73 protein-coding genes, 2 tRNA genes and 1 pseudogene (2 of these 76 running past the window's edge) are annotated in these 52190 nt (G+C 66.1%); 53 read left to right on the top strand and 23 right to left on the bottom strand.

All coding sequences use genetic code 11. The features are described 5' to 3' along the window. From mrdA to J2Y54_RS02665, 4 genes are all read left to right on the top strand, one after another. A protein-coding gene (gene mrdA, locus J2Y54_RS02650; protein WP_310036698.1) for a penicillin-binding protein 2 crosses the window boundary here: on the top strand, positions 1-1399 show its 3' portion. It extends 656 nt beyond the left edge of the window; only the last 1399 of its 2055 coding nucleotides appear in the window; its start codon lies off the left edge, out of view; it ends in the stop codon at positions 1397-1399. Beyond that, the gene (rodA, locus tag J2Y54_RS02655) at positions 1396-2523 is read left to right on the top strand and encodes a rod shape-determining protein RodA (RefSeq protein ID WP_310036700.1); all 1128 of its coding nucleotides are present in this window, start codon (positions 1396-1398) and stop codon (positions 2521-2523) included. Before mrdA ends, rodA begins: the two co-directional genes overlap by 4 nt. A gap of 104 nt (positions 2524-2627) precedes the next feature. Further along, positions 2628-2703, top strand: a tRNA-Lys gene (locus J2Y54_RS02660). Between the two features lie 268 nt (positions 2704-2971). Then, positions 2972-3256: a hypothetical protein gene (locus J2Y54_RS02665; protein WP_310036702.1), complete on the top strand. Its 285-nt coding sequence runs from the start codon at positions 2972-2974 to the stop codon at positions 3254-3256. Position 3257: 1 nt separating this feature from the next. Here the strand turns inward: J2Y54_RS02665 and J2Y54_RS02670 are convergent, their stop codons facing one another. From J2Y54_RS02670 to J2Y54_RS02775, 22 genes are all read right to left on the bottom strand, one after another. Then, positions 3258-3440, bottom strand: coding sequence for a hypothetical protein (locus tag J2Y54_RS02670; protein ID WP_310036703.1), 183 nt, complete (start codon positions 3438-3440; stop codon positions 3258-3260). A gap of 118 nt (positions 3441-3558) precedes the next feature. Then, positions 3559-4098, bottom strand: coding sequence for a hypothetical protein (locus J2Y54_RS02675; protein ID WP_310036704.1), 540 nt, complete (start codon positions 4096-4098; stop codon positions 3559-3561). Then, complete coding sequence (locus J2Y54_RS02680; RefSeq protein ID WP_310036705.1) at positions 4098-4442, bottom strand: hypothetical protein; 345 nt, start codon at positions 4440-4442, stop codon at positions 4098-4100. The genes J2Y54_RS02675 and J2Y54_RS02680 overlap by 1 nt, the downstream gene beginning before the upstream one ends. After that, a complete protein-coding gene (locus J2Y54_RS02685; protein ID WP_310036706.1) occupies positions 4439-4687 on the bottom strand; it encodes a hypothetical protein in 249 nt (82 codons plus the stop codon). Before J2Y54_RS02685 ends, J2Y54_RS02680 begins: the two co-directional genes overlap by 4 nt. Continuing rightward, positions 4684-4878: a hypothetical protein gene (locus tag J2Y54_RS02690; protein WP_310036708.1), complete on the bottom strand. Its 195-nt coding sequence runs from the start codon at positions 4876-4878 to the stop codon at positions 4684-4686. The genes J2Y54_RS02685 and J2Y54_RS02690 overlap by 4 nt, the downstream gene beginning before the upstream one ends. Before the next feature lie 112 nt (positions 4879-4990). Next, positions 4991-6307: a hypothetical protein gene (locus J2Y54_RS02695; protein WP_310036710.1), complete on the bottom strand. Its 1317-nt coding sequence runs from the start codon at positions 6305-6307 to the stop codon at positions 4991-4993. Further along, positions 6307-6552 carry a hypothetical protein gene (locus J2Y54_RS02700; RefSeq protein ID WP_310036712.1) on the bottom strand — a complete coding sequence of 82 codons (246 nt, stop codon included), beginning with the start codon at positions 6550-6552 and terminating at the stop codon, positions 6307-6309. Before J2Y54_RS02700 ends, J2Y54_RS02695 begins: the two co-directional genes overlap by 1 nt. Beyond that, positions 6542-6808, bottom strand: a complete 267-nt coding sequence (locus J2Y54_RS02705; protein ID WP_310036713.1) for a hypothetical protein — start codon at positions 6806-6808, stop codon at positions 6542-6544. The genes J2Y54_RS02700 and J2Y54_RS02705 overlap by 11 nt, the downstream gene beginning before the upstream one ends. Beyond that, complete coding sequence (locus J2Y54_RS02710) at positions 6801-7064, bottom strand: hypothetical protein (protein ID WP_310036715.1); 264 nt, start codon at positions 7062-7064, stop codon at positions 6801-6803. Before J2Y54_RS02710 ends, J2Y54_RS02705 begins: the two co-directional genes overlap by 8 nt. Further along, complete coding sequence (locus tag J2Y54_RS02715; protein WP_310036716.1) at positions 7061-7687, bottom strand: DUF1643 domain-containing protein; 627 nt, start codon at positions 7685-7687, stop codon at positions 7061-7063. The genes J2Y54_RS02710 and J2Y54_RS02715 overlap by 4 nt, the downstream gene beginning before the upstream one ends. Then, complete coding sequence (locus J2Y54_RS02720) at positions 7684-8364, bottom strand: hypothetical protein (RefSeq protein WP_310036718.1); 681 nt, start codon at positions 8362-8364, stop codon at positions 7684-7686. Before J2Y54_RS02720 ends, J2Y54_RS02715 begins: the two co-directional genes overlap by 4 nt. Next, positions 8361-9110, bottom strand: coding sequence for a hypothetical protein (locus tag J2Y54_RS02725; protein WP_310036720.1), 750 nt, complete (start codon positions 9108-9110; stop codon positions 8361-8363). The genes J2Y54_RS02720 and J2Y54_RS02725 overlap by 4 nt, the downstream gene beginning before the upstream one ends. After that, complete coding sequence (locus J2Y54_RS02730; RefSeq protein ID WP_310036721.1) at positions 9103-9588, bottom strand: hypothetical protein; 486 nt, start codon at positions 9586-9588, stop codon at positions 9103-9105. The genes J2Y54_RS02725 and J2Y54_RS02730 overlap by 8 nt, the downstream gene beginning before the upstream one ends. Next, the gene (locus J2Y54_RS02735) at positions 9585-9965 is read right to left on the bottom strand and encodes a hypothetical protein (RefSeq protein ID WP_310036723.1); all 381 of its coding nucleotides are present in this window, start codon (positions 9963-9965) and stop codon (positions 9585-9587) included. The genes J2Y54_RS02730 and J2Y54_RS02735 overlap by 4 nt, the downstream gene beginning before the upstream one ends. Then, entirely contained in the window at positions 9962-11140 is a 1179-nt protein-coding gene (locus J2Y54_RS02740; protein ID WP_310036725.1) for a phage Gp37/Gp68 family protein, read from the bottom strand. The genes J2Y54_RS02735 and J2Y54_RS02740 overlap by 4 nt, the downstream gene beginning before the upstream one ends. 183 nt (positions 11141-11323) lie before the next feature. Then, complete coding sequence (locus tag J2Y54_RS02745; protein WP_310036726.1) at positions 11324-11506, bottom strand: hypothetical protein; 183 nt, start codon at positions 11504-11506, stop codon at positions 11324-11326. Beyond that, entirely contained in the window at positions 11499-11891 is a 393-nt protein-coding gene (locus J2Y54_RS02750) for a hypothetical protein (protein WP_310036728.1), read from the bottom strand. Before J2Y54_RS02750 ends, J2Y54_RS02745 begins: the two co-directional genes overlap by 8 nt. Then, positions 11888-12160: a hypothetical protein gene (locus J2Y54_RS02755; protein ID WP_310036730.1), complete on the bottom strand. Its 273-nt coding sequence runs from the start codon at positions 12158-12160 to the stop codon at positions 11888-11890. Before J2Y54_RS02755 ends, J2Y54_RS02750 begins: the two co-directional genes overlap by 4 nt. 247 nt (positions 12161-12407) lie before the next feature. After that, on the bottom strand, positions 12408-12770 hold the full coding sequence (locus J2Y54_RS02760; RefSeq protein WP_310036731.1) for a hypothetical protein: 363 nt from the start codon (positions 12768-12770) through the stop codon (positions 12408-12410). Next, positions 12767-12934, bottom strand: a complete 168-nt coding sequence (locus J2Y54_RS02765; RefSeq protein WP_310036733.1) for a hypothetical protein — start codon at positions 12932-12934, stop codon at positions 12767-12769. Before J2Y54_RS02765 ends, J2Y54_RS02760 begins: the two co-directional genes overlap by 4 nt. Then, a complete protein-coding gene (locus J2Y54_RS02770) occupies positions 12931-13284 on the bottom strand; it encodes a hypothetical protein (protein WP_310036734.1) in 354 nt (117 codons plus the stop codon). Before J2Y54_RS02770 ends, J2Y54_RS02765 begins: the two co-directional genes overlap by 4 nt. Next, positions 13281-13772, bottom strand: a complete 492-nt coding sequence (locus J2Y54_RS02775) for a hypothetical protein (RefSeq protein WP_310036735.1) — start codon at positions 13770-13772, stop codon at positions 13281-13283. Before J2Y54_RS02775 ends, J2Y54_RS02770 begins: the two co-directional genes overlap by 4 nt. 164 nt (positions 13773-13936) lie before the next feature. On the opposite strand from J2Y54_RS02775, the gene J2Y54_RS02780 reads away from it, so the two are divergent. Beyond that, positions 13937-14104 carry a hypothetical protein gene (locus tag J2Y54_RS02780; protein ID WP_310036737.1) on the top strand — a complete coding sequence of 56 codons (168 nt, stop codon included), beginning with the start codon at positions 13937-13939 and terminating at the stop codon, positions 14102-14104. Here the strand turns inward: J2Y54_RS02780 and J2Y54_RS02785 are convergent. Next, on the bottom strand, positions 14101-14745 hold the full coding sequence (locus J2Y54_RS02785; protein WP_310036739.1) for a S24 family peptidase: 645 nt from the start codon (positions 14743-14745) through the stop codon (positions 14101-14103). The two genes, J2Y54_RS02780 and J2Y54_RS02785, sit on opposite strands and share 4 nt — an antisense overlap. Positions 14746-14788: 43 nt before the next feature. Between J2Y54_RS02785 and J2Y54_RS02790 the strand changes: the two genes are divergently transcribed. From J2Y54_RS02790 to J2Y54_RS03025, 48 genes and pseudogenes are all read left to right on the top strand, one after another. Next, complete coding sequence (locus J2Y54_RS02790; RefSeq protein WP_310036740.1) at positions 14789-15094, top strand: carph-isopro domain-containing protein; 306 nt, start codon at positions 14789-14791, stop codon at positions 15092-15094. Beyond that, complete coding sequence (locus tag J2Y54_RS02795; RefSeq protein ID WP_310036742.1) at positions 15091-15342, top strand: hypothetical protein; 252 nt, start codon at positions 15091-15093, stop codon at positions 15340-15342. Before J2Y54_RS02790 ends, J2Y54_RS02795 begins: the two co-directional genes overlap by 4 nt. Before the next feature lie 26 nt (positions 15343-15368). Then, positions 15369-15821, top strand: a complete 453-nt coding sequence (locus J2Y54_RS02800; protein ID WP_310036743.1) for a hypothetical protein — start codon at positions 15369-15371, stop codon at positions 15819-15821. A 38-nt stretch (positions 15822-15859) separates the two neighbouring features. Beyond that, positions 15860-16702, top strand: a complete 843-nt coding sequence (locus J2Y54_RS02805) for a hypothetical protein (protein ID WP_310036745.1) — start codon at positions 15860-15862, stop codon at positions 16700-16702. Continuing rightward, entirely contained in the window at positions 16699-17193 is a 495-nt protein-coding gene (locus J2Y54_RS02810; RefSeq protein WP_310036747.1) for a sigma-70 family RNA polymerase sigma factor, read from the top strand. Before J2Y54_RS02805 ends, J2Y54_RS02810 begins: the two co-directional genes overlap by 4 nt. Then, entirely contained in the window at positions 17190-18206 is a 1017-nt protein-coding gene (locus J2Y54_RS02815) for a ParB/RepB/Spo0J family partition protein (RefSeq protein ID WP_310036750.1), read from the top strand. The genes J2Y54_RS02810 and J2Y54_RS02815 overlap by 4 nt, the downstream gene beginning before the upstream one ends. After that, positions 18203-18925 carry a hypothetical protein gene (locus tag J2Y54_RS02820; protein ID WP_310036751.1) on the top strand — a complete coding sequence of 241 codons (723 nt, stop codon included), beginning with the start codon at positions 18203-18205 and terminating at the stop codon, positions 18923-18925. The genes J2Y54_RS02815 and J2Y54_RS02820 overlap by 4 nt, the downstream gene beginning before the upstream one ends. Further along, on the top strand, positions 18925-19524 hold the full coding sequence (locus J2Y54_RS02825) for an MT-A70 family methyltransferase (RefSeq protein WP_310036752.1): 600 nt from the start codon (positions 18925-18927) through the stop codon (positions 19522-19524). Before J2Y54_RS02820 ends, J2Y54_RS02825 begins: the two co-directional genes overlap by 1 nt. Continuing rightward, positions 19521-20045: a hypothetical protein gene (locus J2Y54_RS02830; protein ID WP_310036754.1), complete on the top strand. Its 525-nt coding sequence runs from the start codon at positions 19521-19523 to the stop codon at positions 20043-20045. Before J2Y54_RS02825 ends, J2Y54_RS02830 begins: the two co-directional genes overlap by 4 nt. Next, entirely contained in the window at positions 20042-20272 is a 231-nt protein-coding gene (locus tag J2Y54_RS02835; RefSeq protein WP_310036755.1) for a hypothetical protein, read from the top strand. Before J2Y54_RS02830 ends, J2Y54_RS02835 begins: the two co-directional genes overlap by 4 nt. Further along, positions 20257-20445, top strand: a pseudogene (locus J2Y54_RS02840) (DNA translocase FtsK); the annotation flags it as partial. The gene J2Y54_RS02835 and the pseudogene J2Y54_RS02840, both read left to right, overlap by 16 nt. A 129-nt stretch (positions 20446-20574) precedes the next feature. Beyond that, positions 20575-20814 carry a DUF2312 domain-containing protein gene (locus J2Y54_RS02845; protein WP_310038437.1) on the top strand — a complete coding sequence of 80 codons (240 nt, stop codon included), beginning with the start codon at positions 20575-20577 and terminating at the stop codon, positions 20812-20814. Beyond that, positions 20814-21047, top strand: a complete 234-nt coding sequence (locus tag J2Y54_RS02850) for a hypothetical protein (RefSeq protein ID WP_310036756.1) — start codon at positions 20814-20816, stop codon at positions 21045-21047. Before J2Y54_RS02845 ends, J2Y54_RS02850 begins: the two co-directional genes overlap by 1 nt. Further along, entirely contained in the window at positions 21037-22590 is a 1554-nt protein-coding gene (locus J2Y54_RS02855; protein WP_310036758.1) for a PRTRC system ParB family protein, read from the top strand. The genes J2Y54_RS02850 and J2Y54_RS02855 overlap by 11 nt, the downstream gene beginning before the upstream one ends. 5 nt (positions 22591-22595) lie before the next feature. Further along, positions 22596-23063: a PRTRC system protein E gene (locus J2Y54_RS02860; protein WP_310036760.1), complete on the top strand. Its 468-nt coding sequence runs from the start codon at positions 22596-22598 to the stop codon at positions 23061-23063. A gap of 18 nt (positions 23064-23081) precedes the next feature. After that, positions 23082-23288: a PRTRC system protein C gene (locus J2Y54_RS02865; protein WP_310036762.1), complete on the top strand. Its 207-nt coding sequence runs from the start codon at positions 23082-23084 to the stop codon at positions 23286-23288. 303 nt (positions 23289-23591) lie between these two features. Next, positions 23592-24485 carry a hypothetical protein gene (locus tag J2Y54_RS02870; RefSeq protein ID WP_310036763.1) on the top strand — a complete coding sequence of 298 codons (894 nt, stop codon included), beginning with the start codon at positions 23592-23594 and terminating at the stop codon, positions 24483-24485. After that, on the top strand, positions 24482-25300 hold the full coding sequence (locus J2Y54_RS02875) for a PRTRC system protein B (RefSeq protein ID WP_310036765.1): 819 nt from the start codon (positions 24482-24484) through the stop codon (positions 25298-25300). The genes J2Y54_RS02870 and J2Y54_RS02875 overlap by 4 nt, the downstream gene beginning before the upstream one ends. Beyond that, positions 25294-25953: a PRTRC system protein A gene (locus tag J2Y54_RS02880; protein ID WP_310036766.1), complete on the top strand. Its 660-nt coding sequence runs from the start codon at positions 25294-25296 to the stop codon at positions 25951-25953. Before J2Y54_RS02875 ends, J2Y54_RS02880 begins: the two co-directional genes overlap by 7 nt. Then, entirely contained in the window at positions 25943-26713 is a 771-nt protein-coding gene (locus J2Y54_RS02885) for a PRTRC system ThiF family protein (protein ID WP_310036768.1), read from the top strand. Before J2Y54_RS02880 ends, J2Y54_RS02885 begins: the two co-directional genes overlap by 11 nt. Beyond that, positions 26710-27141: a hypothetical protein gene (locus J2Y54_RS02890; protein WP_310036770.1), complete on the top strand. Its 432-nt coding sequence runs from the start codon at positions 26710-26712 to the stop codon at positions 27139-27141. Before J2Y54_RS02885 ends, J2Y54_RS02890 begins: the two co-directional genes overlap by 4 nt. Next, positions 27138-28031, top strand: coding sequence for a DUF1376 domain-containing protein (locus J2Y54_RS02895; RefSeq protein WP_310036772.1), 894 nt, complete (start codon positions 27138-27140; stop codon positions 28029-28031). Before J2Y54_RS02890 ends, J2Y54_RS02895 begins: the two co-directional genes overlap by 4 nt. Then, the gene (locus tag J2Y54_RS02900) at positions 27940-28575 is read left to right on the top strand and encodes a hypothetical protein (RefSeq protein ID WP_310036773.1); all 636 of its coding nucleotides are present in this window, start codon (positions 27940-27942) and stop codon (positions 28573-28575) included. The genes J2Y54_RS02895 and J2Y54_RS02900 overlap by 92 nt, the downstream gene beginning before the upstream one ends. Before the next feature lie 51 nt (positions 28576-28626). After that, positions 28627-29250 carry a hypothetical protein gene (locus J2Y54_RS02905; RefSeq protein ID WP_310036774.1) on the top strand — a complete coding sequence of 208 codons (624 nt, stop codon included), beginning with the start codon at positions 28627-28629 and terminating at the stop codon, positions 29248-29250. A gap of 127 nt (positions 29251-29377) precedes the next feature. Further along, positions 29378-29454 (top strand) — tRNA-Met (locus J2Y54_RS02910). 47 nt (positions 29455-29501) lie between these two features. Next, a complete protein-coding gene (locus J2Y54_RS02915) occupies positions 29502-29678 on the top strand; it encodes a hypothetical protein (protein WP_310036775.1) in 177 nt (58 codons plus the stop codon). A 14-nt stretch (positions 29679-29692) separates the two neighbouring features. After that, positions 29693-30052: an HNH endonuclease gene (locus J2Y54_RS02920; protein WP_310036778.1), complete on the top strand. Its 360-nt coding sequence runs from the start codon at positions 29693-29695 to the stop codon at positions 30050-30052. Between the two features lie 177 nt (positions 30053-30229). Further along, positions 30230-30739: a hypothetical protein gene (locus J2Y54_RS02925; protein ID WP_310036779.1), complete on the top strand. Its 510-nt coding sequence runs from the start codon at positions 30230-30232 to the stop codon at positions 30737-30739. Between the two features lie 4 nt (positions 30740-30743). Beyond that, positions 30744-32456, top strand: a complete 1713-nt coding sequence (locus tag J2Y54_RS02930) for a terminase large subunit domain-containing protein (RefSeq protein WP_310036780.1) — start codon at positions 30744-30746, stop codon at positions 32454-32456. A gap of 10 nt (positions 32457-32466) precedes the next feature. Beyond that, positions 32467-33090 (top strand): HK97 family phage prohead protease, encoded by a 624-nt coding sequence (locus J2Y54_RS02935; RefSeq protein WP_310036781.1) that lies wholly within the window; start codon positions 32467-32469, stop codon positions 33088-33090. 44 nt (positions 33091-33134) lie between these two features. After that, positions 33135-34517: a phage major capsid protein gene (locus tag J2Y54_RS02940; RefSeq protein ID WP_310036782.1), complete on the top strand. Its 1383-nt coding sequence runs from the start codon at positions 33135-33137 to the stop codon at positions 34515-34517. Positions 34518-34768: 251 nt separating this feature from the next. After that, positions 34769-35158, top strand: a complete 390-nt coding sequence (locus tag J2Y54_RS02945; RefSeq protein ID WP_310036783.1) for a hypothetical protein — start codon at positions 34769-34771, stop codon at positions 35156-35158. Next, positions 35155-36537 (top strand): phage portal protein, encoded by a 1383-nt coding sequence (locus J2Y54_RS02950; RefSeq protein WP_310036784.1) that lies wholly within the window; start codon positions 35155-35157, stop codon positions 36535-36537. The genes J2Y54_RS02945 and J2Y54_RS02950 overlap by 4 nt, the downstream gene beginning before the upstream one ends. Next, a complete protein-coding gene (locus J2Y54_RS02955) occupies positions 36530-37654 on the top strand; it encodes a hypothetical protein (protein WP_310036785.1) in 1125 nt (374 codons plus the stop codon). The genes J2Y54_RS02950 and J2Y54_RS02955 overlap by 8 nt, the downstream gene beginning before the upstream one ends. Beyond that, complete coding sequence (locus J2Y54_RS02960) at positions 37651-37953, top strand: head-tail connector protein (protein ID WP_310036787.1); 303 nt, start codon at positions 37651-37653, stop codon at positions 37951-37953. Before J2Y54_RS02955 ends, J2Y54_RS02960 begins: the two co-directional genes overlap by 4 nt. Continuing rightward, positions 37950-38342, top strand: a complete 393-nt coding sequence (locus tag J2Y54_RS02965; RefSeq protein WP_310036788.1) for a head-tail adaptor protein — start codon at positions 37950-37952, stop codon at positions 38340-38342. Before J2Y54_RS02960 ends, J2Y54_RS02965 begins: the two co-directional genes overlap by 4 nt. Then, a complete protein-coding gene (locus tag J2Y54_RS02970; protein WP_310036790.1) occupies positions 38342-38869 on the top strand; it encodes an HK97 gp10 family phage protein in 528 nt (175 codons plus the stop codon). Before J2Y54_RS02965 ends, J2Y54_RS02970 begins: the two co-directional genes overlap by 1 nt. Continuing rightward, the gene (locus J2Y54_RS02975) at positions 38870-39271 is read left to right on the top strand and encodes a hypothetical protein (RefSeq protein ID WP_310036792.1); all 402 of its coding nucleotides are present in this window, start codon (positions 38870-38872) and stop codon (positions 39269-39271) included. Positions 39272-39280: 9 nt separating this feature from the next. Then, complete coding sequence (locus J2Y54_RS02980; RefSeq protein ID WP_310036793.1) at positions 39281-39529, top strand: hypothetical protein; 249 nt, start codon at positions 39281-39283, stop codon at positions 39527-39529. Between the two features lie 71 nt (positions 39530-39600). After that, complete coding sequence (locus J2Y54_RS02985; RefSeq protein ID WP_310036794.1) at positions 39601-40050, top strand: hypothetical protein; 450 nt, start codon at positions 39601-39603, stop codon at positions 40048-40050. Positions 40051-40155: 105 nt separating this feature from the next. Next, positions 40156-40587: a hypothetical protein gene (locus J2Y54_RS02990; protein WP_310036795.1), complete on the top strand. Its 432-nt coding sequence runs from the start codon at positions 40156-40158 to the stop codon at positions 40585-40587. Positions 40588-40724: 137 nt separating this feature from the next. After that, positions 40725-41018: a hypothetical protein gene (locus J2Y54_RS02995; RefSeq protein WP_310036796.1), complete on the top strand. Its 294-nt coding sequence runs from the start codon at positions 40725-40727 to the stop codon at positions 41016-41018. Between the two features lie 36 nt (positions 41019-41054). Then, positions 41055-41435 carry a DUF6232 family protein gene (locus J2Y54_RS03000; protein ID WP_310036798.1) on the top strand — a complete coding sequence of 127 codons (381 nt, stop codon included), beginning with the start codon at positions 41055-41057 and terminating at the stop codon, positions 41433-41435. 548 nt (positions 41436-41983) lie between these two features. Then, positions 41984-46693: a hypothetical protein gene (locus tag J2Y54_RS03005; RefSeq protein ID WP_310036799.1), complete on the top strand. Its 4710-nt coding sequence runs from the start codon at positions 41984-41986 to the stop codon at positions 46691-46693. Continuing rightward, positions 46690-48906, top strand: a complete 2217-nt coding sequence (locus J2Y54_RS03010) for a hypothetical protein (protein ID WP_310036803.1) — start codon at positions 46690-46692, stop codon at positions 48904-48906. The genes J2Y54_RS03005 and J2Y54_RS03010 overlap by 4 nt, the downstream gene beginning before the upstream one ends. Positions 48907-48910: 4 nt before the next feature. Further along, positions 48911-49102: a hypothetical protein gene (locus J2Y54_RS03015; RefSeq protein ID WP_310036805.1), complete on the top strand. Its 192-nt coding sequence runs from the start codon at positions 48911-48913 to the stop codon at positions 49100-49102. A gap of 1 nt (position 49103) precedes the next feature. Further along, complete coding sequence (locus tag J2Y54_RS03020; protein ID WP_310036807.1) at positions 49104-51347, top strand: hypothetical protein; 2244 nt, start codon at positions 49104-49106, stop codon at positions 51345-51347. Beyond that, on the top strand, positions 51344-52190 hold the 5' portion of the coding sequence (locus tag J2Y54_RS03025; RefSeq protein ID WP_310036809.1) for a hypothetical protein. It continues 98 nt past the right edge of the window; the window shows 847 of its 945 coding nt (coding positions 1-847); its start codon is at positions 51344-51346; the stop codon falls past the right edge of the window. The genes J2Y54_RS03020 and J2Y54_RS03025 overlap by 4 nt, the downstream gene beginning before the upstream one ends.

Below are 52190 nucleotides of genomic sequence, written 5' to 3' on the forward strand. Positions count from 1 at the left end.
CGGGGCGAAGCGGTCGGAGGTGACCGCGCGCGGCAAGCTCGTCCGGGAACTGGCGACCCGCCCGGACCAGCCGGGCAAGACCGTCCGACTCACCATCGATGCCGGGCTTCAGGAATATACCGCCCGCCGGCTTGGCAATGAATCGGGTTCGGTCACCGTGTTCGATATCACCAATGGCGACATTCTCGCGCTGGTGTCGATGCCCAGCTATGATCCGAACGCCTTTTCCGACGGGATCAGCCAGGCGGAATGGAAGATGCTGTCGCAGGACGACCATCTGCCGCTGACCAACAAGACGTTTCAGGGGCTATACCCGCCCGGTTCGACCTTCAAGCCGGCCACCGCGCTCGCGATCCTGGGGGCCGGCATCGATCCGCAACGCGTGGTCGTGTGCAATGGCGGCTACCAGCTTGGCAATCGCCGGTTCGGCTGTCTTGGCCGTCACGGGCCGATGACGATGCACACCGCGATCGCGCGCAGCTGCAATACCTATTTCTATGCCCTTGGGCGGGAAATCGGGATCGAGCCGATCGCTGCAGCCGCGCGCAAGCTTGGCTTTGGCGAGGAGTTCGCCATCCCCGTCCCGTCACAGCGTTACGGCACCGTGCCCGACACCGCGTGGAAGCAGCGCCGCTTCAAGCAGGACTGGACCCAGGCCGATACGCTGAACGCCGCGATCGGTCAGGGCTATGTGCTCGTCAATCCGTTCCAGCTTGCCGTCGCCACCGCCCGTATCGCCTCCAGCCGGGCGTTGCTCCCGTCGCTGATCATCGACCAGCCCAAGCCTCCGTTGCGCCTCGACTTCCCCGAGGAGCATCTCGCCGTGGTTCGCGCCGGGATGGACGAGGTCGTCAATGGCGCGGGCACCGCCGGCGCCTCGCGCCTGCCGCTGGAGGGCATTCGCATGGCGGGCAAGACCGGTACGGCGCAGGTTCGGCGCATCATGGACCGCAATCGCGGCCAGGGCGGCGAATGGAAATATCGCGACCATGGCCTGTTCATCTGCTTCGCGCCGGTCGACAATCCGCGTTACGCCGCTTCGGTCGTGATCGAGCATGGCATGGGCGGATCGCGCGCGGCTGCGCCGGTCGCGAAGGACGTTCTGACCTGGCTGTTCGACCGGCAAAAGGCGATGGACGCGCTCGCGGTACTCGAAGCCGGCTGGGGCGGCGACATCCGGACGCGCATGGCGGCCAAGGAAGCGGCATTCCGCGCGGCGCAGGGTCTGCCGCCGCGAGTCCAGGTCACCCCCTCCCCCGTTCCCACCGACACGCCCGCCCCGCCCCCGGCTCCGGCACCCGCTCCAGCGACCACCGCAGCGCCGGCACCTACGGCCGCCACCACGCCGGTGCCCGCGCCGGTCCCTGCCCCGCCTCTTGCCCCGGAACCGCAGCCATGACGACGATCGGCCCCGGCTTTGTTCCAGCGCCCGTCCTGCGCCTGCCATGGGGCGCGCTGAGCCTGGTCGGTGCGATCGGGCTGTTTGGAACGCTGATGCTCTATTCGGCCGCCGGGGGGAGCCTTTCGCCCTGGGCACTCAGCCATGGCATGCGCTTTTCGTTCTTCCTCGCCGTAGCGCTCGCCATGTCGCGCGTCCCGGTCGACTGGTACCGTCAGCTCGCCTTTCCCCTGTACGGCCTCTGCCTGGTGCTCATCATTCTGACCGAACTGATCGGCCATGTCGCCGGCGGCGCGCAGAGCTGGCTCGACCTTGGCTTCATGCGGCTTCAACCCTCGGAACTGACCAAGCTCGCCTTGGTGCTCGCGCTTGCCCGCTTCTACGAAATGCTGCCTGCCGGGGAGACGCGCGGGTTCGGCGCAGTCTGGCCGGGGGCGGTCATCACGCTGATCCCGGCAGGATTGGTGCTGATTCAGCCCGATCTTGGCACCGCGATGATGATCCTTGCCGGCGGAGCGGCGCTGATGTTCCTGGGCGGCGTGCCGCTGCGCCTGTTCATCGCGGGCGGGATGGCTGCCGCAGTCGCGGTCCCGCTGATGATCAATTACGGGATGCAGGAATATCAGCAAAAACGCGTGCTGATCTTCCTCAACCCGGAACAGGATCCGCTGGGCGCCGGCTATCATATCACCCAGTCAAAGATCGCGATCGGGTCCGGCGGCCTGTTCGGCAAGGGGTTCCTCAACGGGACCCAGGTCCATCTCAATTATCTGCCCGAGGGGCATACCGATTTCGTGTTCGCGCTGATTGCAGAGGAACTGGGCCTGGTCGGCGGGCTGCTGCTGATCGCCGCCTTTGTCGGGCTGTGCCTGTGGGCCGTCGGCGTCGCGACGCGCGCGACCAGCAAGTTCGAGCGGCTGACCGCAGCGGGCATTTCCGCGACGATCTTCTTCTATGTCGCCATCAATCTGCTGATGGTCATGGGCATGGCGCCGGTGACCGGCATTCCGCTCCCGCTGGTCAGCCATGGCGGGTCGTCGATGATGACGGTGATGTTCGCAATCGGCATCCTGTTCGCGATCGATCGCCAGAACCGCCAGGATGCGACCCGCGCGCGCTGGTAATGTCACTTTTTTGAAAAAGCCTGTTGCATTCCGTTTTCGCGCCCGCTATCGGCGCCACTCCCGACGGGGAAGCGGCGCTGCAGCCGCTCTCCTCTTCCCGGAATGGACGCATAGCTCAGTTGGTAGAGCAGCTGACTCTTAATCAGCGGGTCCTAGGTTCGAGCCCTAGTGCGTCCACCATTGGGAATCTGCAGAAACCTGCGATTCTCGAAGCGGTACCGGTTTGTTCTTCCGACATTCGTTCCGACAGGCATTCCGACAAAATCTGTGCCAGCCGCGCATTCGTTGGGCTGCGGAATAGCACGTGACGCGCCCATGCCGGCATTTCGATGATATCCGGAATCAGGCGTGTGTGAGTGGCTTTGGAGATTGCCGATCTTACGAAGCTGGTAGATGATGCGATGCAGCCGCTGAGCAAGCGTTTGTTCGACAAGAAAGGCCAACCGCAATGACGTTGCAGGATCTCCTAACTTGGGGCGCGATCGGGATGTTCAGCATTTCAGCTCTGCTTTGGTGGGCCTCGACTCATGTGAAGGTCAGCGCGGCAAAGGTTGAGGCCGAATATCAGAAAATTCACGGCCCACTCTCGGGTCCTGCCCAGATCGTGGGAGATGACGGCAGCGATTTCACGGCGACGGTTCAGCTACAATCCCGATGGAGCCGCCGGGCAGCAGTCGCAACCGCTGTCGCTTTAGTCCTTCAGGCGCTCGCGACAGCCTTCAATTCAAACTGACTCACTCCCCTCTTCTGGGGTTTACCATGAAGTCGGTGCTCTCGCCCGAGGCGAGGCGGACCTGGGCCGATAACGCGGCGCCGGCGTTGTCGAGCGCTTCAGCGATCGATGCCTGCAGAGCCGCCTCGGTGCCGATGCGGAAGCGCGCGCGGCGCAGGATGGCGACGACTTGGTCCGGCGTCATGCGCGCCACCACTTGCGCTTCCCACACCGGGTGCAGCTCAGCTTGCTGAGCCTGCGGCGCTCGAAGAGGGCGTGGGTCGGGTGCCAGCTATGCAGGCCGATGAGGCAGAGCACCCGCATCATTGCGGAGCGCTCCCTGCCTCGAGCTGGCGCAGATCGGCTTCGCGCTGCGCAAGCTGCTTCTCCAGCTCCTCGAGGTTGACCTTGGCCTGCGCGACTTGTTCACGCCGCCATTCGACGCCCGCCCTGGCGTTGTCGATCGCCCAACTCCGCACGAGACCGCGATCGGTCGAGAACATGTTCTCGTACTGGATCAGCCCGTCATGGGTGACGTTCGGCCATCCCAGCTCCTCGCATTGCTTTTCGAGGATCTCGCCGCCTTCATAGGTGAAGACCGTAATCGAGCGCTCGAACCTGTCCGGCGCCGCCACCAGCTCGGCGAGCTTGAACGGGTCAGCGTCCATCTCTGCTTGGTAGCGCAGCAGATCCGCGTTGCGGCTCCAGCCCGGCGAGGGATCGTAGCGGGTGATCACCTCGCCACGGTTCTTGTCGATGACGATGCAATCATGGATGTAGCCCGACCCGATGCAGATGCCCTTATCGGTGACCTGGACGATATGCTCGATGCGATAGTGATCGCGGACCGCTTTCCAGCCCATCAATCCCCTCCCGAAAGACGATTGAAGGCGGCGCGGGCGCTTTCCGGCATGTCGGCAAGCAATTCGTTGCCATAGATGTGCCAAATCTGCGCCGGGGAGGGTTTGGCGATCGAACCGCGCAGCATGTTGACATGCACCGCGTTCGGATCGGACAGCGCCGCTGCGTCGCCTCCTTTGTTCGGAGTGGCTGCGACCCGGTGCGCGGCGAGGGCTTGGACGATGATGGTATTGTCCTCCAGACCGGCCCGACACCGGGCGATCTGATCGTTGCCGTTCGTTGCTCCGACTAACGCTTCAGCGAGTGTGGCAGCCGCATCGCGGTCAGCTTGGGTGACCTCGATCAAGACGGCTGCCTCCCTGCGTTGATGCACTCGTAGAAGTAGAGGACCGCAGCATCGGCGGCGCTGCGAAACCCCTCGCCCATGCCGTTGCCGGCACCGGGATGCATGTTCATGTTGTTGAGGGCATCCGTCGCATTCGTGCCCGCTGGCGCATTCAGCCCAAGGCAACGCTGAGCAATGCGGAACGCCAGCTCGTCGCGCGGGATCTCGATCCCGAGCAGGGTCCGCTTCGCCTTCTCCGCGCTCACAGCGTCTTCACCAGCTCTAGCGCCTGGGATTCGGTGAACCCCTCCGCGACATAGGCGAGGAAAATCGTGCGCCGCGCGTGCGCGAGGTCAGCCGCGACCTCTGCGCCAGCTTGCCACGCCTCGACCATCTGGCGCATCGCCTCGGGAAGGTTATCGCGCGGACGCTCGAAGCGCCCAGGTTCGTCGGTCATTAATCAGCTCCAGTCATGTCGGTGGGAAGGTTCCCGCAAAGGCGGTCGAACAGCAGCGCGCAGGCGAGCGCCGCCAGCATCAGGATGATCAGGGAGCCCTTGGCGGCGCCGATCATGTCGCACCGCCCTTCTGATCGCCCCGCGCCTCATCGAGAGCGCCGAGCTGGGCAATGTGCGCGCGGCGGGCCGCGGCGATGCGCCGCGCCTTCTCGGCGTTCGCCTTGTTGTAGATCCGGGTGACCTCGAGCGTCTTGTGGCCAGACACCGCCCGGGTGTCGTCGATGCCGGCGTCGCCGATCTCGGTGATCCCGCCGTGGCGAAATCCGGTGAAGGTCATGTCCTTGGGCAGACCAGCCTGCTCGCAGATCGCGCGGTGGACCGTCGACATGCGCCGCTCGGCATAGGGCTTGCCGTTTCGCTCCTCGACGATGATCCGGCCATCGGCCGTCGGCGCGATCGCGCGCCAGGCCGCGAGCTCCTCCTCGAGTTCGGGATAGAGCGACACGCGCTCAACTGCTCCGCCCTCCCCCTGCTCCTCGACGAACAAAGGAAGCATAACCGGGTTTCCGGTCTTGCTCTGCACCAGGGTGATATGCTCGCCCGGGACATAGCCGGACCAAAGGATATGGCGCTCCGGCCCCTCCTGCTCGCCATCGCCCTTCAGCGCCTCATAGCCGAAGACGTCGGACACGCGCTGGCAGCATTCGAAGCAGAGCGCCGCCGCGGCCGCCATCGACTGAAAGCCCATCTCGCGCGCGGTGGCCCGGTACAGGTCGTATTCGGCGCGACTGGTGGCGCGGTTCCCCTTCACGGCCGTGCTCTTCAGGCCCATGCCGAGGAACGGGTTCTCGGTGACGCCGGTCGTGCGCTTGTGCCGAACCGCCCAGGCCCACACGAGGCGACAGACCTGCATCGCATAGCTCGCTTCGCGCGCGCCGCGCTCCTGCCACTTCTCGTACATGCGATCGGCTACAGTCGCGTCGACCTTGTTCGCCGCGCGCTTGCCCAGCTCTGGCGCGCCCTTCTTCGGCTCGAACGCGCAGATCGCGTCCATCAACCGGTGATAGTCCTTCTTCGTCTTGGGCTTATTCTTCCGGAAGCGGGGCTGCTCACGGTACCATGCGAACAGCCAGGCCACGGTGCCCTTGACCAGTACCCGGCCCATCGTGCCCTTGCGCCAGTCGCGAAACGCCTCGTTCAGGTTGTTGCCCTTGGCGATCGCCTGGGCGAGGTCCGTCCCCAGCGCGGTCGGGACCACCGGGCAAGGCTGGCCATGACGCATCACAGGCACAAGCTTGCCGGTTTCCGGATCCTTCTTCGGCCGGGCCCAGTGGGGCAGTTCCCAGTAATAGCCAGTCTTGCCGCCGGCGAGCTTCGCCGGGCGGACGTAGGCGGGCAACCGCTCCGAGGGCTTGCGCGCGATCGGCATCAGTCGAACTCGATCGCGCCGGCATCGTCGGCCTCGCCATCGAACAGCGAAGCGAGCGCGGCGTCGAGGTCCACACGCGGGGCAATCATCTGGCCGCGCGGACCGCGCGGGCGGAAGCGCACCAGTCCGCGCCTCTCCCAGTCCTTCAGCTGCGTCTCAGCAACACCGGTATAGGCGAGCGCCATCGCGCGCGGCATCGCGGCTGGCCAGAATGGCAGCGCCTGCTCGAGCTTCTCAGCACCCATTGCTGTGCCTTTCATGCCAGTAGCGCAGAGCGGCGAGGACCGTGGGAAGGTTGTCGACCAGCTCGCAGGCAAGGCGGCTGGGGATCGCTCGCGATCCGATGTGCATCGAGGCCAGTGCGCCGCAGCGCGCGCCTGCATCCGTCGCGCGAATGTTTCCCACAGTGCCGAAGATCGGCACCGGGCGCTCGTCGCCGGGAATGGGCTGCCCAGCCTCGAGCAGTTCGAGGTTGCTGATCAGGGTCGCGACGTCAGCCATGCGCTGCCTCCGCCCGCTGCGCGGCAATCTTGTCGGGCACGGCCACGATCGCGCGCTCGAGCACGCGCGCGGCAACAGCATCCATACCGAGGTGCGGGGCGTGCTGTGTGACGAGGTTCGCCGCATAGCGCGCCACAACGTGGCCATCGGCCGCGCCCAGCAGCTCCGCGATTTCTGCAACTGCGCTTGGGGTGACCATGATGCCGCGGGCGATCGCGCGTGCGGCAACGCTGGAATAGTCGGGGGCGGTGCTCATGGCTGGACGAACTCCTTCAGTTCGCGGCTATAGGGGAGCATGCAGGGGTGCTCTGGGCGGCCACGCTTCGTGATGCCGAGGGTGAGGAAGCGGACGCGCGGGTCGCGCCGGCGGCCGGTCGCCCAACCCTCCAATGGTGGGCCATGGTCGCCCCAGGCGAGCAGAACGTCGCGGCGCAGCTCGTGCGGCTCGAGATCGTTCAGGACGCGGTTGCCCAGCGTGCCGTTGTACCCGGTCGTGGGCCAGCCCGCCGCCTTGGCCACCGCTGGCTTCGTCGCGCGGAAATCGCACTCATTGATGACGACCACGCCGCCATAGCCATTCCGCTTCGCAAACCCGATCAGCTTCTTCATGGTCTGATCGTCACTCAGCGCGCGCGCCGTCGACGGGTTGAGCATGCGCGCGAACAGGATGGGCAGCGCGTCGTCCCACACCCAGGACAGGATATGGCGGAAGCGAGGCTCCTCCCCTTCCCTCGCCGGCTGGGACAGCACGGCGAGGCCGCGACGCCCGTCGCGCTCCGCGCGCTCGATGATCCCGTGGAACTCGAACATCGTGCGGCCGCGCGAGGGGGGCTCGAAGCTGCGGAGGATCCAGTCCTCGATTGTGGAGCGGGCGCTCATGCCGCGATCCGATCCAATTGCTCGGCGATGCCGAGTTGCTTCATCAGCCAGTCCCAGCGGATGTGCCCCCAAGAACAGCCACCATCGGCCTCGATTGCGGGCCAAGGCTGTCCATCACCGCAGCGGCATTCATAACCGCCGGGTTCGCAGGTGTCGCAATCCTCATCGATGAAGTAGCGCGGGCCGCATTCTTCCTCGATCGCCGTCAGAACGTCGTCGATATGCTCGCCGATCGTGTCGTCGCGATAGGTGTGGTACCAGCGCTTGCCGCTCTCGCGCCACGAACTGCAGGCCCGCACGACGTGATAATTGGGGCGCTGGTTGATGGTGCTGATTGTCAGCAGGTGGAAGCCGTCGCCGAACGATGCCTCGCAGACGTATGGCGTCAGCATTCCACAATCGCCCTCGGTCCACAGCGAGCCGAGGAATTCGACCTCGATCGCGGCCTTGAGCATGTCGAGGTTGAGCAGATCGCCGATGACCATGTCGCGGAATCCAGGCGGGACCGGAGTCAGCCATTCGTCTAGGCAATTCCATGCGTTGATAAAGCCGCCCTCAATCATCACGCGGTGGGCAGGCGGCTGCAGGGGATCAGCGACGCGCTCGACGACCGCCCCGTAGTGGCGGCCATAGCGAGGATGCTGCACGCGGACCCGAATGCCTGGAGTGAGGCTCATGTGACGCCGCCGATCTGGTCGATGTTGCCGCGCACGACGTCGAACGTCACCGCGACGACCCACGGGTTCGCTTCCCACGCTCCGGGGCCGTTGATGCTGTCCCAGAGCGACGCATATGACCGGCGAGGGTCAGCGTAGTGGCGCGTCAGGTTTGGATTGGTCTCCAAATAGTCGATCCAACCCCACAGGGAGCCGACGCCCCGCGCATCAATTCCTTCGGCGATCGCATCCGCCTCGCTGCAATCCTGCAACCGCTCGACCCGAACATCGGTCACCAGCAGCGTGATTCGGCTCGCCGCGCGCGGCATGAAGCGCGCAAGCCGTTTGTGCCAGGCGACCGTCGCAGGGTCGTGATGGTGACGGCCACCTCGGAAGCAGGAGGGAGGATCGTACGCGATCACGTCGTCAGCCGGCGCGAAAGCCCATTTTTGCTTGCCGCCCTTGGTTTGTGCGCCCGCGATCGGCTCCCAGTGGCCGCGCTGGTAATATTCCTCGCGGACGTAGAGCCGGTCACCAACTTCGACGCCGATGTCATACGGTCCGCTGAGTGCACCGGTCGACAGGTAGTGCATCACACCGCGCTTGAACTCGCCCGGATCCAGCTCGATCAGCTCCTCAGGCGGATGCACGGCGACGCGGTTGCCCATGATGGCCGTGATCTTTGCGACCCGCCGCGTCTGCGTCTTGCGCCCGTCGAGCAGCGCGCGGACCATCGGCGCGGAGAACAGGATGGCGCGGTCAGCCACGAGCCCCTCCAGAATAGTCGGGCAGCATCGTCGGCATGTTGCCGGTTTCATAGGCGTTTGCGATCGCGGGGCGGACCTCCTCCCCCACAAGACGGCCGTTGGGCAGGACGATGTTCGCCATGAACTCGTCTTCGAAAACAGCGATGCCGCTCTCGACGGCCTCGAGTTTCGCCTTGATCACCAGGGCGAGCGCGCGCCAGCGCTGGCGCACCGCTTGCTCGTAGAGCTTGCGCGCTGCCTCTTCCGTCCGCTCCCACAGCTTCCCGCGCGACATGTATTCGGTGAATTCCTTGTCGCCCCGCGCCGGGAGTGGCAGCACGAAGCGGACCTGACGTCCGTTCATGCGGAAGCCAACGAGCGCGTCGGTCTCCTTCCAGCCATAGAGGAACTGGTCGGCGCCGTAGCGCTCGAGCGTGCGTTCGATCTCATCGCGCGAGCGGCTGGATGAGACCTCGGTGCTGGCGGCGTAGCGGGTCATGCGCAGAAGACCTTTCCGGTGCAGCCGCCCGGGCAGCGCGCGGCGATCATGAGTTCGGCCGCCTGTTCGAGCGGCATCGGGAGGTGGAGGACGGTCCAGACCTCGTCACAGTCGCCGCAGCGTGCGCGCATAGGCTGCTTCCATTCGACGGTTACCGTTCCGGCGACCGTTTCGGTCCGAACTCGATCGGGATCGCGGTCGATGATCAGGTTGCCGCTCCCATCGCGGGCGTTGCGGCGCACCCAACCGGCATTGGCGTCGAAAGCGAACACGTCGCTCTGCAGCTCGCCGTCCAGGCAAATTGCGAGGCGGTGGCCAATCGCCGGATCATAGTCCGGCTGGCCGATATCGTATGCGCGGGGCGGCTGGTCGGTCATGCCGGCATTCCGTCGTGCTGGATGCCACGGAGCAGGCGTCCGGTCCGCGCCTTGCCTAGCCGCATCATCGTCATTCCGCCGCAGCCAGCCTGAAACGCCCTCAGCGTCTCGTCGTCCTGAACCGCGGACCACTCGTTCATCGCAAATCGGTGACCGTTGCGGTGAAGCACACACTGCTCAACCGCGCAGCGCCTGGTTGCCTCAGGAACCTGCGCCGGCGCTGGGTAGTAGAGCTTGTCCTCCATCGCATCGATGTCGATGTCACTGACCGGCGCCCACTCACCCCACTGCTTGAAGAAGAACGGCACACCCGCCGCAGCGCACTGGTCGCGCAGCCAGCGCGCCCAATCCGGGTGCATCGGACGCGCGCCGGGGCCGCTCTCGCCGCCGACGATAACCCAGTCCAAGCCGGGCAAGAGATCTTCGCCCGAAACGTCCCAAAGCCCGGTTGTCGGGTCCATGCGAGCATCGCCGAGGATGCCTCTCTCGTTCGCCTTCTCGTTCCACAATCCGAGAGTGTAGGGCGAAGCGAGATCGACCGGCCCAAGTAGCGGCTCGCACGACAGGAACCGCACCGCCGCCGGCGTCGCCAGCAGGTCCGGGATGCGATCGTCGGCGCGCTGCTGGTCCTCGACCGAGACGCCCAGCCAGACGTTCGAGAGCGGCCAGATCACGAAGGACGGATCGGCTTCGGTTGCACGGTTGCCCAAAGGCGCGAGGGCCTGCGCCCCACTCACGCCCCAGTCGGCGCCCAAGTCGAGGATGACGCGCGCAATTCGCTCTGGCGTGTGCGGGTCCGAGCAATAGGCGCGCATCCGCGCCGACCGCTTCGTAAGGATCTGGTGCTGATGCTGAGGCGTCAGCGCGCAGACCGCAAAGACGCGGTCAATCCATTCGTCAGGCACATTCTCGTGAAACAGGTCGCCATGCGCATTCCAGAAGATCTTGCGCGGACGTTTCCAGCGCAGCGGCTGACGCAGCGCGCTCTCGCTAAAGCGCACCTCGCCCGTCCACACCATGCCGCCAGCGGTTTTGTGGGTCAGGCCTTGCCGCACCGGGAATCGATGCGCTTGCTTCATGGCGTAGCAATGCTTGCAGCCCGGCGAGATCACCGAACAGCCGTTCACCGCGTTGACCGTCGCATTGGTCCATTCGATCTTGGTGTTGTCGCTCATCATCGCCTCCTGGGCATCGGCGCGGGTTCGCGGCAGGGCGCACAGCGGCCTGCCACCAACCGTTGAGAATGCTCGCAGCACTCTCGGCACTCGCCGGGCTCACCCGGCGGGATCTGGCGCGCCGCGGCGCGTACCGCCGCTGCAGTTTGCGCCTCCATCCGCTCCTGGGCGCGATCGGCGTCGTCAGCCACGGCGACAGGCCTCCGCGTTGAGCAGCTGGTCGACATCGGGCCCAAAGGCAGCGGCAGCGAAGCAGCGGCCATTCGGCAAGCGCAACTCGGTGAAGCCGCGGCTGCGCTCACTGGGGCGGATGCGGCGGAAACCGTCCGCGTCATAGGTGCGGTTGGGGGTTGTCGGATCAGCCATCGGTCGGCTCCGTGCAAGGAATGTCTTCGTGGATTGCGAGGGTCATCAGCCGAATACGGACCGACGTGATTGCGCGGCCGAGCGCTTCCGCCATCTGGCGGTGGTTCAGGCCTTGCGATTCGAGCTCAAGCAGACGCGCGTCCTCGGCTTGGGTGAATTTGCGCTGGGTTCGCCCGTCGCGTGCTACGAAGCTCGACGGCTCGGTCGGGACCGGGCGCCGCCGTTGGCGCGGCGATACGGCCCCATGCTTCAGGCACTGATAGTGGATTGCGCCAGCAGTGACGTCATTTGCGTCGGCGAGCGCCTGATAGGACCAGCCCCGCTCCCGCTTGGCGATCACGTCATCGATCTGCGCATCAGTCAGCTTGCGGCGATAACCCGTCATGCGCCTTCTCCTCGGCGGGCCAGCGCTGCGCGCAGCGCATGCGTCGGTACCGCGTCGAGATTGGGGAGTTCGGGCAACTTCAAGCCCCGTGGGCGAAAGCGTTCCCGGATCAGCAGCTTCTGCTTGGTCAGCCCGTCGACAATGCGCGCGACCGAACTTTTCGACTTCGCGCCGACGTGCTGCATGATCTCTTCGATCGTGGGCGCAAGGCCGATGGTTTCGATCCGGTCCCGGATGAAGGACAGCACCTGCTGTTCGAGCGCAGTCATCGGTCGCGCCCCTCCCAGTTGCTCCGACCGGCCTCGACGGCCGGAGCATTGGGGAGAGCGGGCATTTGTCGCTGCGCGACCGAGGCAACCCGGGGCGAAATCGATGAGACAGCCGGTTCGGCGCCAACGACGCGAACAAGCATCGAGAGCAGCAGCGTGGCGGCAAGACCGCAGGCAGCGATGCCAACTCGTGCGCCGCGGTGCGGCAGCATCGCGCGGAACGCGTCGCGCAGCTCGACAGCGCGGTCTACTTCGCGTCGGTCCACTTTTTCTCTCCACTGGGGGTGATGATCAGGACTCGCTTGCGGTCGCGCGTAAGCGCCAGAAGCGGACAAAGCACGACGCGCCCGCCGGCCATCGGGATCGAGAATGCTTCGAGCTTCTCCGGCTCGCGCAGCAGCGCGATCACCGCGCCACTGAAGCGCGAGCGCTCGATAAGCGCCTTGTCGAGATCGACGCGCATGCGGGCGAGTTGCTGAGCGGTCCAGCGTGAACCAGGCACGGCGGTACCAGTCCACAGGTCGGGAAAGGTCTCCGAGCGCGACGGATTGATCCGCGCCCCGCTCTGCAGGGCGAGCTTGATCTGCTCGGCGGTCAGCGGGCCGCTCATGCGCGGCCACCGAATGGCCACCAGCGGCGGCGCAAGACAGGCAGCTCGGCCGAGCGCTCGGCCTTGAACGGCGGCGTCCGGTCGGCCTCGACCCACACCTGCCCCCAGTGGGCGGATGCTTCGGGGCGCTCGCTGGCGCGGATGCGTGTGGTCGGGGCGCTCATTGGCCGAACCCCGCCTTGATGAGCGCCTCGCGCAATGCGTCGGTGATCTTGGGAACCCGGAACTCGTCCAGCTCTGTGACGAAGCAGAAGCCTGCGACGCAGACCTCCCCCCGGCCTTCACTCCACCAGTTCCAGCGCGCGATGCCAGTGCACAGTGCCGCGGCGATCATCGCATGATCCGGCGCTGCGGCGATCAGGCGCGCATTGGCTTCAATCCGATCCATGTCGCCGCCGAACCCGGCCGTCGACATGAAGCAAACGCGATGATCGGGACGCGCGTCGTGAATGACCAGGCTATCGCCATCATTATACGGAACTACGGACCAAGGTGCGGGCGAGATGCTGGTCATCGCGCGATCCTCGCAATCCCGAAGGCCTCGCAAGCCTGTTCGGCGGAAACGCGCTGCTCGGTCGCCGCCCTCACCTCAATCTGCGCGGCGGAGAGCATGCGGTGCGCATCGGCTTCCCGCGCCTGGGCGAGCGTCAGCGCGTTGAGGAGCGTGCGGCTGGTGTCGCCGGTGGGCGCCGCCCGTCCGCTGCGCGCCCGCGCGTCCAGAACGGCGTTCAGGATCTCGACCAATGCCGCACCGGTGGTCCCGATACGCTCGGCGCGCACCGCGATCCGGCTGTACATCTCGGAGATCTCGCTCTGCGCGCCGATGCGGTGGCGATCGACCGTGATTGACAGCAGGCGCGAGGACTTGACCCGCATCGACTGCGCGATGGGCAGGAGGTCGCTGATCGCCTGCTCGAGATCGGGATCTTCGGAAAGGGTTTCGTGTCGCATCGTCATCCTCACCGCTCTGTCGGCGATCCCCGAAATGGGCCGCCCGAGCACTGAACGATGAATTACGAATGTCGTAACTGCATGTCAATACGATTATCGTAATTTGCGGAAATGCTCAACGGATACGGCTGCAGGGTCTTGAAGCGCTGTTCTTTTTTTGTTCCACTACACGCAGTGAGAATCGGAAAGGGGTGACCATGCGGCGCGGTTGTAGGGTGGAGTTGCTGGGCGTCCCGCAAGGACCTTATCGCGACAATATCGACGACGCGCAGCAGGACGCACTACGCCTGAAACTGGCGTCCTACGACGAAGAAGGGCGCCTGTACCTGGACGCCGGCGTAGAGCTGAAATGGGGACCGATCGTCGCGCTCGCGGCGGCTTAGCCGCCCATTTTGCGCAGGTGATGGGCGCCGATGATCACTGAGACGACCCGCCCAATGATGCGAATCGGCTCCGCGCCAAGGAGGGTCTCGACGTGCGAAGGATCGGTCGAGAGCGGGATCAGGCGAGCAGGGTTTTCGGAATAGCGCTTGAAGGTCAGCTCGCCTGCTTCGTTGGCGATTACATAAAGATCCTCGGCAAACAGCGCCTTGTCGTCAAGGTCGACGATTACATCGCACCCGAACGGCGCGATCTTGTTCATGCTCTCGCCGTCAACCTCTATCGCTACAGAGCCCTTCGGCACGTTCGCACTGACCTCGACGGTATCGGTCGTCTCTGCCAGCGCTTCGCGGAGCGATCCGGCCGGGACGCGTCCGACTCGCCGGATGCGACGAACACTTGCGTCATCCGAATCCGACATTCCGAACAGCCTGGCGAGGATCGGCATCTCGCGTTGCTGTATGCGCCGCCGACCGTTCAGCATTTCGCTCACACGCGCGGGTGCGATGCCGAGCTCCGCCGCCACCTCCTTTTGCTGAAGGCGCCCGCCTTCAATCCAGCGGTGCAGCTCAGCGAGGAGATCATCGTGCGTCAGCATCGAGAGACCATGCGGAAATCGTAACGGCGGGTCGATCACGAACATCGTAATTTCCACTTGCGATCGAATTACGTTTATCGTAATCCGCATGGTGATGACACAGGCAGCTCAAATCGTCGAAGCGCTTGGCGGCACCTCTGCTGTCGCGACCGCGCTCGACCTGACGCCCTCGACGGTCTCCAGTTGGAAGACGAGTGGCAAGATCCCGCGCTGGCGGATGCCGGACGTTCGCGCGCTGGCACAGCGCAGGGATGTCGACCTCGACACTATCTTTTCGGGCGACGCTTCCGCGTCCACCGCGCTTTGCTCTGTTTGCGAGTTGCGCGCCGAGGATACGGCTGTCGGTTCGTGCACGTCGCCCTCCTGTCCCCGCAAGGTGAGGGACGCGGCATGAGCGGCGAAGAAATCATCCATTCCGATCCGGACTGGGCGCCAGTTGCCCAGGTCCCGAACCCGCTCTGCGCGATGGGCGCGCTGGGGGCGGGCGTCGCGGTGTTCCCCACGGCCGCGGCGCCCGTCGGTACCGATCAGGACAAGCTCGCGCTGCATGAAGCGGCCGGGACGGGCGCGGAGCCTTTGGATCGTTGGGGCTCCGCGCCCGGTGTGATTTCGCATCTTCATGTCGAGAGTGTTGCCCGATGAATGGGGGAAATGTCGTTCCCGAAACCATGCCTGTTGGGGAAGAGGACTTCCGCGCGCGAATGGTGAACGGGCTGGCGCGCGCGCAGACCCGCGTGGGCGCGAAGGCGCTCGCGTACGTGATGGACCTCACCCCCAAGCAGCTGCGGAACGTTTTCGCAGGCGGGTCGACGCATCCGAAGCGACTGTGGGATGCGCTCGCCGCGTGTCCGACCGCGCTCGACGACATTGCCGACGCCTATGGCAAGCGGCTGGTGTCGAAGGACGAGGCCGTCGTCATTGCCGACGGCACCCTCCCCTTGGCTGCGCTGCTGGCGCAGGTCGCGGCGGCGGAGAGCCCGAGCAGCCCGGGCGGAACAGGCAAGACGCACCAGGAACTGCTGGCGATGGAGGAAGCGATCCGCGCTGTCCACGCCATCACCGGAGAATGGATCACCAAGATCAACGACATCCGCGCGCCGCGCGTGGTGGCGAGCAACTGAGGTTCTAAAGCCGGCGGGACGCCGGGAGGAGATCGATGATGACTACCGCGAGCAGCGGTGGGGCGGCGATGGCCGCTTCGCCGAACGGATCCGCGCGTCTGCGCGGCGTTGCCCTGAAACCGGCCGTTGTCGACGTTTTGCGTCGATCGACCGTCGAGGGCTCGATCCTGCGGCTGCCCGAGGGGCAGCTGGAGCGCGACGTGTACACCCAAGTCGACAAGGCGCTGAAGGCGCTGGGTGGCAAATGGGACCGTCGCGCCCGGGGTCACCTGTTCGCCAAGCCGATCGGTGACGAGCTCGCCGCGGCGCTGGACAGCGGCATCGCCATCGACCGCAAGAAGACGCTGGAGCAGTTCTTCACGCCTGACGACCTTGCCGAGCGGATGGTGCGGCTGGCCGGCGTGCGGACCGGGCAGCATGTGCTCGAGCCGTCGGCCGGGGGCGGTGCGATCGTGCGCGCGGCGGTCGCGGCCGGGGCGATCGTCTCGGCCGTCGAAATCGATCGGGAGCTTTGCGCTGCGCGAGCATCCGATGGTGCGGCTGGCGCCCTGTTCGTCTTCCATGCTGATTTTCTGCTCTGGGCTCCAACGACGCTCCCACCCATCGATGTGGTGCTGATGAACCCGCCCTTCTCGTCTGGGAAGGACGTCGCGCACGTGCGGCACGCTTGGTCGCTGCTGCGCGCCGGCGGTGAGCTCGTGGCGATCATGGGGACGCACGCATTCTTCGCCGAGGATCGGACCAGCATCGAATTCCGCAGCTGGCTGAAGGAGATCGGCGCGAGCGTCGGCGATATCGAGCCGGGCACCTTCAAGGAATCGGGCACGATGGTCGGCGCCAAGCTGATCTGCGCGACCCGCCGCGCGGGAGCAGGAGCATGACCCGGGCCGCGATTGCAGCCGATGCGGCCTTTGGCGCCGCCCTCATGCGGCACCGCGCGCAGCTGGTCCGTTACGCCAAGCGGCTGTGCCGCGACGCGGACCGCGCCGAGGATCTCGCGAGCCAGGCGGTGGCGAATGCATGGCGTGCTCGCGATGGTTTCATCGCTGGCTCGAACCTGCAGGCCTGGATGGCAATGATCGTCCGCAACCTGTTCATCTCCGAACAGCGCCGCAAGCGCTGGGACGGCGGCTACATCGCAGATATCGAAGGGTTCGAGGTTGCCATGCCGGCGGCACAGGAGTTCGCGGTCGAACTCGCAACCCTGCAGCGATCCCTCAACCGCATTCCCTCGCAGCAGGCTTCGGCCGTTCTCTCGGTCGCGCTGTCCGGATCATACGAGGACGCCGCCGATGAGTTTGGCGTGGCGATCGGCACCATCAAGAGCCGCGTGTGCCGCGGCCGCGCTGCGCTGGCGGAGATGCACGCATGAGCCGCCCTGCAACCTCGCGCCTGAAGGTCAACCCGCCACTCGGCCGCATGCCGACACTTCAGTTCGTGCTTCCCGCCGAGTTGGCCGTCGATCCGAGCTATCAGCGGTCGATCGAGGCGAGCGACAGTCAGGCCCTGATCCGTCGCATTGCGCAGTTCTGGAACTGGGACCTGTGCCAGCCGCTGGTGGTCAGCCGTCGTGACGATGGATCGCTGTTCGTCATCGATGGCCAGCACCGGCTGGAAGCCGCAAAGCTGCGCGGCGACATCCCGCAGCTGCCGTGCGTGATCGTCGCCTATGCCAACGCGGCAGACGAGGCGGCGAGCTTCGTGCACCTGAACCAGCAGCGCCGCCCGCTGACCAAGCTCGATCTGTTCAAGGCTGCGATCGCCAGCGAGGACCCCACAGCAGTGGCCATCATGAGCGCGCTGACGGCGGCCGGGCTGAGCGTCGCTCCGCACAACAACCACACCGCCTGGAAGCCGGGAATGGTGTCGAACATCGGCGGGATCGAAGCGGCTTGGCGCCAGAAGGGCGAGCAGGTCACCAGCACCGCCCTGCGCGCACTGTCACAGGGCTTCGAGGGCCAGGTGTTGCAATATGCGGGCACCCTGTTCCCCGGCATCGCGGTCGTTTGCGGTGACGAGATGCGGAGCGGGAAAGCAATCGAACCGGCGCGGTTCGATCGTTTTCTGACCATGCTCTCCATGCGCAAGCAGGTGAACTGGCGCGCTGACATCATGCGCGCCAAGGCCGACAATCCGCTCCTGAACTTCGGCACAGCGAGCGCGAAGGTGATGCAGGACGCGTGGGCGCGCGCCAACGGTATGTCGCGTGCAGCAGCATCGGTGACAGTTCCGAAGCCCGTCACGCCGGCACCAGTAACCGCGCGGATCGCCCATGTTCCCCGCTACGACGGCAAGCGCTGGTGCGAGCAGTGCGAGAGGCAGGTCGAGCACAAGGAAGCGTCTGGCTGTAACAGCCGGTTCTGCTCGCTGAGGCCGAAGGCATGACGGCCGCCAGCGCACTCCGCAGGTTCCCGACCATCAAGCCCGCCGGCCGCGGTGTTGTGCTGTCGTCGCTGCATCCTGCCTATCGCTCCGGTCGGACAATGTTCCCTTCCCGCGTGTTCGATCCAGACGAGGTCGAGCGCATCCTGAAGGATGGGCACCAGAGCCGAAAGATCGGAAAAACGGTGCAGAAAGGGCGCCTGAAGGACGCACCGATCTTCACGCTCACGCTGGAGGAGCGGGCGACCTGTGAGCGTAGCTGTTCCGCCTGGGGCATCTGCTACGGCAACGGGATGCAAGCGGCCGAGCGGATCGTCGCAGGCGCCGCGCTCGAAGCAGCGCTGTGGGATGAGCTCGCCGCGCTGCAGGCTGCGCATCCGCGCGGGTTCCTCGTCCGCCTCCATGTGCTCGGCGACTTCTATAGCCTGACCTATGTAGCCCTCTGGATGCGCGCGCTGGCTGCGTTTCCTGCCCTGCACGTGTTCGGCTTCACCGCCAGGACCGACGCGATCGGGGAAGCCGTGCGCGAGCTGGCCGACGCCAATTGGGACCGGTTCGCCATCCGCGTATCGGGGCGGGAAGACCCGCGCCGCGCGTCGGTGATCCGCGACGCGGGTGCGATCGGCGTCGTCTGCCCGGCGCAGACCGGGGCGACGGACTGTTGTGCCACCTGCGCGCTGTGCTGGCAGTCCGACATCTCCATCACGTTTCGGAGGCACTGATGGCGGATTGGCCATTCGGCGCCCTCGCGCCGCTTTCCTACGACCTGATCCTTGCAGACCCTGCAACCCGGTTCGAGACCTGGGGTGCCGGGGGCGAGGAGAAGAGCCCGCAAGCCCAGTATGATACGATGACGTGGGGTGAACTGGCGGCCATGCCCGTGTCGCAGCTGGGCCGCGGCGACACGATCCTGTTCATGTGGGCCTGCTGGCCGACGTTGCGGGAATCGATCGCGCTGATGGGCGACTGGGGCTTCCGCTATGTCACCGGCGGCGCCTGGCACAAGCGTACGCGGCACGGGAAGTCTGCGTTCGGCACTGGCTATGTCCTGCGCAGTGCGAGCGAGCCGTTTCTGATCGGTGCGCTCGGTAGCCCCGTCACCGCCAACAACGTGCGCAACATCATCGAGACCGAGGATCTCGCCGTGATTGATGCTGAGGCGCGCGGGCACAGCCGCAAGCCCGACGATCAGTATGCGCTGTGCGAGCGGCTGGTGCCGCGCGCGATGCGCTTCGTCGAGCTTTTCGCGCGCCAGCGCCGCGACGGCTGGGACGCATGGGGCAATGAGATCGGCAAGTTCGACGCACAGGTGCCGGCATGACCGCGCGCGTCTGCAGCGATTGCCCGGCGACGATTTCGGTGCAGAGCAAGGGCGGGCGTTGTCGCGCCTGCGCCAACCGCGCCGCGAGGAATGATCCGGCGCGCGAGGCGCGGCGTCTCGCCGCACTGCGGCTCGCCCACCAGCGACCAGAGTATCGCGCGAAGAAAAGCGCAGAGAACAAGGCACGGCATCAGGCGCGCAAGGATGATCCGGCTTGGCAGGAATATCTGCGTGAGCAAGGGCGTCGCGTTCAGGCTGCGTACCGCGCGTCGCCCGAGGCCCAAGAGCGCCGCAAGGCTGCCTCAGTGGGTGTGGGGCAGAAGCTGCGTGCGCAGCGCCTAGCGTGGTGCCCGGCCGAGCTGCGCGACGAATATGCAGTGCTGCGTTGCGACCCGGACGGTCGGCTCAACCCGCGCGGCCGCTACTGGCGCCGTGGTAGCGCGACGATGGACAGCGTGGCGATCGTCAAGCGCGCCGCCGATCGCGGCTGGCAGCCGGATTCATGGCGGAGGGTTGGATGATCGATCCTGTCGAACCGAGCCCCGCGCGCCTTCGTCTGGAGGAGCTGGTCGGCTTCGCCCGGCGCCGCCTCGCGCGGGCGACCTCCAAGCATGTCGCCGCACAGAGGGAGGTCGCCGCCGCCGCCCTGCAGCTCGAGCAGGCGCATGCGAGCCTGGCCGCATGGGTCAAGGCCAATCCCGATCCGCAGCACGACCTTCCGATGGAGGAACCATGTCCGAAGCAGTGAATGCCGAAGCGCTCTATCAGGACGCGCTCGCCCTGGTCGTCACGCATCAGAAGGCGTCGACCTCGTGGCTCCAGCGGCAAATGCGGCTGGGTTACAACAGCGCGAGCCGGCTGATCGAGCGGATGCAGAGCGAGGGCATCCTCAGCGTGCCCAACCACATCGGCGCGCGCTCCGTCCTGATCACCGATCTTGCCGCCGCCAGCGCCGCGTCCGTGCGGGCCCAGCTGGTTGCGCCTGCCCCCACCCCTGAACCCAGCGCACCGAGCCCCGTCGGGGCCCAGCGCGCACAATCGGAGAAGACCATGAGCGACAGCATTTCCGCCGAGCAGCTGCGCCTGCTCATCGAGCGCATCGAGCGGCTCGAGGAAGAGAAAAAGGGCATCAGCGAGGACATCAAGGACGTCTATGGCGAGGCCAAGGCGACCGGGTTTGACGCCAAGATCATGCGCACCGTCATCCGCCTGCGGAAGATGGAGAAGCACCAGCTCGACGAGCAGGACGCGCTGCTCGAAACGTACCGCGCTGCGCTGGGAATGGGCTGATGAACGCCCAGATCAGGATGCTGCGCGCATTGTCGGACGCGTATCGCCGCGAGGCCGATGCAGCCGACGGTTCCGCGGCGCTCTCGACTCTCGGTCTGAGCGTGCATCTGCGCGCGCATGCGCGTGCCCATGAGCTCGCTGCCAACGGGCTTGAAGCTGAGCACCGCGATTTCATCGCCAACCTTCGCGACCGGATGAACACGTCCACGCTGGAGACCAAACATGGTTCCTGAGAATAATCAGTCCTCGCCGACCACCCTGCCCCTTGCCCGGCTGCGCGAGGGTGACAACCCGCGCCGCTATTTCGACCCGGCCAAGCATGCCGACCTCGTCGCCTCGCTCAAGCTGCGCGGCATGCTGCAGCCGGTGCTGGTCCGGCCGATCGTCGACACCGCAGAGTTCAAGATCGTGGCCGGCGGCCGGCGGTTCCGCGCGGCGCTGGAGGCTTTCGGCCCCGAAGGCTCCATTCCGGTGGTCGTGCGCGACCTGACCGACCAGGAGGCACTGGAGGCGGCGATCGACGAGAACGACGTTCGCGAGGACGCCTCGGAAACCGAGCAGGCAGACGCGGCAGTGCGGGTGCTGGCCGCTTGCGGCGGCGATCGCGCCGAAGCTTCGCGGCGGCTCGGCTGGTCACCCGCGAAGCTCGATCGACGCCTGGCGCTCGCCAACCTGTCCGCCGCGGTGAAGTCCGCGCTGGACGAGCGGCGGATCAAGGTCGGCCATGCCGAGCTGCTGGCAGCCGTGCCCGCCGACAAGCAGGACAAGGCGCTTGAGAACATCCTCGCCTTCGCCCTCGACGTGGGGAAGACGCGCGAACTGCTGATGCGCGTGACGCAGAGCCTGGGCGCGGCGCTGTTCGACAAGACCGAGTGCACGACCTGCCCGTTCAACTCAGCATCCCAGCGCGCGCTGTTCGACACGCATGTCGAGGACGGCCACTGCACCAATCCCGGCTGCTTCCAGCTGAAGACCGAAGCGGCCGACGCGGCGGCGCTCAAGGCAAAGCAGGCAGCTGAACCCAATTCCGGAGCGGCGAGTTCCGACCAGACCACCCGCGGCGATGCGGATGCGACCGTCGAGCCGAGTACCCCGGATCGCTCCGCTGGTTCATCGCCGGACCAGCGGGGCGCCCCTGCTGCTATTGTGGCTGCCCCCGCCGCTCAGGTGACCGCGAAGACGCTTGCCGTGCGCGCTGCGCCATTGCGGGAAGCGGCATGGCGGACCGCGCTCGCCCGCGATCTGGCTGGCAATGCCGGGCACGCGCAGGCGGCGATCCTGATCGCAGGGATGACTGGCACGATCGCCCAGATCAAGCCGGACACGCTCACCGGCCGGGCGGATGCGCTGATCGGAGGTCCGTTCTCCACGATGACATTCGGTGCGAAGATCGGCGCGATCCGCGCCCTGCCCGACCAGGTTGCGGTCGATGCGTTGGCGGCGATCGGTGCGGCCTATGCAAAGGACGTGCGCAACTTCGCCTTTGTGGCGGATCTCGCGCGTGCATTCGAGATCGATCTGCGCGACTCCTGGCAGGTCGACCGCCCGTTCCTGGAGCATTTCAACGCCGCCGAGCTGAAGGGCATCGCGCAGGAATGCGGGCTGGTCGATCATATGGGCGCGAAGGCATTCGCCCAGCTGCTCAAGGCCCCCAGGGACGGCATCATCGACGGCATGCTGAACGCCACCGGCTTCGAATGGGCCGGGCGACTGCCCAGCGCGATGACGCTCGACGGCACCTACGGCCCCGCCCCGACCTCTACCAAAAAGGACTGACCACCATGCTGATCACCAGCCTGCTGCCCATGCTCGAGCGCTATTCGCTCGGCCTCGACCTGACCGCCGGCGCGGACGGCGTCGTGACAGTCACGATCATGCCGCGCAAGGCACCCGGGGCAAAGCACGACCCCAAGGCCGCGGAGGTGCGCCCGATCGCGATCACGGCGACCGCGGCGGAGATCGACGCGGAACTGGCCAAGGGCGACGCAGGAGCGCTCGGCCAGATGCTCGCCGAGCGCAAGTCGCTGGCTGACCAGATCGCCGAGCAGCTCGCTGCGACCCAGCACGCCAAGACCGCCGCCGCCAAGCCCGCGGCCGGGAAGAAGGCTGAGCCTGCCAAGGCGTCAGCGGACCCCAAGTTCAGCCCCGTGACCGACGCAAAGGGAAACCCGGTCGGACCGAACGCCAATCCGCCGCAGCCCGCGCCCGCAGCTCCGGTCGCCAACGAGCCCGCCAGCCTCTGGGGCTGAGCAACGCAAGGAAAAACCATGAAGATCGAACAGCTCACCCGCACCTATCGCTATGACGGCATGGACCTTCCCGTGCCGCCGCACCTTGCCGCCGATCCGCAGCAGCTGCGCGCCTATCATGCGACCCTCTACCCCGCGATCCTGAACGCCGAGGCGGTCGATGTCGGCGTCAGCAATGGCGTGCACGTCACCGAGTATCGCCGCGCGGTCGGCACCAAGGGCTGACCATGGCGCGTCCGTCGCGCCCGGTGATCCCGCCCGCCCCCCGCAAGACCCTTATCGAATGGATCGAACAAGATGATGGCGACACCCCCATCACAGCGCACCCGGTCTGCAGCCCTCGCGACCAGGACATCCACGCCCGGATCTGCACGCCGGCAACGCGCGGCGAGCCGCTCCAGCCGCCGCCCGGCGTTGCCCTCGCCCCACTCGGCTGATCGACTGCCGGCGCCGCTCGCAGGACGCGGCGTTGCGATCGGGCGCGATGTCCCGACGGAGTTCGATGCACCCCTCGGTGCGCATCATCGGATGATCGGCCGCTGGGTGGCGGCCCGCGACCAGAATATGGGCGCGCTGACCTGCGTTGAGGCGCTGCGCCATATCGAGCGGGCATTCGATCGCGCAGTCAGGCAGGTGCTGGAACCCCTGAAGCTCAGCAACCTGCGCGTCGTGGTGTTGATGGGGGACGAGCACCTGCACCCGGCGCTTGCCATTCTCTGCGACGATGTCGGTCAGGTCGACCTCGGCTGGATCGAGAAGACCAATGTGCTCTCCGACGCGCTGGCCGGGCCGGTTGCGCCCGTCGGCTGGCGCGCTGCCGCTTACCAGGCGCTGGAGGGGACGCTGGGAAGCGTCCTGAAGCTCTTCAACTACGCCGACATGCTCGAAGAGTTCTCCATGCACTATTGGGAAGGCGCGACGACCGACGAGGAAGCACTGGCCTATCTGGTCGACTGCCTTGGCGTCGAGGCCGACGAGGCGGAGGCAATGCTTCCGTCCACCATGAACGCCAAGCGGCCGGATTACATGACCGCGCAGCCGGAGGCCCTCAAGCGCATGCCGAAGGGGCTGGCCGACCGGCTGCGTCGCCTGCGCGCCGCGTTCGATGCGCACCGCGCCGCGCGCACCGCGTGGCTGGTCGAAGACTTTCACCGGTCCACCGAGTATTTTCCCGAGCTCGAAGAAGCCTCGCACCTTCCGCCGCTGACCCTTGTTCCCCACGACCAGTTCGCGCGCGAGCTCGATGAGATCGGGCGGCATGGCATGGAGATGGGCTTCACCAACGTCGCCGGGCTGTTGGAGCTGCCCGATGCAGACGGCATCGAGGGCTGGTTCGCGTCCTTTCGCCTTGGCATCGACGTGCTGCTCGCCGCGCAGGACCTGATCAACTTCGACCCGATGCAGCGGGAGGGCCACGCGTGAATCATTCAACCCAGTTCGAAGCGACGCCGGGTGGGCTGGTGCTGAGCAGCGCCATCCTGCTCTATTCCGGCGGCACCACCGCCCTGAGTGCGCCGCGCAAGGGGGTGAACGCCTTCGCCAGCATCCACCCTGTGGAGATGGTCGATGGCGCGCCGGTGATCGGCGCCGGAACGCCGCTGACCCGCGCGCACCTGCGCCAGTGGGCCGAGGCGCTGGAGCGCAATGTCGCGCCTGAGATCCTGCCGGAGAACGTGATCGTGTCGCACCCGGACATGGTCGCCTGGTGGGTACCGGAGCAGGTGCGCCCGGCCTATTTCAACCTGTCCAGCCCTCCCGACGGACTGAAGCGCCTGGGCGATCGAACCTGTGTAACCGTGCCCTATCCCGCGCACCTGTTCGTAGCGACGCGCAGCGCGCTCGGCGTCTTTGCCCTGCCGGAGAGCAAGCGGCCTACCGCTGACACGGTGCTGCTGTTCTCCCCGATCCTCAACATCTTCATCAATGGCACGCTGTGCTGGGGAAATGTCGCCCGGCCGAAGACGCTGAGCACTTCGGCGATCCCCGAGTTTGAGGATGCCGTGTTCGACAGCTGGTCTACGCACCTCAACCCCGGCCAGGAGCGAACGCTGACTGGCAAGGGCGGGCTGGTGCACCTGTGGGACGACCTCGCCGCGCGCCAGGCGCGCCGGTTCCCCGTCAAGCGTCTGAGGCCATTCGAAGCATCGGCGGGCCGGCGCAGCGGTGGGAAGAAGCCGAAGGCAGCAGCGCCCGTCACGGTCGGCGACATCATCGCAGGAGGGCTGCAGACATGGTGAGCCTTGCCAGCGACCAGACCGCGGCGTCCGTCCTGTCCGCAGTGCCGTGTTACGCCGTTCCGCCGTTTGGCGCTTCGCCGGCGATCGATGCGCTGCGCAATGCCCATAGCGGGCATGGACTGGCAGTCGGCAAGGACGGTGTGATGCTGATCCTGCGCCGCCCATGGCTCGAGGTCGACGCCCTGCTGAGCGATGCCCTGCCCGCGCATGTCCCATATGGAAGCGTGGGCAGGCCGCGCGCCGCGCTGCGGTGTGGCCTCATCCCCGGCGACCTGCTCGACCAGATCCTCGCGCACTTCCTGCGTCAGCTCCCGAACGAGGCGGCCGCGTTCGTGTTGTGGAATGCGTCCGACCGCAGCTTCCGGATCAGCTATCCGAAGATCCTTGAGGCGACGCCGTCGCGGCTGGTCTATAGCCCGCCCGCGCCGGAGGGTGAATGGCACGTGGTGTGTGATCTGCACAGCCATGGGCGCGGCCCGGCCTTCTTCAGCGCCACCGACGATGCCGACGACATGCACGCGACGAAGATCGCGGTGGTGGCCGGGCGGCTGGGACAACCTAACGGCGTCGAGCTCATCGCGCGCATGTGCGCGGGCGGAATGTTCCTGCCCATGCCGCGCAGCCCCTTTTCCGGAGACGGCCATGCAGGGTGATGTGGAGAAGCGCCACTTCCTTCCCGCCGCGTTCGAATCGCGCGCGATCAGCGTCCTGCTGGTCGGCTGCGGTAGCAACGGCGCGCAGATGCTTATGGGGCTCGCCAGCCTCGACGTGGCGTTGCGCGAGATCTCGTCGCGTTCGCTGCAGGTGACCGTGGTGGATGACGATATCGTCACAGTGGCCAATCTGGGCCGACAGCCCTTTTACCGCTGTGACATCGGCAACACCAAGGCACGGACGTTGGTCGAGCGGATCAACATCGCGCACGGGCTGAACTGGACCGCGGTGCACGGCCGCGCGCCTGACGCGGCGAGCGTCGATGGCCGCGACATGGTGATCACCTGTGTCGACAGCGCAGCAGCGCGGCGCGCGATCGGCGCGGCGATCGCCGATGCCGAGTCCTATCGCCGCCCGCGCTATTGGCTCGACCTGGGCAACCGCGCGACCGACGGGCAGTTCATCATCGGCTGTCCGGCTGGGACTGCCGCAGACCGCGCAGCTCGGCTCCAGACGGTGCTCGAAGCCTTCCCGGAACTGGCCGACGAAAGCCTGGTCGAGGACGACGCTCCCTCATGCTCGGTTCAGGAGGCGCTGGAGCGGCAATCGCTGTTCATCAACCGCGTGATCGCCAGCCACGCCCTTGCCCTGCTGTTCGAGCTGCTCGGCCGGGGATCGATCAGACACGCCGGCGGCTTCCTCAACATCGCGACCGGGCAGTGCATGCCGATCGCACTTCCAAAGGTGAGCGAAGCATGACGATGCATGGCGCAGGAACCCGCGTTCAGCGGCGGCACGCGGTGCGGCTTGAGCAGCGCGCGATCAAGAGCGGCCTTTGGGGCGAATGGGAGCGGACGGCTTTGCCATGCGGCATCCCCGGCGCGATCCTCGACGGCTGGTGCGCGGAGATGCGCGAGCTGTTCAAGAACAACCTCTACGTCGTGCTGGTGCGTCCGGTGTCGACCGAATGGGGAGAGGTCCAGCATTTGGCCATTCGCACCGCATCAAGCCTCGAGCCACCGTGGCGGGACATGCAGCGGATCAAGGACGAACTGTTCGGACCCGGGCGTACCGCGATTGAGGTTCAACCGCCCGCGTCCGAATTGGTCGATGCGGCTGACATGTATCATCTTTGGGTTCTGCCTCTCGGATTCCGGCTGCCCTTCACGCTGGGGAGGCGCACTTGACGTCCGATATCGCACCGCTGACGCCACCCGATGCGGATCTGCAAGACTTCCCCTTCATGCCGCTGCACGTCGCCCGTTTGCGCGACAGCGACCTTGCGGCCGAAGGGCACCCCGAAGGCTGCTGGTATGCCGTGCTGCTGTGGGCAGCGTCATGGCATCAGGAACCGGCCGGATCGCTTCCGGACAACGAAGCCGTGCTGGCGCGCCTGTGCGGGCTGGGGCGAGACTTGCGCACCTTCCGCAAGCGGCGCGCCGATGCGCTGCGCGGGTTCGTGCGCTGCACCGATGGGCGGCTCTACCACCCGGTCGTTGCCGAAGCGGTCATGTCCGCCTGGCGCGGCAAGGTCGAGCAGCGCCATCGTGCCGAGTGCGCCCGGATCAAAAAGGCCAACCAGCGCAATTCGACGGACCTTCCGTCCCCCAGTTTCGACCAGTTCCTGTCCGATAACTTTCCCGCGTCTGTCCCCTATCTGTCCCCGGGGACAGCGCCGAATGTCCCTCGGGACGAAGGCTCCAAGAGAAAGGGAGAGGGAGAGGGAGAGAGAAAGGGAGACTCTAGTTCCGATGCTGACGCATCGGGCGGCGGCGGAGCGGCGCCCGCCGCCGACCCGGTCAAGGTGATGTTCGATTCCGGGATCAAGCTGCTCGGCGAGGCTGGGGTAGCGGAGGGATCGGCAAGGACGATGCTGGGCAGGTGGAAGAGCACCTATGGCCCCGAAGCCGTGATCGTGGCGCTGGGGAAGGCCCAGCGCGAAGGGGCGATGGACCCCAAAGCTTACATCGAAGGATGCCTGCGTAATGGCCAACGAAATCGCCCTTTCCGAACCGAAGGCTATCGAGACCCGCTTCTCGCCCGCCAGCTTGGAGGCGGCGATCCCGGGATGGGTTAACCTGCGCGAGCTGGATGCCAGCTTTCCGCATGGTTACGCCCTGCCCATTCCTGCCGGAGCAGCGCCAGCGCTTCGCGAGGCCGCGCGATTGCACGAGGCAGCCATGGCGCCGTCTACCTCGGCAGAGCGTCACGTGATCCTGATGGGCTTGCGTTCTGCCACGATCCTGCTGACCGAGCATGCGGATGAGGCGGAGGCTAGCCTGGCGCTGCTGCGGTCGCATTTGTCCGACGTCCCGCTCGACATCCTGCAGGCGGCGTGCCGGGCCTATTGCAACGTCCCCGGCCGGCGCTTCTTCCCGCGATCGGCGGGCGAACTGCGCACGTTCACCGCGCCGCCGATGTACGCACGGCAGGCGCGCGCGTTTCGCCTGCGCAAGCTGGCCGATGCGGCGGAGAAAGCAGACTTGCGGCGCGCGGAACTTGCCGCCGATCCACTCACTGCGGCCGATATGGAGGCGATCTTGGTGAAGCATGGACTGTCCGGCGCGGCCGCCGACAGAATTCGACCGGGCGGAGCGAACCAAAGCGATTCTGCTGCGTAAAGGGATATGGGGATGATGCGGTGAGCGGGCATGGGGCAAGGTTCTGAAGGAATGTGGTGCATCCTGCGCACCAGCGGCGGTCGCACCTTGCCGCTCATGCGGTCGTTGCGCGAAGCGGGGTTCGATGTGTGGACGCCGGTACGGACGACCAAGCAATTGATCCGGCGCGGATCGACTGAAAAGCGTGAGGTGGACAGCCCGATCCTTCCCACGTTCGTATTTGCCCAGTCCCATCAAGTCGCCGAGTTGATCGTGGAGTCCCGCAACGCTGCTCGCACTGGCCCTCCATTCTCGGTCTTTCGCTGGGGAAATCGGATCCCGCTCGTAGGGGCCAGCTCTATCGCTGGACTGCAGCTGGCCGAGCGCGCGGCGCAAGAGGCGCTGGAGCTCGAACGTCAGTACGAGACGCGCGAGGAACGTCGCCGTGCCCGGGCAGCAAACATGAAAAGCGAGCAGGCTCGACGAAAGGCGCTGCGCGCGGTCCATCGCCAATTCAGGATTGGGTCGCTCGTCGAGGTTACTGACCTTCCGGCCATGGCCAGCCTTTCAGGCACGGTGGTGGAGAGCAAGGGCAAGTCGGCGGTTATCGCGTTCGGCAAGATCACAATGGAAATCGAGGCTTGGCGGCTGAATCCGGTTGATGTAGAAGGCGAGCAACGCGCTTATCAAAGCTGAGTGGCGCTGCGGTCGATCTTGGACGAATGTGCCATGCGCCGCTTTGGAGGACCGATAGCGCCGCGCAGATCGCGAGGGCCACGGGACTCCGCAGGGTTGTCTATGAGACAGCCGTTCCGATTTTTGCCGCAGCGTAGAGCAGCCCGGTAGCTCGTCTGGCTCATAACCAGAAGGTCAGCGGTTCAAATCCGCTCGCTGCAACCAACACCTATCGCGAACGCCCGGCCTTAAGGCTCTGATGGAGGGCATGGATGGTGACACAGGTTGCCCTTCCCAGTCCGGCCCAACGCCTTGAGCGCATCGCTCGCGATATCCACGACCTTGCGTTCGACTTCATGGAGACGCCGCGCACTCAGGCGGACGCAGTGGCGCGGGCGGCCCGCGTGGAGGACCTTGCAGCAGAGCTGCGATCGGTAGTGCGGGGCTGACCGGGGAGAGCACGATGGGCAAGCTGAAGACGTTGCCCAGCATGCTGACCACATTGCCACCGGCCCTTGCCTATATGGATGCGCCGAACAGATCGGCTGAAGCAAACCGCGCCACGTTCGCGCCCTGGCGCAAATGGTACAGCACCGCGCGCTGGCAGAAGCTGCGCATGAAAGTGCTGACCCGCGATCTGTTCACCTGCCAGCGACCAGGCTGCGGCCGTATGGAGCCCGACACCTCGCAGCTGGTGGCCGACCACAAGCTGCCGCACCGCGGCGATGAGCAGCTGTTCTGGAACGAGGACAACATCGAGACGCTCTGCAAGCCTTGCCACGACAGGGACAAGCAGCGCGAAGAGCGAGCAGCGAGGCGCTGACACCCGGGGGGGGTGGGTCCAACTGCAACGGCAGCCGCGCGGCCTAGACCGGTCCTGCTGCCACGTAGAGAATTTTTCCTGGTGGTGGTTTGCGGGTGCGAACTTTGGCCGGGGTTGGAGGTCCCCTTGGCGAAATCGCGATCATCTATCGATTGGCCGCGGATCGAGGCCGAATACTTGGCCGGCGAGGATTCGATCCGCGAAATAGCTGATCGGCATGAGATTTCGGACACGGCTATTCGGAAGCGCGCCAAGGCCGCTGGCTGGACGCGGAAAGTTCGCACCAAGGCGCGGGCCGAACCGGTGCGATCCCCGCCGCCACCGCCGGCCAAGGTCGCCGAAACGCCAGTCGACCCCAGCGCGATCGCCGATGATGGCCGGTCGTTGGTGTCGCGAATGCTGGATGAACTGGACGTCACCACCAGCCGGCGCGGCGAACTGGAAGACCTGATCATCAGCGCGACGGATGGCGACGACGACGACGCAAAGCGCGACGCGATGCTGCGCGCACTCAGCCTGCCTTCGCGCGCGAACACGCTCAAGACACTGGCGCTCGCGCTGAAGAGCATCAACGAAGCGTCGGCGCCGCAGGGCAAGAAGGCGGCGCAGCAGGAGAAGGCCAAGGCCGTCGGCGGCGCCAGCCGGTTCGCTGCACTGGGCCCGCCGACGCTGAAGGCGGTCAAGTAGGCCCGTGCCCAGCTGGACAACGGCGTGTCCCGATTGGGAGACGCGGATCCGCAAGCGCCGGTCGCTGGTGCCGTTTGCGCCGCTGTTCCAGGCATCGGTCGATGCCAAAATGGCGGTGTTCTGTTCGCTGAAGATCGTCGACCTGGGCATCAACCCGGCGACAGACGATTTCTGGACGATCGGCGAGTCCGCTGACGAATGGCTGCTGGACTTCGCTGCGGCGATTTTCGGCGCCTATGACCCCGAGACCGGGGAGCAGAAGATCCGCAAGGGCCTGCTGCTGGTATCGAAGAAGAACACCAAGAGCACGATCGCCGCCGGCATCATGCTCACCGAGCTGATCTGCGGCTGGCGCCCGTCGGACGAGAACCTGATCCTGGCGCCGACGATCGAGGTTGCGGGCAACAGCTTCAAGCCTGCCTGCGACATGATCCGGAACGATCCCGAGCTGAACGATCTCCTGCATATCCAGGAGCATCTGCGGCTGATCACCAACCGGAACACGAAGGCGACGCTCAAGGTCGTTGCGGCCGACAGCGCGACAGTTTCGGGCAAGAAGGCCAGCCGGGTGCTGGTCGACGAGTTGTGGCTGTTCGGCAAGAAGGCGGGCGCGGACGCCATGCTGCGCGAGGCATCGGGCGGACAGGTGTCGCGACCGGAGGGCTATACCCTCTACCTGACGACGCAGTCCGACGAGCCGCCGGCCGGCGTGTTCAAGGAAACGCTCGCCTATGCGCGCGATGTGCGCGACGGGCTGATCGACGACCCGGAATTCCTCGCGGTGCTCTACGAGTTCCCGAAGAAGATGATCGAGGCGGGCGAGCATCTCGACCCGAAGAATTTCTACATCACCAACCCCAATCTGGGTCGGTCCGTCAGTCAGAAATGGCTGGAGAGCGAGTTCCGCCAGGTCGACAATGCCGAGGACGGCACCAAGCAGGTTTTTTACGCGAAGCACCTGAATGTCGAGATCGGCGTCGGCCTGCGCCACGATGCCTGGATCGGCGCCCATTACTGGGAGGGGGCCAAGGCACCGCCGGAGCTGTGGGACGGCACGCTCGAGCAGTTTCTCGACCTGATCGAGGTCTGCTGCGCAGGCATCGATGGCGGCGGCCTCGACGATCTTCTTGGCCTGGCCCTGCTTGGGCGCCTGCGCGCCGACCCGCGCATCTGGCTGATGTGGAACCGGGCATGGGCGCAGCTCGACGTGTTCGAACGGCGCAAGGACATTGCTTCTCGCCTGGGCGATTTCGTGGCGGCCAAGACGCTCGTCAAATGCGAGTCACCGACACAGGACTTGGTCGAGATTGCCGACCTGCTGGAGCTGGTGAAGGACAGGGGTCTGTTTCCCAAGGTCGGCGCGATCGGGCTCGACCCCGCCGGCGTCGCGGCGCTGGTCGACGAGCTGTCGGGCCGGGGCTTTACCGCCGACCAGATGATCGCAATTCCGCAGGGCTTTCGCCTGTCGGGCGCCGTGTGGGGCACCGAGCGGAAGCTGAAGGACGGCACCCTGTTGCACGCCGGGCAGGAAATGATGGCCTGGTGCGTCGGGAACGCCAAGGCCGAGCCGCGCGGTAACGCGGTGCTGATCACCAAGCAGGTGTCCGGCAAGGCGAAGATCGACCCGCTGATCGCCGGGTTCGATGCCGTCGTGCTGATGAGCCGCAACCCGGCCGCCGAGGGCGAGAAGAAATACCAGATGCTGATTGTCGGCTGAGGAGGCCAACATGCTGAACCGTGCATATTCGTTCATCGAGGTGAAGTCGTTCGACGACGACAAGCGCGTCATCGAAGGAACCGCGACGACCCCGACCGCGGACCGCATGCAGGATCGCGTCAACCCGCTGGGCGCCAAGTTCCAGCTGCCCATCCCGTTCCTGTGGCAGCACCAGCACGACCAGCCGGTCGGCCACGTGGTCGACGCGACCATCAAGGCGAGCGGGATCAAGTTCAAGGCGGAGATCGCCCGCATGGACGAGCCCGGCAAGCTGAAGGACCGGCTGGACGAGGCGTGGCAGTCGCTGAAGCTGCGCCTGGTCCGCGCCACGTCGATCGGCTTCAACCCGCTGAAATGGTCGTTTCTCGACAATGGCGGGATCGATTTCGAGGAGTGGGACTGGCTGGAGCTGTCCGGCGTCACCATTCCGGCCAACCCCGAGGCGGTGATCTCCGCCGTCAAGCATTTCGACCGCATTTACCGGGAGGCCCAGGGGGTCCCCGAATACCAGATCCCGCAAGCCCCCGCGTCTGCCCCGTCGGGCAAGTCGGCACGGGTCGTGAAGCTGGACGCGCCTGCCCGCGACCGGGCGGCTCCCTTCGTGGTGCGCCGGATCATCCGCGCCCGCGCCTGACCAACCGGGGCCCGCCCCATCTGACAAATCGAAAAGGACGAGCAATGAACATTGCCGAGCAGATCGCTGCGTTCGAGACCAAGCGCGCCGCGCTTGTCGCCGCGAACGAGACCATCATGAGCAAGGCCGCCGGCGAAGGCGCGACCCTGGACGCCGAACAGGAAGAGGCGTTCGACGGCAACCTTGCCGACATCGAGGCCATCGACAAGCACCTCCTGCGCCTGCGTGCGATGGAGAAGTCGCTCGCCACCAAGGCCGTCCCCGTGATCGGCACCACCCCCGCCGAAGGCACCGTGTCGCGCGGCGGGTCGGGCCCGATCATCATCAACAAGGGCGATGCGGACGAGGCCTTCGAAGGCCAGATGTTCACCCGCATGGTGATCGCGAAGACGCTGGCCCGCATCGAGGGCGTCGGCTTCGCACTGGGCGAAGCGCGCAAGCGCTGGGGCGATCGCAGCCCGCAGCTGGTCAATGTCATCCGTGCGGCAGTCGCCGGCGGCGGCAGCGACACGGGCGAATGGGGTGCGGAGCTGGTGAACGCGGACACGCGCTACACCGGCGACTTCATCGAATATCTCTATGCCCAGACGCTGTTCGATCGTCTGCCGCTGCGCGAAATTCCCGCGAACGTCATGATCAAGGGCCAGGACGGCGCGGCGACCGCCTATTGGGTCGGTCAGTCGAAGTCGATCCCGGCGAGCAAGCCGGACTTCTTCAACGTCTCGCTGACCCCGTTGAAGGTGGCTGCGCTGGCGGTCGTCTCCAAGGAACTGCTGCGGGACAGCTCGCCGGCGGCCGAGATGCTCGTCCGCGACGCGCTGGTCGAGGCATCGGCGCAGAAGGTCGACAGCACCTTCTTCAGCAACAGCGCAGCGGTTGCCGGGGTTTCGCCCGCAGGCATCCTGAACGGGGTGACGGCGCTGACCAGCCTGGGCAGCGATGCCGAGGGGCTGATCGCCGACATCAAGCAGCTGTACGCGCCGTTCATCGCCGCCAACAACGCATCCGGCCTGCACTATGCGACGACCGAGTCGCTCGCAAAGTCGATCGGCCTGATGCAGAACGCGCTGGGCCAGGATGCTTTCCCGGGGATCAGCGCCAGCGGCGGCACGCTGAAGGGCGATCCGATCCACGGGGGCGGCAATGTCGGCGTCGGCGACATGATCCTGCTCAAGCCGTCGGACATCTACAAGATCGGCGACCGTGGGGTCGAGGTGTCGCTGTCGAGCGAGGCCGCGATCGAGATGGACAGCGCGCCGACGGGCGAGAGCGACACGCCGACCGCGCATGGCGGCGTCGTGTCGATGTTCCAGACCGAGTCGGTCGCGATCAAGGTTGTGCGTCCGCTCAACTTCGCGAAGCGCCGCGCCTCGGCCGTGCAGTATATCGGCGATGCCGATTATGGCGCGGCCCCCGTCACGCCCTGAACCGGCGCGTGACCTGTCCCAGGGGCGGGGTCTTCGGACCCCGCCCCAACGGACAAAGCCGATCAACCCGGTCGCAGATGTCGAGAAATGGGTGAGGCCGCCCCCGGCGCTGACGTCCGAACCGAGCCGGGTTATGGGCCCGGAGCCCCGATGCTCGACCTCACGCAGCAATATAGGGCCGGATCCGGACGGGCGCAACCTGCCGCCGCCGCGCATCCACACAGTGCCTTGTTCCCGGAAGGAGATCGCCGATGCTGATCGCGACAAAGCCGTTCGTCTACGCCAATCGCCGTATGCAGACGGGCGATCAATTCGAGCCGCGCAACCGCGCCGATCGCCGCCTGCTGATCGCCATGAAGCGCGCGCGCCCCGACGAGGGCGCAGGGAGCCCGCAGGCACCCACGCCGAGCCCTGCCCCTGCCCCTGCCCCTGCCCCTGCCCCTGCCCCCACCCCCACTCCCGCGCCAGCGCCAGCAGCGGCCGACAGCGCGGATGCAGCGCGCGCAGGCGCAGGCGCAGCCGATCCGGGCAAGGTGGACGAACGCGTCGCGCTGCGTGAGCAGTACAAGCAGAAGACCGGCCGCAAGCCCTTTGCCGGGTGGGATGCCGAGACCCTTCGCAAGAAGATCTCCGAAGCGTGAAGATCTTCGGCCTCGAGATCAGCTTTGCCGGCCTGAAGAAGGCGCTGTCACCGGTCCATAGCTGGACCGGCGGCTGGCATACGATCCACGAGAGTCATCCGGGCGCCTGGCAACAGGATGTCGAGGTGAGGCAGGACACGGTCTTTGCCTTTCCCGCCGTTTTTGCGTGCCAGACGCTGATCGCTTCGGACATCGCGAAGCTGCGGATCAAGTTGGTCGCGCAGTCGGACGACGGCATTTGGGTGGAAACCAAGAATCCCGCCTATTCGCCGGTGCTGCGCAAGCCGAACCATTTTCAGAATCGCATGCAGTTCTTTGAGAACTGGCTGCTTTCGAAGCTTGGCCGCGGCAACACCTATGTCCTGAAGCGGCGCGATGGTCGCCGGGTGGTGACCGGCCTGTACGTCCTGAACCCGGATCTGGTCACACCGCTGGTCGCGAGCGACGGATCGGTCTTTTACCAGCTGCAGACCGACAATCTCGCGGGGCTGCCCGAAAGCGTGCTCGTCCCGGCGAGCGAGATCATTCACGACCGCTTCAACTGCTTTTTCCATCCGCTGATCGGGCTGTCGCCGATCTACGCCAACGGCATTGCCGCGATGCAGGGCAATGCCATGCAGACCGCGAGCACCAAGCTATTTCAGAATGGCGCGCGGCCGGGCGGCATCCTGACCGCGCCGGGCGAGATCGGCGAAGAGACCGCCGCGCGGCTGAAGGAATATTGGGACCAGAACTTCACCGGCCGCAACGCCGGCAAGGTCGCCGTGCTGGGCGATGGCCTGAAGTACGAGGCGCTGGCGGTCAAGGCGACCGATGCCCAGCTGGTCGAGCAGATGAAATGGACGGCCGAGGTGGTTTGTTCGACCTATCACGTCCCGCCGTACAAGATCGGCATCGGCCAGATGCCGACGAACAACAACGTCCAGTCGCTCAATATCGAATATTACAGCCAGGCGCTGCAGGTGCTGATCGAGGCGATCGAGCTGTGCCTGGACGAGGGGCTGGGCATGGATGGCGAAACGCTCGGCACCGAGTTCGACCTGGAGGGTCTGCTGCGCATGGACAGCGCGACCCAGATGGACGTGCTCGAGAAATCCAAGGGCAAGCTGACGGTCAACGAGCAGCGCAAGCGGCTGGGCATGAAACCGGTCGATGGCGGCGACACCGTCTATCTGCAGGAACAGGACCATAGCCTCGCCTGGCTGGCGCGCCGTGACGCCATGCCGATCGAGGTCCCCGCGGCGCCGCCCCCCGCGCCAGCGCCGCCGCCCCCTGAACCCGAACCGTCCGCCACGAACGACAATGATCGGCGCGATGCGCTGGCGCTTGGCGCGGCGGTGCGCCGCGCGCTCCGCGAAAAAAGGGCTCCCCATGGTTGATATCCCGACGCTCGCCCAAGAGATCGCCGCGATCGTCAGCGAGGAGGTCGAGCGCGCCAATGCGCCGCAGGTGCGCGATGTCGCGGAGCTTAAGGCACGCGCGGCGACGGCATTGGACCTGGACGCCGTCGAGCGCCTGGTGGCGGAGCGGATCGAGCGCGCGATGGCTGATCTGCCTCCGCCCGCGCCGCCCGCCGAGATCGACATGGCAGCCGTCGAGCAGATGGTGGCCGGACAGGTCGAGCGCGCCGTCGCCGCGCTGCCGCCCCCCGCGCCGCCGGCCGAGGTCGACATGGCCGCCATCGAGCGACTGGTGGCCGATCGCGTCGAGCGCGCCGTCGCCGCGCTGCCGCCCCCCGCGCCGCCGGCCGAGGTCGACATGGTAGCCATCGAGCGACTGGTGGCCGATCGCGTCGAGCGCGCCATCGCCGCGCTGCCGCCGCCGGCGCCGCCGGCTGAGGTCGACATGGCAGCGGTCGAGCGACTGGTCGCCGAGCGCGTCGAGCGCGCCGTCGCCGCAGTGCCGCCGCCGGCGCCGCCGGCTGAGGTCGACATGGCAGCGGTCGAGCGACTGGTCGCCGAGCGCGTCGAGCGCGCCGTCGCCGCGCTGCCGCCGCCGGCGCCGCCGGCCGAGGTCGACATGGCAGCCGTCGAGCAGATGGTGGCCGCGCGCGTCGAGCGCGCTGTCGCCGCGCTGCCCCCCGCGCCGCCGGGGCAGCCTGGCCAGTCGGGCGTCGGCCTTGCCGGAGCGCTGATCAATCGGGACGGGAACCTGATCATCACGCTCAGCAATGGCGAGTTGCAGGATCTGGGCCGGGTCGTCGGACGCGAGGGATTCAGCCTCGAGAATTTCGACACGAAATGGGATGGCGAGCGAACGCTGACGCTGTCGTTCAATGACGGGCGGCAGGAATATTCGCATCAGCTTCACATGCCGATCGTGATCTATCGCGACGTCTATGCCGAGGGGGTCGCGTACGAGCCCGGCGACGCGGTGACGTGGGGCGGGTCGCTGTGGATTGCCCAGCGCACCACCAGCGCCAAGCCGGACACCACGGACAGTGGCTGGAAGCTCTCGGTCAAGCGAGGCCGGGACGGCAAGGACAAGACGTCGTGACGGCCCTGATCAGCACCATGGCAGCGCGGATCCAGCTGCGGCTCACGGAAAGCGAGCTGGATAATGTCGATGTCGCCGCAGACCTTGCGCAGAAGGCGGACGATGCCACCGGTATCGTGATCGATTACATCAAGAATTCCGACCATGGCTGGACGGAGCAGACCGTGCCGGCGCCGGTCCGGACCGCGATCCTGCTCGTGCTCACGACGATCTATGAGTATCGCGGCGGCGAGGTCGATCCGATCGGTCCGTCGGTCAAGTCGCTGCTCCAGCGTTTTCGCGACCCGACGCTGGCATGAAACCGCAACTCACATTCGCCAGCCGCTTGCGCGACCTGCTCCGCATCGAGCGGCCGGTCCCTGACTCAGGCTTTGCCGGCGCCGGGTCCGGGACGTGGATCCTCGTCGAGGAGGTCCGCGCCGAGGTCAAGGACGTGCTCCCCAGCCGCGGCGAGCGGCTCTCGGGAGGAATCAACGTCGCAACGCGCCCGGCGCGGATCCGCATGCGGTACCGCAGCGATGTGACCCCGGACATGCGGCTCGTGCTCGGCGCCCGGGTCGTCGACGGAACGGTCGACTATTCCAATGCGCGGATCATGCAGATCACGGCTGGCCCGGCCGAACTCGGCAACCGCGATGGCGTCGAGTTCATGGCCGAGGACTACAGCACGGCCGGGAACGCGGCCTGATGCCCAAGGTGACGGGGAAAGCCGCGGTGAAGCGGTATTTCGATGCTGTCCCCCCAGCCTTGATCGAGACGATCCTGCCCGGCGCGGCGCGCGCGGGCGGCAAGGTGATCGCCGACGAGGCGAAAGTGCGATGCGAATCCGATCTAGTCAGCAATGCGATCGTCACGCGGGTGAAGCGCGACGGCACGCTGATCATCGTCAAGGTGGGGGTCAAAGGCCGCTGGGCAAATGCTGTTGGCAACTGGCTGGAATACGGGACCGACGGCCACTTCATCAGCGTGGACGACAGCCAGCGCCAGGGGATGAGCGTTAGCCGGATCAACACGCTGCAGAAGAGCGGGTCGCTGGTGATTGCTGGCCAGTTCGTCGGGGCGACGGTCTGGCACCCAGGCGCGCGCCCCTACCCGTTCCTGCGGCCCGCGCTGGACCTGCGCCAGGATGAAGCGATCGCGGCTGCCCAGGGATACATCACGAGCCGGGTGGCGCGGCTGACGCTGGGCGGCTCGGGCGATCCGGGGAGCGAGTAAATGGACGGGAACGCGATTGTCGGCGCGCTGCTGACCACCGATGCGCCGCTGAACGCCGTAGTCCCGAGCGATCGGATCAGGGCAGCGAAACTGCCGGATGGCATTGCCCTGCCAGCCCTGCTGGTGCGCACCATCAGCGTTACTGAGCGCCAGCCGCTGCGCAAGGGCGCCCGAACTCGAACGGTCGCGCGCGTCAGTGTCACGGTGCGCGCCACGAACTACGCCGAGCAGATCGCGGTGCTCAAGCTGGTTCGGGCACGTCTGCGCGGGTGGGTCGGCGCGATCGCGGGAGTGACGGACGTATCGATCCAGACCGCGGGCACCGGCCCCGATGTTCTCGGGCCCGGCGAAAGCTTTGAACAGGCGCAGGATTTCCGGGTGTCGTTCGACGCCCCAACCTGAGGAATGACCATGAGCAAGAAGAGCGCATTCATCATCAGCAGCTTCACCGACGCAGGCACCACCGCGCGCTACGCGGCGGGTTCGATCGAGAAGATCGGCGAAGGGGAATACGGCAACTACGTCGCAGCCGGGCTCGTGCGCGAGCCCACCGAAGCCGACATGAAGGCCGCAGAGGACGGCGCCCCCGTGCGCACTCCCCCTGCCAACACCACCGCCGCCGCGGCGAAGGCGCCTGCGAAGGCCGCCCCCAAGGCGTGAAAGCATTCGGCCGCCCGGTGGGCGGTTGAACACCCGCCGGCTCGGCCGGCTCGCCCAAAAGGAGAAAGACGATGGGTTCCACCACTGTGGCGGGCACGGCGCTCGCTATTTCCGCCGGCATCCCGGCAACGCAGACCGAAGCGGGCTATTCGGCGCTGACCTACACCGAGATCGGCGGGATCGAGAAGATCGGGTCGATCGGCGCGGTCACCAACAAGGTCGAGTTCCAGCCGCTGAAAGGCGCCAAGCAGAAGCACAAGGGCAGCACCGATTACGGCTCGCTGCAGCCCTCCATGGCGCACGACAAGGCCGATGCTGGCCAGACCTTGCTGCGCACCGCGTCGGCGCCGGACAACCATGCGCTCTATGCGTTCAAGGCCACCTATCCGAACGGCGACGTGCGCTACTGGCAGGGGCGCGTCTTCGGTTACCCGGAGATGGTCGACGGCGCCGACACGATCCTGATGGCCAACCCGACGATCGAGATCGACACGGCCATCGTCAAGGTCGACGCCACTTAACCCGTCATCCATTTCCGGCCAACCGGCCGGTCAACTCGCATCGGCCCGTCCCGTGCTCTCGCGGGCGGAGACGGGTCGATGCACCCGCGAGAGAGGTAAGTTCACATGCTCGATATCACCACCAAAGCCGTCGCAGCGACCGCCGCGATTCATCTCAAGGATGCTGAAGGCAATCACATGTATTTCGGCGAGGGCGATGCCCGCAAACCTGTGCAGATCGTGGTCTATGGCCCCGGATCGGCCCAGTATGCCGAGGTCGAGGCCCGTCAGACCAACCGCGCAGTCAAGCGCATGCAGGACAATGACGGCAAGGTCGCCGTTGCATCTCCGGAGCAGCGTGACGCAGAGCAGGCAGAAGACCTGGCCGCGATCACGGTCAGCTTCGAGAACTTCACCTATCCGCCCGCCGGCACGGCCGCAGGCGCGGAGATGTTCCGCGCATTCTATGCCGACAAGTCGCTCGGCTTCATCACGGCCCAGGTCCTGAAGGCGGTTCGTGACTGGGGAAACTTCAAGGTCGCTTCGCCGCCGAACTGACGCTCGTCGTCGAGCAAATGGCGTGGCTGGGCGCCGTGCCGAAGCCGCCCGCCGGCTCCAAGCGGGCCAGGCGGGCGGACTCAGCGCCGAAGCTGTCTCGGCTCGAGCAGTTGAAGCGCGACGGCATCACTCCAGCGATGCCCCCAAATCCCGCGCCGCACATCATTGGCTGGCTGACCGAGATCGGTTTGGTCAGCGCGGCCGGGATGGGGGCCGGTCCGATCGCGTGGCAGGAGATTGTCGCATGGCAGGCGGCAACCGGAGTCGTTCTACCCGCCTGGACCGCGCGTCTGATCCGGCGACTGTCGGTTGCCTATGTCGCGATGAGCCGAAAGGCCGAAGACGAGACCTGTCCGCCGCCGTGGCGCGCGCCGGTGACGGAACGCGAGCGGGCAATCGAAGAGGCGCGGTTGCGGATGGTATTGGGCTGACGCGAGTGATAGCATTCCCCGGCAATGGGGGAACCGATGACGCAATTCGCTGACGTCGTGATTGACGACCACTTCGTTCGGGTAGGTGGCAAAAGCTATGCCATCAACAAGATCAACTCGGTCGAGATCCGCGGACTCACCAAGAAGGGGTCATCAGCCTATCCCCTACTTTGGGTTCTTGCGGCAGTCCTTCTGTTCGCAGCTATTGCCGGTGAGGCCAAAGGGGTATCGATCTTCCTCGCGATCATCGCTGCCCTCTTTGGGCTTCGATCATGGTCGAAGCGCCATTCAGTGACGACATATAGCCTGTTTTTGGTCACATCGTCCGGAGAGGCTCAGGCGTTTGCGTCTCAGAACGGTTCGGAAATCAACCTGATGCGTCAGCGGATCGAAAGCGCGATCGCAAAGGCGGCCTGACCTCCTCCATGGGATTGGTCTTTGCACTGAGCATTGCTGCCGGGCAGGCTTTCGTCTGCACACCGGTCGCGGTGTGGGACGGCGACGGTCCGATCTGGTGCAAGGAAGGCCCGAAGGTGCGCCTCGCTGGTATCGCGACGCGCGAAATCGACGATCGCTGCTTACCGCAGCACCCCTGCCCCGCAGCAGGCGGCCAGGCTGCTCGAGATGCTCTGGTTCGGCTTGTCGGCAAGCCCACAGGCGTGGGCCGCTTTGGCCATATCGAGGTCAATGGCCCGCCACTCCGGTGCTGGTCGGTCGGGTCTGGAAAGGGCAGCCGAACCGCAGCCTGGTGCTCCACCGAGCGCGGCGTGGACCTATCATGCGCGCTTGTCCGCATGCGCGTGGCAGTCCGATGGATGAAGTATGACGGCGCGCGCGTCTGTAATTCGCGCCGCTGCCCCCCCCCAACAAGCCAAGGCCTGACCGGCTCAGTCCGGCGGGAAACGCTTAGCCCAAGAACGCACAGGGCCGTCCGCTTGGGCGGCCCTTCTCCATGGAGGTTCGGCATGGACGATGATTCGCCCGGCTTGGGCGTCGGCTTTGCGATCGATGCCGGCGGGTCGTTCGAAATGCTGCGCCAGCTCGAGACCGCCATGGACTCGACTGAGGCGAAGATCGTGAAAGAAGCGAGCTCAATCGAGCGCGCCACCGCAGGGATGATCAATCTCGGCGGCGCGACCGCCGCTGTCACAACCTTCGGAAACGCAACGACCCGCGAGATGCAGAACGTCATCCGCGACAAGGCCCGCGCCGAACGCGCAGGCGAGCGTCTGGTTCGTCAACTCGAGCGCGAGATCGACGCGTTCGGCAAGACCAAGGCAGAGCTGAGGCAGATGCGTGCCGAGGAAGCTGCCCTCGCCGCCGAGCGCACTGGGAACTCCGACCTGGCGCGCCGGATCCGCGAGCAGGAGTCGGAGTTGTGGGCAAAAGAGGCTTTTGCCGCACGCCAGGCCGCTATTGCCAAAGCCAACGCAGCAGAGGATGCCGCTGCAGCGGAGGCGCGCGCGGTCGCGATGGTCAATGCCCAGTTGCTTGAACGCAATCGGCTTCAAGCTGCGCTGGATCGTACGATGGGAACGGACCGAGCGAGGGCGACCGATGCCGGCGCGACGTTCTCCGCGCTGGCAGCGCGGGAAGCAGACGCCGAAGCCGCCTCGAAGAACGCCGCCGCGGCCGCGACGGAACGGCTGGCACGCGAGCACGCACAGCTGGCGGCAGAGCTGCAGGCTTCGTATGCGGCACAGCAGAGCAACGCGGCGGCGGCAGAGCGGATCCGGCTGGCCACCGACCCGCTCTATGCAGCGACCAGCCGCTTGAACGCGGAGATCGAGGAATCCACTCGGCTCTACCTGGCTGGCGCAACGGCGCCCGCCGAGTATGCGCGCCAGCAAGAGGTGCTCACCGCGCGACTGCGCGACGTAACCGCCCAGCACGAACGCGCCAACGGCGCGATCAGCGGCGTCGGGGGGACCGGGAAGATCGCCGGGCACCACATGCAGAACCTTGCTTTCCAGTTCCAGGACCTCGGTCTGCAAATGGCGGCTGCGGCCGGCAGTTCCGATCCCCTCAAGATGGGCCTGATGGCCGTCATGCAGCAGGGAACCCAGATTCAGGGGATCATGAGCCAGGCCGGGATCGGCGTGCGCGGGGTCGCCGGCGCGTTCGCGTCGATGACCAAGAGCGTCCTCCTCGCAGCCGCTGCAAATCCCGTGCTGTGGGCGCTGGGCGCCGCGGCCGCGTTTGTCGCGGTAGGGTTCGGTGACCTGAAAAAGAGCGTAGCTGACGATTCTGGCATGGCCGCCTACGCCAAGTCTGCAGGGTTGACAAAAGCCGAGCTGGAAAAGTTGGGCGACACCGGGCTTAGCGTGGGCGACGTCTTCCGCGGCTTGTGGCGCACGTTCGATGAAGCGACGGGCATCGCCGATACCTTCGGCGAGGTCAAAGACGCGGTCATCGCGCGCATGCAGGAATTGGTCCGCGGAACCGGTCGAGAGATTGCGGCCATCTACGGTTTCTTTGTCGGCGCCTATGACGCGATCATCGCGACGTGGAACCGCATGCCGGGGGCCCTGGGCGACGTTTTCGTTCAGGCGGTCAACGCGGCGGTGACGGCGATCAACGCCTTGGTGCAGAAAAGCGTCGCTGGCATGAATTGGGTGATCGAGCAGGCCAACAAGGTGCTGCCGGAGTTCGCTCAGCTCGGCCGTCTGTCCGTCGGGACTATCGGATCCATTTCGAACCAGTGGGCCGGTCAGGCCGCCGCTGGCGGCGAGGCGGTCGGACAAGCCTTCTCGAGCGGCTTCTCCCGCGGCGTAGCGCAGGTGGAAGCGCTCGCTGAACGGATCTACAACAACATCCTCGGGGCCAACCAGGACCGCGTCCGCAAGGCGGTCCAGGGGATTCTCGACGATCGTCGGGAAACCCGGGGCCGAAGCCCGCGCGCCGAACGCTTGTCCGACGAGGAAAAGGCAGCGCTAAAGGCGGCCGAAGCCGCGCGGGAATATGCGCTGGCGCAGCTCGACGAAGCGGCCAAAGTCGGCTTGAGCACAAAGGAACTGCGCCTTCACGCGGATGCGTTGGCGATCGCCAAAGCCCCTACAGATGCCCTGAAGCAGGCTATCCGCGAAGCTGCTGCGGTGCGCGAGGATGCCTATTCCGCACAATCGGCAAGCGATTTCCAGAACAACGTCATGAAGCCGCTGCAGGACGAGCTTGCCCTGCAGGGCCTGGTAGGCGCCGCGCGCGACCGCGCCGCGCTCGCGCTTGAGCGAAATGCCTTCATCGCAGCAAACATGGACGCAGGACTGACCACCGCGATCGAGCGCTGGCGCGAATATTATCGCGTGAAGAGCGAACTGATCGATGGGGATGAAGCTGCGGAGAAAGAAGTCGAGCGGATCAAGCAGATTCGCGACGAAGTTCAGCAGCTGGTCGACGCGTCGCGCGCCGCCGGTTCGGCCTTGGCACAGGCGTTCGGCAAGGTGGGGGACGCGATCGCGGACGTTCTCGACGTATTCACGGTCTACGCGGCGCGGCGCAAGGAACTGGACGCCGAGGTGCTGGCGGGCACGAAAACCCAGGCGCAGGCCGATTCCGAAGCAAAGGACCTCCAGATCCAGTCCTATGGTGCGTTGGCTGGATCGGCCAAGCAGTTCTTTGCGGAAGGCAGCGCCGGTTACCAGGCTATGGCCGCCGCTGAAAAGGCGTTCGCGCTCGTGCAGCTGGCGAACACCGCGGTCAATGTCGCAGCCGGCGCTTCGAAAATGTTCGCATCGCTCGGCCCGTTTGCCTTCCCCGTCGTGGCAGCAATGCTCGCAGTGATGGCCGGTCTGGGCTTCGGTGGTGGCCGAGGCAGTTCCGGTTACGTCCCGCCGACTGCTGACGATCTTCAGGCGGCCGCGGGCACCGGCACGGTGCTGGGTGATACCCGCGCGCAGTCGAACAGCATCGCCAATTCGCTGGAGATCATGGCCAGCAATTCCAACAGCAATCTCGAGTACAGCAACCAGATGCTCCGCGCACTGAAGGCGATCGAGAGCGGGATCGGCAATCTCTCGGGCGTCATCGCCCGCCAGATCACGGTCAGCGGGAGCATGTTCGACACGTCAGGCCTCAACATCGGGCAGTCGGGCAGTGCCGGGTTCCTGGGGCTGTTCAGCAGCAGCACGACGCGGTCGCTCTACGATGCCGGCATCGACCTTGCCGCGCGCACCGTGGGGGATATCGTAGCGCAGGGCATCACCGGTTCGACCTATCAGATCGTCCAGCAGGTCCGTCGTACCAGCGGCTTTCTGGGCATCGGCGGCGGCACCCGCACAACCTATCAGACCACCACCGGCGCGCTGGACGGCGATATCACCGCCGCGATCGTCGATGTGATCGCCAGCCTGCGCGCTGGCCTGATCGAGGGTGCCGACCAGCTGGGCATTGCTGGAGCGCAGGCCCTTCTCGACAGCTTCCAGGTCAATATCGGCCGGGTGTCGTTCGCCGGAATGACAGGCGACGAAATCGAGCAGCAGCTGAATGCGATCTTCTCCCGAGTGGGCGACGAGATGGCAGCCGCGCTGTATCCCCAGATCGCGGCGATGCAGCAGATCGGGGAAGGTGCGTTCGAGACGTTCATGCGCGTCTCGCGCCAGTACCAGGTGGTCGACACGGCTCTTGCCTCGATCGGGCGGACGTTCGGCGCGGTCGGTCTCGAGAGCGTCCAGGCCCGCGACGCGCTGATCCAGCTGTTCGGAACGATGGAGGATTTCGTCGAGCGCACCACATTCTTCGCCGAGAAATTCCTGACCGAGCAAGAGCGCCTTGCCCCGGTGCAGGCAGCGGTCAGCGCCGAGCTGGCCCGGCTGGGCATGTCGCAGATTACCACGATGGAGCAGTTCAAGCAGGCTGTGCTCGGTCTCGATCTGACTACCGAGGCGGGTCGCGAAATGTATGCCGCACTGATGGCGCTGGCACCGGCGTTTGCGGCATTGCACCAGTCGGCGAGCGAGGTGCTATCCGAGCGGGTCGATCTGGAGCGTCGCCTCCTCGAGCTGCAGGGCAACACGGCCGCGCTGCGCGCGCGCGACCTCGCCTTGCTGGACCCGAGCAACCGAGCGCTGCAGCAGCAAATCTGGGCGTTGGAAGACGCGCAGGAAGCCGCACGCGCTGCCGAGCAGCTGCGCGACGCGTGGGCCAGTGTCGGCGATAGCATCATGGACGAGGTGAACCGGATCCGAGCCCTGACCGGCACGGAGAGTGCGGGCGGCTTCGCTTCTGCGCAGGGACAGTTCAATGCCGCGGTTGCCGCCGCCCAGGCCGGTGACATCGATGCCGCGCGCTCGCTGCCCGGGCTGTCCCAAGCCCTTCTGCGCGCCGCAGAGCAGCAGGCAACCAGCCGTCAGGAGCTGGATCGGATCCGGGCGCAAACCGCAGCGACGCTCGAGCAGTTGTTTGCCAGCATCAACGGCGCCACCCCGGCAACGCCTGGAGCCGCAAATGCCGACCTGGCCGATGCGGCTGGCGTCGCGCAGGTGGTTGCGACCGGACAGGATACGGTCAGCCTGAGCGATGAACTGGCCGTCCTCCGTGAGGAGGTCGCTGGGATGCGGGCCGAGAACAATGCTGGCCACGCTGCCACCGCCAGCAACACTGGCGCGATCAAACGGTCGCTCGAGAACGTGACTGCAGAGAGCGGCGGGGATGCGATTTCGACGCGGGTCGCAGCATGAGGGTTATCATTGACTCGGTTGCGCATGAGATCGGAACGATCCAGGCGAACCCGACAATCGGAATCGTCGATTTCAGCCGCCGAACGACCGACAACTTTGGCGTGACGTCGGTGGTCGCGCGCAGCTTCGCTCGACGCATGTCTGTGCGCATCGCGATGCCTACCGAGCAGGTCGACGCGGTCCAAAGGCTGCTCGCAGGCCTTCGTGCATCGGTGGCACGTTGGGAGGCCGACGAACGCTTCGAATGGCTGAACTTCGACGGCTTTTACAAAGACTTCCAGATCGATCTGGCGATTCCCCCGCTAAGCTACTGCACGCTGACCGTGGAAGGGCTGGCGCAGACAGAGCTGGTGCCGGATTCCGGAGAGGACCCGGCGCCTGCTGGATCGTCATCGACCCTGAAAATGCTGGATCCGATGGTGGTTGGGGATGCTGAGCTGATCAGCAGCAGCTTGGCCGAGAACGATCACGCCGAATGGTCGAGCGTGACCGCTTACCCTCAGGGCGAGCGGGTCATCAAGGCTGCAACCCATCGCGTTTACGAAAGCGCTGCGGCCAACAATCTCGGCAACGACCCTGAGTCCGCGAGCGGGCACTGGTTCGAGGTCGGACCGACAAATCGCTGGGCTATGTTCGACCAGGCTTTGGGAAGCGCGAGCGCCGCCGCCGGAGCAATTGAGGTGGAGGTTCATGCCATCTCGTCCAACGCGGTCGCGCTGCTCGACGTAGTCGGGACGAGTGTGCGCGTCGAAGCGAGCGGATATGACACGACAAAAGCGGTCGTAGACGGCGCGGTCACCTTCCTCGATCTGCCTGTCGTCACCGGTCGAGTTCGGATCAGCTTGTCGGGCACAGGTCCGGTCGCGATCGGGACTCTACTCGTGGGGTCGCTGAAGGCCCTCGGCCTCACCGAGGCGGCGCCGACCGCGGCCATCACGGACTTCAGCCGGAAAGAGGTGGACGAATTCGGCGATCCCTCGATTGTCGAGCGTGCTTGGGCGAAGCGAATGAGTGCTCGCGCGCTATTCCGCGCCGATGCTCTCGACGTTGTCGCAAACAGGATCGCTGCGGTCCGCGCCCGGCCGGTACTGTGGATCGGAGACGAAGATCTTGAGACCCTCAAGATCTATGGCTTCTTCAAAGATTTCACGATCGACCTTGGCCAATCGGTCGGCTCGCTCTCGCTATCGGTCGAGGGACTCTCGACTGCACCTCCCCCACCCCCCTATATTCCGCCGCGTTACGAAGACGGTACGCCGATCGATGACCTCCGCCCTGAAGCCCCTGGTGCCACGCCCGGTGCGCCGGATGGCTGGATCATTGGTGGTACGCTCGACCCGCACACCGGCACCGTCGAGGGCGGTCTTCCAGCCGAGGAAGTTCTCGCAGACGCCGAGGCGGTGCAGCTGGGTTCGCTGGTTGCTACCGCACAGGGCGAAATCGCGCGGATCCGCGATCGCGAGCTGATGTACGGCGAAGACGGCGCGGACGTCCGGACGCGCTTCCGGCGCGAGGCCAGTGCCCGCATGGCGCTCGCGGCGATCGTCACGATCGTGCAGGCACGGCTGGGCAACGTCGATGCCAGCGTCGAGCAGCTGCTCGAAGCCTTTACCGATGGCGACGAGGGCTATGCTCGCTTCCTGTTGCGCGCGCAGGTTGACGAAGATGGCCAGCCGACGTCGATCGTCGGGATCGAGGGGCTTGCGGGCGCAGGCGGCAGCATCCTGAAATTCGTCGCTGACGTGATCCAGTTCATTCACCCGGTGACCGCAGTCCCGCTGATCTACTTCGACACGGCCGAGGGCAAGATGAAGGCCGAGGCGGTCGAGGTCGACACGCTGAAGGTCAACACCGCGGTCATCCCCGTTCGATCGACGGCGACAGCGACTCTGATCGGTGTCGGCAGCGGCGCCGCGTGGCAGACTGCACTTGAGTGCAGCATCGTCATGCCGAAGCCTGGAGTGATCGAGGCGGACTTCCTCGCCCGCCAGAGCTTCTCATCCGGCGACCAGAACTGGGCGTTCGAGCTCCTGATCAATGGCATCGTCGTGTTCGCCGTCAACGGCGGCCGAACCCAGGACAGCATCCCGATGGCGGGCAGCGCCACGGTCTCGGCCGGCACTCATACGGCGACCGCGCGCTGGCGCGCAGCCGACAGCGTGACGGTCACCACCCGCCAGATGCGGCTCAAAGGCTACCCCGCAACGGAGTGAACAGATGGCACGCGCAGTGATCTATGACGATGACGGCAACATTATCCAGGTGACCGAGGGGGCGGCTGAGAACATCGCGGCCACGGCGGCGGTTTTGGGCGCTGAGCCGCTGCCGATTCCCAGTGGGACCCTCGCCGAAGATCTGTATCTCGACTCGACTCACAAGGTCGTGGCCGGCGCGATCGTGGTGCGCTGATATGAGCGATCTCACCACCGCCCTTGCGACTCTCAATCAGCTGATCGGGCTTTACGGTCCGACCCGCGAGCAAATGCTGAACATTCTCGGCGGCCCGGCAGACGGGGGACCGGAGGGTGACGGCTGGTATCCGGTCACCCTCCCCGACGGTGGCACAACGATGCGTCCTAGCCTCGCGCGGGCCATTGCCATCCTCGGCAGCGTCAACAGCCGGATCTACATGACGCGCGCCGCTCTGATTGCCGCCCCGACGGACGACTTGCAGTTTGGCGACACCGCGCTGGTCGACGAGAGTGATAGCGGAACGCACGGTGCGCCGGACCCTGCCGACACGCCCAACGCGGGCGTCTATGTCTGGACCGATGGCGGCGAAGATCCTGATTATTGGCGCTGGTACAGTGATCTCCTGCTGAACGATCTGACCGGGCTGGTCGAAGCAGCTCAGGCCGCTGCCCTGCTTGCACAACGGTGGGCGGAGGGCGAAGCTCCCGGCGGAGAGGGCACGAAGTCTTCGCGCGAATGGGCGGAGGGGCTGCTCGAAGATCCGGACTTCATTGCAGTCGCCGCTCGATCCGAAGACATTGAACAATTGGCACCGCAATCGACTGCTATTGCGGATATCGCCGCCAGTCTCACGGACCTGCTGGCGGTACCAGCGAATGCCTCGATCCAAGCCGACCGGGCTGAAGAAGCCGCTGCGGCCTTCAGCTTCGCGTTCCGCATCCCTCCGGAAAGCGGCTACCGATCGGTAGTCACGGTAGCCGACCCGGACAATCTCGGGCGCCGGATCATCTACGGGTTCGGGATGGACGACGTCCATCGCTTCTATGGCGGACTCGAGCTGCCCGCCGGTTCGGTGCGCCTCACCGACTTCAATGCCGATCTCCGTCAGCGCGTCTTCTCCGACCTGTTCACGCGCGAAAGCGGCTACCGCTTCGGCCTGACCGTGCCGGATGCCGACGGCCTGGGGAGCCGGCTCGCGCTGCACTTTGACGGCCATCACTGGCACGGCCCGTTCAAGGGCGACACCGCCCGCGCACTCGCCGTCGACCCGCTCGCGGTCGGCGCGACGGTCGATGTCGAGGTGGTGATCGCGTCGAACGGATCGCAGCAGCTCAAGCGCATCGATCGCGCCACCGGCGTCGCGACGATGATCACCAGCCCCGCCACGGTCGGCAATGCCGCGTCGCCCCGCATGGCGGGGGATGACGTGTTCTTCGTCGATACGACGAAGCGCGCGCCGCACAGCGGGCGCATGTGGGTCGCACATGGCGGAACGCCCAAGGCGGCGACGCCAGGCAAGCGCATGGTCTTCATCGGGCACAGCCTGAACCAGGGGCCGATCGGAATTCAGCCGAACCCGGTCAATCCGCGCGCCGGCGTGATCGGCAGCTTGCCCGCCGAAATGCAGGCCCTGCTCGGCACCGGGTGGGACATCGTCAATCGCGGCAATTTCGGCGCGACCGCCGTCGGAATCGCGGCGCTCAACGGCGCGGAGCCGGTGCTGATCCGCGTCACCGGCGGGTCGATCCCTGCGGCCGCGCCCGTCACCCTGACCCGGATCACGCCCGACGCGGATCTCGCCAGCCCGCTGCCCGCCAACCTCGCCGGGCCGCTGGCGCCGGGGCTCAACCCCTATCTGATGCCGCTGCGTGGCACGGTGCTCGGGCAACCCTGCGTCCTGACCTTTGCGGCGAATGTCTATTCGATCGCCCAGGTCGGCGGAACGGCGCCGCTGGCGGTGCCGAACGACACGCCCTTCATCGTCGATATGGGCGACCTCGACGATCGCATCTTCGTCATCTGGAACCTGCGCAATCGCCCTTTGGGCGCGGCGGTCGGCGTGTTCGAAACCGCGCTGATCGGCTCGATCAAGACGCACAGTCGCCAGTTCATCCTGATCACCGATCCCTACTGGCCCACCGCCGGCGCTTCCTATGAGGGGCTGAGCGCACCGGACCAAACCGCGCGCAACGCGATGAAGGCGCACAATGACTGGAAACTGGCCAATCATCCCGACAGCACCTTCGACCTGAATGCCTGGCTGTGGGATCTCGGTCCGACCGGCGCCTTCGCGATGACGGGCATCGTTCGCACCGCCGCGGACGATGCGGCGATTGCGGATCAGGTGACCCCGCCCTCCCTCACCTATGACGGTCAAATCCACTTCAACGCGCCCACCAACCGCGCGCTGGCCCTGCGCCTGCGCGACACCCACATGATCCCGAAAGGAATGCTCCTGTGACCCTTGGCATCGACATCGGCGGCGCGCCGCTCGGCACCAGCTTTCCCGCTTACCATGACGACCCCGCGATTCATGACGGGTCGCTGCTGCTGATCGAACCCGGACACAGCCTGTCCGATCTTGCCCCCGGCGCAGTCCCCACCGCGGGCTACGCCTTCCGCAATCACGCCTTCCGCCCGGCGGCGCGCCTCCTCGGCCTGACCGCGAATGACGCGGCGGCGCTGCGCGCCACGCTGACCCAGGGAACCGCCTGGGGACAGGCCACGCGATCGCGCACCGATCGCACCGCCGCCGGCGCCCTTCAGTTCACGGTCAGCCGGGTGAACGCCAACACCAACGTCTGGGCCAAGATCAATGCGCCCGCCAACATCGTCGCCTATGCCAACAGCCGGGTCGAAACCTATGCGGCGGTCCCGACGAAGGATATCTTCTTCGCCGCACTCTGGACGCGCACCCTGCGCGCCGGCGTCGACACCGGCAGCGACGATGCCGCCCAGCCCTTCATGTATCGCGGCCTCAACGTTGCCGGGTCGACCTATCGCAAGATCATGGGCATGTCGCCCGCTGGCAGCACCGGCTACAACAACACCGGCAATGATGAGGGGCTGTTCCGCTATGACACCCCGGGAGTGCAGCCGGTCGGCGAGCCGGCGCTGCACTTCGTCACCGCCCGCTTCGTCGCCCAGGCCCTGCAGGCGGTGGGACAGCTGTTCGTGTCGGCCGGCAACGTCTCGGGGAACGCGACTCACGACAACAAGTCGCAGAGCTTCGTGTTCGAACGGCTTCACTTCGGGACGCTGCTGACCAACGCCGACCCGGCAAAGGCGCTGTCACCTCAGCAGA

This window comes from Sphingomonas sp. BE123 (genome assembly GCF_031456015.1).
Lineage (GTDB): Bacteria > Pseudomonadota > Alphaproteobacteria > Sphingomonadales > Sphingomonadaceae > Sphingomonas.

Bases quoted from the DNA above. Each gene is read 5' to 3' on its own strand.
- J2Y54_RS02730 (WP_310036721.1), bottom strand. From the start codon at position 9,588: ATGACCCGCTACGCCGCCAGCACCGAGGTCTCATCCAGCCGCTCGCGC.
- J2Y54_RS02770 (WP_310036734.1), bottom strand. From the start codon at position 13,284: ATGACCAGCATCTCGCCCGCACCTTGGTCCGTAGTTCCGTATAATGAT.
- J2Y54_RS02665 (WP_310036702.1), top strand. From the start codon at position 2,972: ATGACGTTGCAGGATCTCCTAACTTGGGGCGCGATCGGGATGTTCAGC.
- J2Y54_RS02860 (WP_310036760.1), top strand. From the start codon at position 22,596: ATGCTGATCACCAGCCTGCTGCCCATGCTCGAGCGCTATTCGCTCGGC.
- J2Y54_RS02935 (WP_310036781.1), top strand. From the start codon at position 32,467: ATGCTGAACCGTGCATATTCGTTCATCGAGGTGAAGTCGTTCGACGAC.
- J2Y54_RS02760 (WP_310036731.1), bottom strand. From the start codon at position 12,770: ATGAGCGGCCCGCTGACCGCCGAGCAGATCAAGCTCGCCCTGCAGAGC.
- J2Y54_RS03020 (WP_310036807.1), top strand. From the start codon at position 49,104: ATGAGCGATCTCACCACCGCCCTTGCGACTCTCAATCAGCTGATCGGG.
- J2Y54_RS02815 (WP_310036750.1), top strand. From the start codon at position 17,190: ATGAGCCGCCCTGCAACCTCGCGCCTGAAGGTCAACCCGCCACTCGGC.
- J2Y54_RS02885 (WP_310036768.1), top strand. From the start codon at position 25,943: ATGCAGGGTGATGTGGAGAAGCGCCACTTCCTTCCCGCCGCGTTCGAA.
- J2Y54_RS02825 (WP_310036752.1), top strand. From the start codon at position 18,925: ATGGCGGATTGGCCATTCGGCGCCCTCGCGCCGCTTTCCTACGACCTG.
- J2Y54_RS03000 (WP_310036798.1), top strand. From the start codon at position 41,055: ATGACGCAATTCGCTGACGTCGTGATTGACGACCACTTCGTTCGGGTA.
- J2Y54_RS03005 (WP_310036799.1), top strand. From the start codon at position 41,984: ATGGACGATGATTCGCCCGGCTTGGGCGTCGGCTTTGCGATCGATGCC.
- J2Y54_RS02945 (WP_310036783.1), top strand. From the start codon at position 34,769: ATGCTGATCGCGACAAAGCCGTTCGTCTACGCCAATCGCCGTATGCAG.
- J2Y54_RS02920 (WP_310036778.1), top strand. From the start codon at position 29,693: ATGGGCAAGCTGAAGACGTTGCCCAGCATGCTGACCACATTGCCACCG.
- J2Y54_RS02995 (WP_310036796.1), top strand. From the start codon at position 40,725: ATGCCCCCAAATCCCGCGCCGCACATCATTGGCTGGCTGACCGAGATC.
- J2Y54_RS02785 (WP_310036739.1), bottom strand. From the start codon at position 14,745: ATGTTCGTGATCGACCCGCCGTTACGATTTCCGCATGGTCTCTCGATG.
- rodA (WP_310036700.1), top strand. From the start codon at position 1,396: ATGACGACGATCGGCCCCGGCTTTGTTCCAGCGCCCGTCCTGCGCCTG.
- J2Y54_RS03015 (WP_310036805.1), top strand. From the start codon at position 48,911: ATGGCACGCGCAGTGATCTATGACGATGACGGCAACATTATCCAGGTG.
- J2Y54_RS02975 (WP_310036792.1), top strand. From the start codon at position 38,870: ATGGACGGGAACGCGATTGTCGGCGCGCTGCTGACCACCGATGCGCCG.
- J2Y54_RS02795 (WP_310036742.1), top strand. From the start codon at position 15,091: ATGAGCGGCGAAGAAATCATCCATTCCGATCCGGACTGGGCGCCAGTT.
- J2Y54_RS02800 (WP_310036743.1), top strand. From the start codon at position 15,369: ATGCCTGTTGGGGAAGAGGACTTCCGCGCGCGAATGGTGAACGGGCTG.
- J2Y54_RS03010 (WP_310036803.1), top strand. From the start codon at position 46,690: ATGAGGGTTATCATTGACTCGGTTGCGCATGAGATCGGAACGATCCAG.
- J2Y54_RS02810 (WP_310036747.1), top strand. From the start codon at position 16,699: ATGACCCGGGCCGCGATTGCAGCCGATGCGGCCTTTGGCGCCGCCCTC.
- J2Y54_RS02740 (WP_310036725.1), bottom strand. From the start codon at position 11,140: ATGAGCGACAACACCAAGATCGAATGGACCAATGCGACGGTCAACGCG.
- J2Y54_RS02705 (WP_310036713.1), bottom strand. From the start codon at position 6,808: ATGGCTGACGTCGCGACCCTGATCAGCAACCTCGAACTGCTCGAGGCT.
- J2Y54_RS02955 (WP_310036785.1), top strand. From the start codon at position 36,530: ATGGTTGATATCCCGACGCTCGCCCAAGAGATCGCCGCGATCGTCAGC.
- J2Y54_RS02835 (WP_310036755.1), top strand. From the start codon at position 20,042: ATGATCGATCCTGTCGAACCGAGCCCCGCGCGCCTTCGTCTGGAGGAG.
- J2Y54_RS02880 (WP_310036766.1), top strand. From the start codon at position 25,294: ATGGTGAGCCTTGCCAGCGACCAGACCGCGGCGTCCGTCCTGTCCGCA.
- J2Y54_RS02970 (WP_310036790.1), top strand. From the start codon at position 38,342: ATGCCCAAGGTGACGGGGAAAGCCGCGGTGAAGCGGTATTTCGATGCT.
- J2Y54_RS02865 (WP_310036762.1), top strand. From the start codon at position 23,082: ATGAAGATCGAACAGCTCACCCGCACCTATCGCTATGACGGCATGGAC.
- J2Y54_RS02670 (WP_310036703.1), bottom strand. From the start codon at position 3,440: ATGACGCCGGACCAAGTCGTCGCCATCCTGCGCCGCGCGCGCTTCCGC.
- J2Y54_RS02710 (WP_310036715.1), bottom strand. From the start codon at position 7,064: ATGAGCACCGCCCCCGACTATTCCAGCGTTGCCGCACGCGCGATCGCC.
- J2Y54_RS02690 (WP_310036708.1), bottom strand. From the start codon at position 4,878: ATGACCGACGAACCTGGGCGCTTCGAGCGTCCGCGCGATAACCTTCCC.
- J2Y54_RS02675 (WP_310036704.1), bottom strand. From the start codon at position 4,098: ATGGGCTGGAAAGCGGTCCGCGATCACTATCGCATCGAGCATATCGTC.
- J2Y54_RS02700 (WP_310036712.1), bottom strand. From the start codon at position 6,552: ATGGGTGCTGAGAAGCTCGAGCAGGCGCTGCCATTCTGGCCAGCCGCG.
- J2Y54_RS02765 (WP_310036733.1), bottom strand. From the start codon at position 12,934: ATGAGCGCCCCGACCACACGCATCCGCGCCAGCGAGCGCCCCGAAGCA.
- J2Y54_RS02985 (WP_310036794.1), top strand. From the start codon at position 39,601: ATGGGTTCCACCACTGTGGCGGGCACGGCGCTCGCTATTTCCGCCGGC.
- J2Y54_RS02900 (WP_310036773.1), top strand. From the start codon at position 27,940: ATGGCCAACGAAATCGCCCTTTCCGAACCGAAGGCTATCGAGACCCGC.
- J2Y54_RS02715 (WP_310036716.1), bottom strand. From the start codon at position 7,687: ATGAGCGCCCGCTCCACAATCGAGGACTGGATCCTCCGCAGCTTCGAG.
- J2Y54_RS02830 (WP_310036754.1), top strand. From the start codon at position 19,521: ATGACCGCGCGCGTCTGCAGCGATTGCCCGGCGACGATTTCGGTGCAG.
- J2Y54_RS02695 (WP_310036710.1), bottom strand. From the start codon at position 6,307: ATGCCGATCGCGCGCAAGCCCTCGGAGCGGTTGCCCGCCTACGTCCGC.
- J2Y54_RS02745 (WP_310036726.1), bottom strand. From the start codon at position 11,506: ATGGCTGATCCGACAACCCCCAACCGCACCTATGACGCGGACGGTTTC.
- J2Y54_RS02915 (WP_310036775.1), top strand. From the start codon at position 29,502: ATGGTGACACAGGTTGCCCTTCCCAGTCCGGCCCAACGCCTTGAGCGC.
- J2Y54_RS02805 (WP_310036745.1), top strand. From the start codon at position 15,860: ATGACTACCGCGAGCAGCGGTGGGGCGGCGATGGCCGCTTCGCCGAAC.
- J2Y54_RS02755 (WP_310036730.1), bottom strand. From the start codon at position 12,160: ATGACTGCGCTCGAACAGCAGGTGCTGTCCTTCATCCGGGACCGGATC.
- J2Y54_RS02870 (WP_310036763.1), top strand. From the start codon at position 23,592: ATGATCGGCCGCTGGGTGGCGGCCCGCGACCAGAATATGGGCGCGCTG.
- J2Y54_RS02845 (WP_310038437.1), top strand. From the start codon at position 20,575: ATGAGCGACAGCATTTCCGCCGAGCAGCTGCGCCTGCTCATCGAGCGC.
- J2Y54_RS02890 (WP_310036770.1), top strand. From the start codon at position 26,710: ATGACGATGCATGGCGCAGGAACCCGCGTTCAGCGGCGGCACGCGGTG.
- J2Y54_RS02980 (WP_310036793.1), top strand. From the start codon at position 39,281: ATGAGCAAGAAGAGCGCATTCATCATCAGCAGCTTCACCGACGCAGGC.
- J2Y54_RS02850 (WP_310036756.1), top strand. From the start codon at position 20,814: ATGAACGCCCAGATCAGGATGCTGCGCGCATTGTCGGACGCGTATCGC.
- J2Y54_RS02990 (WP_310036795.1), top strand. From the start codon at position 40,156: ATGCTCGATATCACCACCAAAGCCGTCGCAGCGACCGCCGCGATTCAT.
- J2Y54_RS02735 (WP_310036723.1), bottom strand. From the start codon at position 9,965: ATGACCGACCAGCCGCCCCGCGCATACGATATCGGCCAGCCGGACTAT.
- J2Y54_RS02820 (WP_310036751.1), top strand. From the start codon at position 18,203: ATGACGGCCGCCAGCGCACTCCGCAGGTTCCCGACCATCAAGCCCGCC.
- J2Y54_RS02855 (WP_310036758.1), top strand. From the start codon at position 21,037: ATGGTTCCTGAGAATAATCAGTCCTCGCCGACCACCCTGCCCCTTGCC.
- J2Y54_RS02905 (WP_310036774.1), top strand. From the start codon at position 28,627: ATGTGGTGCATCCTGCGCACCAGCGGCGGTCGCACCTTGCCGCTCATG.
- J2Y54_RS02720 (WP_310036718.1), bottom strand. From the start codon at position 8,364: ATGAGCCTCACTCCAGGCATTCGGGTCCGCGTGCAGCATCCTCGCTAT.
- J2Y54_RS02750 (WP_310036728.1), bottom strand. From the start codon at position 11,891: ATGACGGGTTATCGCCGCAAGCTGACTGATGCGCAGATCGATGACGTG.
- J2Y54_RS02790 (WP_310036740.1), top strand. From the start codon at position 14,789: ATGGTGATGACACAGGCAGCTCAAATCGTCGAAGCGCTTGGCGGCACC.
- J2Y54_RS02965 (WP_310036788.1), top strand. From the start codon at position 37,950: ATGAAACCGCAACTCACATTCGCCAGCCGCTTGCGCGACCTGCTCCGC.
- J2Y54_RS02940 (WP_310036782.1), top strand. From the start codon at position 33,135: ATGAACATTGCCGAGCAGATCGCTGCGTTCGAGACCAAGCGCGCCGCG.